Here is a 57671-nt window from a genome sequence, read left to right as displayed (position 1 = left end):
TCTAAAAAAAGAAAATGGCCATCGAACTGGATAAATATTATCCAGGGGATGAATAAATATTATCCACCCAGGCATGCCAAACATTGTTGGGAAAAAGTCTTTGGGATTATCCCAGATAAAGTTTTAAAAAGATATTGACCACGCCCAGGGCAAAAAGGGCGGGGAACAAAATGGCTTTCTTTCTTTTTAACGAGTCGAAAATTATTCCTGTTAAGGATAGATTCACCCTGTTGATGCCGAAATAAAGCCCGGTGAGAAGCAAAAGGCCCTGGATCAAAGGGATGATTTCAGGATAAAAGGGATTGTAATGAACATGGGCGGTCCCGAAAATATCCCATCCATACCCAAGGGGATCTGACAGCACATTGAGCACATAGGAGTAATTGACCATGATGGAGGGCAGGCTGAAGGCAATCCAGGCAAAAATACCCACCGGGATCAGCATATAGGAAAGTTGCAGAACAAGCTGTTTTACATTTCCTTTGTATCCGGCAAATCTGGCTGACATTCTGGAAAAAAAGATGAATATCCCGGGAAAAACACATAGGGACATGGTGTATAAAACACCAATATAAATCAGAAAAGAATAGATATCCCGGGACTCTGTAATATTAGCCGCCGCTTTGATAAATCCCCAGGGACCCAACATGGTGATACTGAATGCAATGGCCACCACCAGCATAATGAGTATATTATACATTTCTGAATAATCTTTAACGCTCCTGTCAGAACCAAAGGGTCTTAAAAAGAATCCAACATTGTCCTCCGGGCAGGTTTTAACGCATTCCGTGCAAAGTCCGCAGTAATTGTTCCGGTCCATGGTTCCGGGATACTGATTCCATGGGCATCCCCATCCGTCGGGACTTCCTTTGACGCAGCATTTGTTTTTATGTTTTTTGCAGACATCCTTGTCAATGACCCGCAAAGCAGTCATGGAGGCCATGGAATAATTTCCTAAAAATCCGCCCACAGGGCAAAGATAGAGGCAGAAAACCCGGTTCCGGAAGATAAAGGCCACGATAAGCGTTGCTCCAAGAATGAGCAGGAACATGATGGCTGTTGCCACAGGTCTTGTGATCAGGATAATGCCAAAGGAAATCATTAAAAGAAAGATGATGTTCTGGAGCCACATGTTTCTTAATTTTTTGGGCCAGTCAAGGCCAAGGCCCGTATATTTGTGATGCTTGCCTTTGATGGGCTTTTTGATGAATCGTACTGCGGTAAAAGCTTTTCTGCTGATCCACTCGGCAGGTGCCGGCAGCGGGCATATCATGCACCACAACCTTCCTCCCAGGGGGACAAAGACTGATTTTAAAAGGAACCACCATAAAATCCAGACAATGATAATGGCAATATTGTGGTTTCCCACGGGACTTCCTTTGAGACTTGCAATAATAAACAAATAAAAGATGACAAATCCCGGGAACAGCAGAAAAAACTGGAAACTTCTGCGTTTCACCAACCATTTCAATCCGGGTATGATATCAAACAGGTTCAGGGTTTTCTCTTTCTTTTGTAAAGGCCTGCGCCCTGATCCAAACCATAAAAACAGGCTTATGACCACCCAGATGGAAAGAGAGACCATGGTATGATACAGTGTGTTGGGCGCCACAATCAGTTCTCCGGTCATAAAGGGGTGAAGGTTTCCGCAAACCTGGGTACAGCGAAAAATAAATTTACCCGGCTTGTCTGCCGTAAATTCAATCTCGGTGACTTTGTCCCAGTCTGTTTGAAGCTTTCCCGCGTCATCTTCCCATTCGTATTTCTGGTATGCAACACCGCCCTGCTTGATGATGAACTCAACCGGATAACCGTCCAAAAGAAATCCGTGGGTCACATCTTTGGAAGTGGGTTTGATAATAATGGTGTCGCCTTTGTTGACAAAAATCCGTTCCGGAGTATACCCGTATTTTCCTGCCACAAGTTCTATGATATGGGTTTTGTTTTCGCCGGGTATCTTTGATAAAAACCGCGGCAGACCTATTGCTGCAAAAAACAGAAAAATAATCAGTATGATCCGTATGGCTTTTGATATCATTGAGGTCCTCTTAAGGCAGATCTTTGTTAATAGGTTTCCAACAAATATTCAAACAGATCAAGGGATTTTCTGCTGTCCCAGTTCCGGGCTCCCATGGCCTTGCCGATCAGCCCGCCCTGCCGGTTCAGGATAAAGGTCGTGGGGATGGAGCGTATCCCGAATACTCTTCCCATATCGCCTTTTTTATCCAGAAGAATTTTATAGGTCAGGGTATGTTTTTTAATAAATTTTTTTACTTTTTTTTTAGATTCTTTCAGGTCAACGGCTATAATTATAAACTCTTTGCTCTTTATTTTTTGATGCAGTTTTTCAATATCCGGCATTTCATCCACACAGTCCGGGCACCAGGTGGTCCAGAAATTTAAAAACACAATTTTCCCCTGAAAATCTGAAAGCTTTGCCGGATTTCCGTCTATGTCCATAAGATCATGGCTTGCCGGGGGAGCGATCCCGGCAAGCTTGATGATTCCCAGAGATTTGAACTTCTTATCCAGAACATTATCTTCCGCATAAGCCTTATCAATCGGATATGCATAATCAATGGAAAAAAACAGTACAGCAAAAAAGCAGAGGGCAAGGATGGCAAAACATTTATTCTCAGGGTTGCTGTTTTTCATAATCAGGACAAGGGGTTATAGGGTAAATGCGTTAAACATGCTGAACCAGCCGGTAATCGCAGTAAAAGAATCGTTAAAGATCAGAATTCCCATGAGAATCAATATCAACCCGGTGCCTTTGTCAATGATCCAGAGATGCTTTTTAATTCGGTTGAAAACCTTGAAAAAATATTGAATAAAGATAGCTGTCAAAAGAAAGGGGATGCCCAGTCCGGCCGAATAAATCAATAATAGCCGGATTCCCGAACCCGCCTGGTCAACGGTTCCGGCATAGGTGAGGATCGCACCCAGAATCGGGCCTGTACACGGGGTCCAGCCAAAGGCAAAGGCCATGCCCAGAATTAAAGAAAAAAAAGCGCCTTTTTTCCGGGTATTGAGATGAAATCTCATATCTTTAAAAAACCAGTTGATGCGGATGATATTCAGTTTGATCAACCCGAAAAATATAATGACCAGACCTGAGACTTTGGTCAGCACACCAAGATTGGAACTAAAAAAAGAACCGATCCATGTGGCCGACGCCCCAAGAGCGACAAATACCAGGGAAAAACCTGAAATAAACAAAAGCGCATTGAAAATGACAGAGATCTGGGTCTTGTCAAACAGCCTGGGCCTATCTTCCATCTCCATGATCTCGTTGATGGATACGCCGGAAATAAAAGAGACATATCCGGGCACCAGAGGGAGCACACAGGGAGACAAAAAGGATACGATCCCGGCAGTCAGAGCCATGATCATTGATATCTCCATGGTCATCATTTATTTGTAAAGCACACCTGGTGCCCCTCTTTTCAGGTTAATGGTGAGCTTTTTACCGGCAGCTACCGCCAGATCAATCGCCATCTTGCTGTTTTTAAGTTTTTCGTGCCAGGTTTTAAGGAAATACTTACCTGGAGCAAGCCCTGTCACATCAAGGGTAAAGTTGCCCTTTTTATCGGTTAAAGCAAAATAGGAATTTTTCATGACCAGGATATAGGAAATCATCTCGGAATGAAGATCACACCTGAGTTCCACAATACCTGGTTTGTCAAAGGTGACATTATGGCTAACCCCTGGTTTGTAACTGCCGAAATTAAATTTTTTTGTTCTGGAAAGGGAAAATACGTTGTGATCCACCTTGTCGTTATTGGGAAAGGACACGGTTGAACCCTTCGGGATCACCAGGATATGGGGCAGAAATGTGAGGTTGTTCTGGTCCAGAACAAACACTTCTTGAGGAGGCGTTGTCTGATCCGGTGTTTTGGTGAGATATACCAGGATATTATCCTGTTTTCTCAACCCCTGCGCCTTAACATTGCCGGACAACAGGTCAGATGCAAAGGCATGGGTGGTTGTCATCATCAGAAAAATCAAACCAAAGATTAAAATTCGTTTACTGTTCAATTAAATTCTCCTTTTCTTACCAGGCAGTTTGCGTAATTAAAATATCGTTACTTTCCCATTTTTTAACTTTAGCCAAAGATTTCATAAAAGGTCTGTAAATCAGTTTTGCTTCTGCCACGGGTTCGTCATCCGGATTTTCAATTTTAAATTGATACGTTAATTTAATAGTTGTTTTGGGTCTGATCCGGGTATCAGCTGCCACTTCTGTGGCTTGCCAGAAAGGCACATTGATATTGCCCTTCTTGTCTTTTAACACCTTTGAAAACATTTTTCCGGGAAGTCCCGCATAATTGCCGTCTTCTATTTTCCCAATCCCTGTCCAGGTCGGCAGCTCTTCCCCTTTTATTTTCTTTAATACCTTGCCGTCCGAGTCTGTGGCAGACAGGACCATCATCACGTTTCTCATGGGGTCTCCTGTCGGAATCCAGTGACCGCCGTTGGTATTGGTGATAAAGACATTTACATCAAGGATGTTACCATTAATCTCTCCTTCAATTTCCATTGAAAGAGCGGTTTTCAATTGTATCTGGGTCCCGCCGTCAAAATGATGGGGTCGAATATTCTGGGGATCCCGTTTTGTCCCCCACATGTTCCTGGCCTGGCCGTCAATGATATAATTGTCATAGGGCAGCATTTCCTTTCTCCAGCTCATGTGGCAGTCCTGGCATCTTTTGCCCTTGTTGCTGTCATCAGCAGGCAAGGAATTCTGCCAGGTTTTCCATTCCTGGTAGGTGGTCTGGACGGGGATGACGGAATCATCGCCGATATCAAAGCTTTTCCATTCTGCATCCGTGTAAACTTGTTTTCTGTTCCAGGTATCCTTGTTATCAGATTTTTTGATCTGGCTGTGGCAGGCCGCGCAAAAGTTACCTTTGTCAAAAGCAGGGCTGTAAGACGCAGACATGACAGTATTAACCACATCATCATAGGGGCCGAACACAAGTATGGAGTTGCCCTTTAAAGGGGTTTGACGCTTCAGGTGGGACTTAAACAGGCTCGGTGTGTTATTGGTTTTGGTGATCTTTCGAATTTTATGGCAATAATCGCAACTGATACCATCCCATTCAGCTCTGGGAGACCATAAAGCTTTTTCAATATCTTTGGCGCCACCATTTGATACCGCAGCCGAAGGGGCGTGGCAGGACACACAGTTTCCGTCCTTACCCGGATTATCAATTTTGTACCCGGGACCGGAAAGTTCCCGGCCTGTGGCATCGGTGCCGTTATACATGTTCAGCACCTTTACATTGGATGTGGTGTGGGCCATTTTGGATTTGTCCCAGTATTTTGCCAGGGTATTGTGGCACCTGGCACAAACAGCCGGCGATATGAACCTGTAATTTGGATTGTCTTTAGCCGGTATAGGAAAAAGCATGACATTGGCGTTCTGGTTTCCGGGCAGGGCATTAACTGAATTATTGAACCACCCGTCCTTGCCGGCTGTAATTTTTATGGTCCGGCTGCTGAATAAAGGGGCTTCAACTGTGAACCGGCCATTGACATCAGTTAATGTGAAATCTTTGCTTCCAGCGATCCTGACCCTGGCATCTGCGACCATCCCATACTGGGAGGCAACCACACCCCTGATGACGGAAGTGATCTTTTTCTGGGAAGACCGTGCCGTGATTGGCATAATCAGTTGAACGGCAGTAATTACAGCTATAATACTGATAAAACTGGTGAAAAAGATGGTCTTTTTCATAACAGCCTCCGGAAAATAGTATCTTGGTTTTGAGATGAGTTTTCGCAAATTATTTTTTTACATGTTCTCATAATCTATCATTAGGACGAAGCAATTTCAACATATTATGCATTGACGATGATGGTACCAAGCATATTTTCGTGATGGCTGCCGCAGATCGCATTGCAGGCAAAGGTAAAAGTGCCTTCCTTATCCGCAATAAAAGAAACCGTCTGGGGCTTGCCCGGGTGAATCCCGTCATTGATAAAAATGCCGAAATCCTTAAGGCTGAATCCATGAACCACATCACTGCTGGTCAGCTTTAATACCACCCGGTCCCCTTTGTTTACTCTAATCACAGGAGGTGTAAATTCCTTAAGAATAAGGCTGTCGGTTAAAACATCAGAGGCATCAATACTGCCAGAGACCCACCCTTTCTGAGTATGGCCGGTCAGGTTAAAGACTTTTGCATCCTGTGGAATTTTCTGACTCCAGATGTGTCTGTCATAAGCTGATATGCCAAAAGGCAGCACAATGACAACAAATATCACCATTGCAAAGTATATGAAATCCGCTTTCCTGTTATCCATGGGCCAGGTCTCTTTTTATTAGTTTAACAGCATCAAACGTCCGGAAAACTTGTCTACACCTACCAGCTGGAGCACTTCATCGAATTTGTTAATGACCTCGACCTCAAAAAAACCACCTGCGTCATTGATGTTGCCGACTGCAAGATCCGGGTTAAGCCTGCTGACATGGCTTTTGACGATATCTTTAGCCTGCTCCTGCCCTATGGCGGCTGGCGCCTGATTGCCTGGCGCCTGGTTGCCCCAGGAAGGAGACTGTCTCTGGGGGACAAAATCACTGCCTCCGGAGTTCCCATATCCGCAAGCCATGGCTGTTAAGGGGTTAAAAAAGAGCATTCCTGCCACAATAAAAAGGAATGCGAAAATAGTGGTGAATTTAAAAGCTGTTTTTTCCTTCATTGCTCGTTCTCCTGGACTGATAATGTTATTGATTTAAATAATTCATTTTATCGTTGAATTCAGCTTTGCCGATATCCCCGTTGACATATTTTTTCTTCAGGATTTCAACGGCAGAGTCCGTGATGCGTGCAGGTGTTGATTTCCTGCCACCCAGTGCTGAAATCAGAATAAAGAATAAGACCAGCCAGAAAACAAAATGCATAATTCCTCCCATCATGTGTCCATGATAAAACCCCGGGCCCATGGAGCGCCATTCATTATAAAAAAAAGATTCCAAAAAACTGGTATTTATGCTGATAAAGTATGCGCCTGCAAATCCGGCCAACGTCAATACAGAAATAAAAATGATTCTTTTTGTGCTCATATTACCTCCTGAAAATTAATTCATCTGATTACCTGTTACAGCAAGAACGATACCAGATTGGTCAAAATCAGACTGAAATTTGTTTAATCTACTGTAAACAAAAGAAATATTATATTTGAAACTTGTATTAATCTTATCTGTAAATTTATAAAAATTTATATTTTGTATAATATTCTACAATTGTTTTGGGCATATGTATCAAAATTATACAGTTGTTTTCCGGGGCTGTTATAAGCGCCCCGGAAACAATCGATCAATTAGCAGCCGCCGCCATATCCGCCGCCCATGCCAATGAAATTTCCGTTATTTTTATCGGAAAACAATTTCTGTAGGGTAGTCATGTGATTAAATCTTTCTTTTTCAAACTGGGAAGAAAGTTCAAACAATTCTTTTTGAAGGGTCGCAATCTTTTCCTGATCCTTCTCTGATTTCAAATATTCCTTGTTCAATTCAAGTTGTTTTTGATAACTTTGTTCCCTGACTTCCCTGGTGGAGGAAAAAAAGGTGTTCATCTGGTCCAGCATTTTTTGTTGGTCTTCGGCAGAAAGGCTCTCCATCATGTAACCGTTCCCCATCATGCCATAGCCCATCTGGTTGCCGTTCATCATACCGTACCCGCGGCTCATATGATACCCGCCTCCCATATGGTATCCGCCGCCCATGTAAGCAACCGCCTGTGAGGCGATAATCCCTGCGATAAGAACAATTGATGCAATAAGTATTGTTTTTTTAGTGGTAAGTTTTTTCATTTTAAACTCCTTTGTTATGGTTAACTTTTCTCTCAAACTCTGGAAATTATAATATCAACAAGCGTGCCAACGTTATCAACCAACTGAAATTATAGAATGTTTATGCTTTTTTGAGCTTGAGAGAAAATTAATATGTTTGCCAAAGTGGATATATTTTAGCCAAAAGGGTGGATAATAATAAACCAGGGTGGAAAAAAATGTAGCAAAAAAGAATCCTGAATTTCATATACGAATGACCTTTTTGCGTAGCAAAATCATCAGAATCACTGCTGTGAGTATACCCAAAACCCCGATAGACTGGGCTGCGGAAATATTGCCCAAATAGGTGAGTTTATCCGCTCTGAAATGTTCCACAAATATGCGGCCGGCAGAATACAAAATCGTATATAATAAGAACAAATGGCCACTTGTTTTAATCTTTTTTCTCATTGCCCATAACACACCGAAAATGATCAGGTTAAACACCATTTCATAGAGCTGAGTGGGATGGAGCGTTTGTCCCGGATACATTTGTCCTGCCGGACTCTCAGGGGAATAAATCAGTCCCCACGGCATGGTTGTGGGATAACCGTGGGCATCACCGTTGAGAAAGCATCCGATCCGGCCAATTGCCTGACCAATGGCAAGTGAAGGGGCTAGGGTGTCTGCAAATTTCCAGAAGGAAATTTTCTGCCGCCATGTATATACTATACCGGTCAAAACGCCTCCTATAATAGCACCATGTATGGCCAGTCCTCCCTCCCAAATGGCCAGAACCGCAAAAGGGTTTTTCCAAAACAAAGCGGGTTCCGTAAATGCAATGTAATAGAACCGGGCGCCCATAACGGCAAAAAGAACAGCAAAGAGAAAAAAGGTTTCAACTTTTTGGGTCTCAATCTGATTCCGTCTTGCCTCTTGTTTTGCGACCCACAACCCGGCCATGCATGCAATAGCTATCATGAGACCATACCACCTGAGGGTTAAGGGCCCGATTTGAAAAAAAACGGGATGCATCTTTCTTCTCCTTTAATCAGAAATAATTTGTATCATGTGAACCTCCTGAAACAAAAACCCCGGTGTATGATCACCAGGGCTTTTGCAGTCTTTAACCACAGCATTTGGGTTTGCCGTTGGTAACCTTGTTCAGGCGTTTAAGATAATTGTTCCACCATCTTGTCAGAAAAAAAGAATTCTTTTTCTTATAAGCTTCAGGTGATTTTTCAAATTCCTTGCGGCAGTGCTCAGCACAAAAATAATATATCTCATTGTTCCAGGTAGCAGTGATTGCATTATTTTCAGAGGAGACATCCATTCCACATACAGGATCTTTATGGTTTGATTTTTTATTTGCGTGTAAATGATTCATTTTTTATTCTCCTTTTTAAAAGTTGCTTTTATATATCAACAGAGCAAAACGTGTGCCACGAAATGAACAGACACTATAACTATTTGTTTTTACAGCATATTTTTTATAATTACGGTTTTCATACCCGGCTTGCCTGACCGCAGGTGGATAAATTTTATCCAGTGAATAAAAATGGCTCATTACCAAAGACTGAACGTTAAAACAGGACTATGCTGAGGATTGCTTGCATAAGGTGTTTGGCTAAAGGTGTTTGCCTTTGAAAAAATTGCACTGATATGCCATAATTAACAAAATTTTAATTAAAACCATTTGGGTGCGCAATTGATAGCATTTTTAAAAGACCTTATTAAACAGGCCGGCAATATTTGCAGAAAAGAGCAAAAGCTTTTAAGGCCTTCAGATGTAAATTTTAAAAATAAAAAAGACCTAGTCACCATTACCGATAAAAAGGTTGAAGACTTTATCATTAAAAATATCAGAGCAACATATCCCTCACATGATATTTTTGGAGAGGAAACCGGCAGAACCCATTTTTTTTCAGATTATCTATGGATCATTGATCCAATAGACGGAACCACCTCTTTTGTTCATCAGCAGCCATTTTATTCTATCAGTATTGCTGTGCAGTATCATGGTCAAACGATCTGCGGTGCTGTCTACGCACCGAATTTGGATGAATTGTTTTATGCGAGCAAAGATAGCGGCGTTTTTTTAAATGATCATCCTATTTGTGTCTCAAAAGCCGACAAACTTATTAACTGTGTCATGGCTACAGGATTCGCCTGTTTGAGAGCGGATCTTCCAACCAATAACCTTTTCTATTTTAATAAAATTGTTCCAAAGTTAAGAGATATTCGACGATATGGTTCTGCGGCGATTGATCTTTGTTATGTGGCATGTGGCAGACTTGACGGCTTCTGGGAAATGAATTTAAATATTTATGATATTGCAGCAGGTGCTTTTATTGTTGAACAAGCAGGAGGAATTGTCTGTGATTTCAGAGGAGGTTTTAATTTCCCTGAACAGGGAATCATCGCGACCAACAAATATCTTCAAAAGAAGTTGCTTGAAAACTTCAAATAAATCCATAGGTTATAAAAAATGAAATTGCGCAAATTAAAAAAGAAAAATAAAAAAAAATGACAATTCAATGGTTTCCAGGACATATGGTTGAGACGGAAAACCTGCTTAAAAAGGCTATATCTAAAGTGGACGTTGTTTGGGAAATTTTAGATGCAAGACTGCCTGAGGCAAGCGCTAATCCGTTCGTAAATAAAATCTGTAAAGACAAATTCAGATTAAAGATTTTAAATAAAAATGATCTTGCAGACCCGGAACAAACAAAACTATGGCTTGATTATTTTAAAAAAAAAGAGGGGACGTCTGCCATCTCAATTTGTGGCACCCAAAAATCCCAGGCGTACGAGGCATTAAATTATTGTGTGAATAAAATTGACAGGAATCGAGCCAGAAAAATAAAAGTAATGGTTGTAGGTATTCCAAACACAGGGAAATCCACTATTTTGAATTCACTTGCAGGAAAAAAAATTGCAAACATCGGAGATGTGCCTGCAATCACCCGGCACCAGCAACGAACCAGTTTAAAAAATAATATTGATATTTATGATACACCTGGAATATTATGGCCGGTGATAGAACCAGAGAAAAAGGCATATATCCTGGCAGCCAGCGGCGCGATATCTGATACAGCCATCGATTATAGTGATATTGCATTTTTTGCTGCCAATTTTTTAATGAAAAGGTATCCTGACTTATTGATGCAGCGATATTCTTTTTTAAAAACTTTACCAGACGATGAGCTGACGCTTATAGAAAAAATTGGTTCTGCAAGGGGATGCCTGAAAAAAGGAGGTGTCGTGAATTTTCAGAAAGCGTCTGAAGCATTGATTCGCGAACTTAGGGCCGGTAAAATAGGAAGAATAAGTTTTGAAACGCCAAAGGATCTGGAACATGACAATTAAATCAAAAAAAACGGGGCCTATTGATATGGCAAAGGGCTTGAAATATTTTTTTTCCATACTCATCCTTATATTATATTCATCATCCTCATGGGCAAATATTGGCAACGCAATCAAACCGAACTCTGAACAGTCTTCTCAATGTGTCAAGATTATACGCGCACTTGAACGATATCATTATCTTGAAAAAAATCTTGACGATACTATGTCCTCGATTATTCTTACTCGATATTTAAAACGACTTGATCCGAGAAAACAATTATTCACCCTGAAAGATATCCATTCCTTCAAGCAATATCAATTTCGTCTGGATGATGAACTTAAAAGGGGAAATCTGAATATTGCTTTCAAAATATTTAATTTATATATGGCACGATCAAAGGAAAGATTGGAATATATCTCTTTACTGATAAAAACATGGGAAAAAGAGTTGGATTTTAATAAAACCGAATCCATGATCATAGACGATGATTTGCGGCAATGGAAACAGAATAAACGCATGCTTTATTCTCTTTGGAAAAAAGAGTTGAAAAATCATATTATTTTATTGACTCTGGATGATCAGGGTAATGGCTCAATCAGTGATACGCTTGTCAAAATATATTCAAGCAGGCTTAAACGATTATTGCAAACCGATTCAAATGATATTTTTCAAATCTTTATGAATAATGTTACTGGAAGTTTTGACCCCCATACTCAATTTTTCCCCCCCCGGGCTTCCGAGGATTTCGATATCCATATGAGTTTATCACTTGAAGGTATTGGAGCCGTACTTCAAAATGAGTATGAATATACCAAGGTGGTACGGTTAATTTCCAAAGGCCCTGCTGATAAATCAAATTTACTCATGCCCGGTGATAAAATTATTGGTGTGGGACAGGGAGTAACCGGAGAAATAAAAGATACAATAGGTCAACGCATTGATCATGTTGTCAAACTTATCAGAGGCCCCAAAAATACATTTGTACGACTAAAAATCATCCCTGCTAAAAAAAATAGTTCCACCAAGACAATTCAAATAAAAAGAGACCGGGTTAAATTAGAAGAACAAGCTGCAAAAAAAAGTGTGATAACCATTGACCATAACAACCAAACCCTGAAAATCGGCATTATTGAAATTCCCCATTTTTATATTGATTTTAAGGCCTATCAAAGGGGGGATAAAGACTATAAAAGCACAACAAAAGACGTTAAAAAATTACTTGTTGAACTAAAAGAAGAGAACATTGATGGATTGATTGTTGATTTGCGGGACAATGGCGGCGGTTCCTTAAAAGAAGCAAACCAACTGACTGGACTTTTTATTAAATCAGGTCCAACAGTACAGGTTAAAACAAAGCACAGAATCACGCGGCTATATGATGATGACTCAAGCATCGAATATTCCGGTCCCCTTATCGTTTTAATCAATCGGATGAGTGCATCAGCTTCTGAGATTTTTGCCGGAGCCATTAAAGATTATCATCGAGGCGTGATTGTCGGTACAAGAAGTTTTGGTAAAGGAACCGTTCAGGAATTGAAGCCGCTTGGAAAAGGAAAACTTAAAATTACCAGTGCAAAATTTTATCGTGTATCAGGCGAAAGCACTCAAAACCTTGGTATTGTACCGGATTTGAAATATCCGCAACTATATAAAATTGAAGATACAGGAGAAAACTCTTTAGATGGCGCCCTTCCCTGGGATACGACGGTCAGAACATCCTACAAGCCTTATCGAAAACTTCAAGTCATTCATACAAAGCTTACCACGCGGTACCAGGAAAGATCTCTCAAAGATCCCGGATTAAACTATCTGAATCAAAGAATCAAAATGATATCTAAACTGAATTCCCAAACTTCAATTTCATTAAATCTGGATGCACGAAAATCAAGGAAAAAACGATATGAACAATTAGAACTTGATATTGAAAATAATTATTTGAGATCTATCGGCAAAGAACCAATAGAAAAATTTGATCAGGACGACACGGAAACAATTGACTTTAAAAAAATTTTGATGAATCAAACCCATCTTGTGATGGCTGATTTTATTAATCTTTCCAATAATTTTGATTTTTCCTGGTAATTGTTAATGAAACCTTTTTACAAAATTAAAAAATCTGTTATTTACAGCATAGTTTTAATTTTTACTCTAATATTATCATCTCCTTTTCTAATTACCTGGTTTATCAATACCTCTTATATAAAAAATAAAATATCTTCTTTTATATATCAAAAAACCGGTGCGGATATTGATTCTTCCAAACTTTCTCTTACCCTTTTTCCACAAGCAAGCTTCAATATAGAAAATTTTAATTTTAATCCTGACAATAGAATAAATATCAACATTAAATTTTTAAAATTTGATGTTGATATTCAAAAGCTTTTGCGCGGCAAAATAAATGTAGATCAGATAACAATTGAAAAACCTGAAATTAAAACCATCAGTATAAAAGAAAAACAATCCGCTTTACCCGTTGATTTTTCCGTTTCAAAACATATCAAAGACTTAAAAAAAATATTTGCTTTTTTACCAGAACACCAGAATTCTGTTGAGCTTAGGTTCAAAAATGCAATGTCTCAATATTTTAAGCAGATGGACGGCTCACTTTATCTGTCAAAAGAAAAAAAAGAGATCATTTTAAACACCACAATAAAAAACATAGAATTCAGGCCATCTACACTAACTAACGCCTCTTTAGAAAAATATCTTGATTTAGAATCCATTGAACTTGATCAACTAAAAAGTACTGTTAAGCTTAGTTCGGAAGGCGAAATTCAAGGACAATGCAGCTTCATTGCTCCAAAGCTTAAATCCAAAAACAACCACATATTGTTCGATGCAAACATCATTGAGTCGTCTTTTAAACTGTCTGATGATTTTTATCAAATTGATATAAAACCATTTAAACTGAATTATCCGAATGGATTGGTAGCCATTCATTTTGAAGACAATCAAATCCAAAAAAAATCAAAGATACAATTTACCGGAACCGATATTCATATTGATCAGGCAAGAGAAATGTCCTTATTGTTGTTCAAGGATAATGAAATCACAAAAAGTATTTTTAAAATTCTCCATAGCGGTATTGCACCCAAAATTAATGCATCTTTTCAAAGCAAAGAACTTAAAGATCTTTTTAATGGGAATCATTTAACACTTAAGGGGGATATTGAGGATGGTTTGGTACATATTCCCCAAACAAATTTGATTGCCTCACATGTATTTGGGGCTGCCCAAATACACAATGGCGTTCTTGATATAAAAACGACCAACGCGATAATTCAAAGTTCAAAAATTGGGAAGAGCAGTCTCACTATTGACCTTTTAAATTATAAAGATTTTCCGTTTCAAGGTGAGTTTTTACTTGACGTTGATCTTTCAATGATTCCACAAACTTTAATATCACTTCTGCCAGACACTCTTCTGGCAAAAGAATTATCACTTGTTCATGATGTTACAGGACGTTCAAAAGCCAAATTAAACCTTTCTTTGGAACAAGGCTTCGCTGATCTTAACGTTAAAATTAATACAAATGATTTTTCTGTTACGGGGTTATATGATCGTATCCCCGGTGATATTACCCTTGAAAATGTAAATTTTAACTATGAACCAGATATAGTATATCTCAAACGCCTTAATGGTGTTATTAACGGCAGTACAATTTATGATCTTAATACGGTACTCGCTTTTAAGGATGAAGCGCAGATTAGCATCCAGTCAGGTTCCGGGATGATTTACCTGGATTCAATGATCCCCTGGTTGATGTCCTATGAAAAAACCAAAGAAATTATTTCACCCGTCAGGGCTGGAAGCGGTAAAATTCATGTCACATCAATAAATCTATCCGGGCCCATATTAAACCCGGACCTATGGGAATATGATTTAAAAGGTACAGGAGTCGAAATTGATGTTACGACACAGTTGAATCATAAACAGATAGAGGACCTGTCCTGTCAATATCATATATCGGATGATCTTTTAAATTTGAAGACGATTCAGATGAAAATAAATGACCTTTCATGGATGGAACCACTTATTGAAAAAAAATATTCTGATAATATTTTAGTACCATTTGATATGGAAAACGGTAATTTCCATATCGGCACAAAAGATTCTTTTTTTAAAAGCAGCCTTAAATTCGCCGGCGGGCCGGAACTCTATATTGATCTAAAAGGTAAAACACCTGCATCATTAACCTTAAACTCAATAAAATTTATTGATCCGGGGCTTTCAAATGGATCAATATCCTTTAATCACAATAATGATAAACCTCTATTTGACTTTAATGGAATCTTAGATACAACAACATTAAATAAAGTTGTTGTACCGGACAGTTACTGGTCAAAAAAAATTGATGCCCTTACAAAAGGACAATCCATATTAATATATACGGATAAGGATTCTACTTTAAATATCATCACCAAGAGATTAGATCTAAATTCACTTATTTCTCATTCCAAACCATTCTCATTGAACAACCGTCTGTTATCCAATAAAATTATTAATTTAAAAACAGATGAACTTAAACTTAAAAATCTGACCATTACAGATATTGACAGTACATTATCTTTTAAAAAAGACCTTTTATCTGTCAGATTTAAAAAAGCTCTTTTATGTGATTTGGAAACAAGCGGTTACATCAATCTAAAAAAAGATGTGATTTATGCAAATATCCCTTTTGAGGCCAATAACAAAGCCAATATTAAGGATCTATTAACCTGTCTTTTCCAAAAAAATGAATTTATGGATGGTCAATATTCTTTAACCGGCAGTATCCTATCAAATGACACTAAAAAAGATTTTTTAAATAAATTAACAGGCGCATTTATATTTAACGCTGAAAAAGGGCGTATTTATAAATTAACCCTTCTTTCAAGAATTCTTTCCGTTTTAAATGTTTCAAAGATTTTTAAAGGGAAAATTCCAAATGTGACACAAGATGGATTTGCTTATAAAAACATTTCTATAGAAGCAGATATCAAGGATAGTACCATTTATCTTACCAAAGCAATAATTGATGGACAGGACATGACACTTATATTCAGTGGTTGGATTGACCCTGTAAATGATAAAATAGATCTGACTTGTCTTGTTGCTCCTTTTAAAACGGTTGATCTTATTATCGAACACATTCCCATTGTAAATACATTCCTTGAAGGACGGCTGCTATCGGTTCCGGTAAAAGCGACCGGAAAACTTTCCGATCCGATAGTTATCCCTTTGCACCCCTCTTCGGTTGGCAAAAGCCTTATAAATATGATGTCCAATATCTTAAAAACGCCTGTTAAGTTATGGGATAAAGTATATAGTGAATGATATTAAATCAATTAATCAGCCTTTGAATCTTGCAATAAACTATTTATCCTATCAGCCAAGAACGGTTTATGAAATGCAGGAATACATCAAAAAGAAAGGTTTTAGTGAAGATATTATTAAAAAAATTATTGGGATTTTACTGGAACAAAATCATCTAAATGATAAGGATTTTGCAACCCTGTTTGTCGAAAGTAAAGTAAGAAACAAACCCAAATCAAAATTTGCTTTTCAATATGAACTCAAGAAAAAAGGGGTTAACCCTTCAATCATTGATGCTATTTTAGAGCAATATGATGATCAGGATCTGGCTTTAAAAGCTGTAAGACCGAAAATCAGGATGTGGCAAAATCTTGATGATGAAAAATTCAAAAAAAAGATGATGAACTTTTTACGGTACAGAGGATTTAATTATGATATCTGCCTATCAACGCTGAACTTTTTTTTAGAATCAAAAAACTCAATAAAAGAGGGTTGAAATGAAAATTAAATTTTTTGCTGTGGGCGGAACCATTGATAAAGTATACTTTGATGCCTTAAGCAAATATGAAGTTGGAGAATCCAATATTGGTGATATTCTAAAAGATGCAAGGGTAAATTTTAAATATGATGTTTCTTCCATATTGAAAAAAGATTCTCTTGAAATGACTGACAAAGATCGGTTAACCATCCGGCAGGCTGTACAAGACGAACCTAATGATAAAATTATCATCACTCACGGCACTGACACCATGATTGAAACGGCAAAAGCACTTGGTACCGTTAAAAACAAGGTCATTGTTCTTACCGGTGCCATGGAGCCGGCTAAGTTTAAATCAAGCGATGCCATTTTTAATTTAGGGTCTGCGGTCGCCGCAGTTCAAATATTACCGAATGGTGTGTATCTTGCCATTAGTGGCAAGATTTTTACACCGGAGAATGTTAGGAAAAACAGAATCTTAAAACTATTTGAAGAAAAAATATAATCTTTTGATTCTCTGGTAATATTTAAGGGCTTTTAATCCGTACTATTTTCCGGTTTTATTACAATCAACGCACTTCTATCGATATTCAGGTATTTTTTTGCGAGGGTTGTTAAATCATCATTGGTGATGGTATTGTAGCCAGTCATCATATTATTGGACCAGTCAAATTTTTGTGGGTAAGTTAAAGAGTTGGCCATAACGGAATTTAACCAATAACCATTGGTCTTTCGAAGAACTTTTAGATGATTTAGAACTGGTTTTAAAGCTAAATCCGTCTCTTTTTTTGAAATACCCTTTGTGATTAAAGAATAAACGATTTCTTTAATTTTATGGTAAATAAATTTATGACTTTCAGGTTTTACATTGACAACCACATGCATTATTCCATAGCCATTAAAACTCATGGACGGATCATTATATACATACGGAGAATATGTTTCGCCAAGCTCTTCTCTAATGGAAATTCTCAATCTTTCTGAAAAAACCCTGGATAAAACAGAGAGCCTTCGGGTTTGCATAATATCCCAAAAATCATCGGTTGGAAATGCGACATGAACAACGCCCGTATTAATTTTTGTCTCTGTTTCCAATTCAAGTTGCTCTCCTTTTGGGAAATATATTTTCCCGGGCTTGTTCAATTCATTTGAAAGTTTTTTCCTTTTCTTAAATGTTCCCATATATTTTGAAGCAAGGCTGATCATATTTTCAAGATTAAAATCTCCCACAATAGACACCTCCACAGGTGAATTTTGAAAATACGGGGATAACCAGTTTTTAATATCATTTAAAGTATAACGGTTAATCGTCTCAGGCTGAGGCAGCCCAAATCTTGAATCGTTTTTGGCAAGAAACAGCTCTCCTTTTATCTGCATGATGCCTTCGGGTGTTCGGATAAGGTTGTCATACCGCTGTTTATATCGAATCTTTGCAAGATTCAAAGCTTCATCCCTGTATCCCGGATCATTGAAATAATGATATATGAGTTGAAAAATAAGCTCGGCTTCTTTTGGATCACCAGAACCGGATAAAGAAAAATAATTCTCATTAATTCCAAATCCGACACGGATCTTATTACCGGCCAAGGCTTCTTCCAACTGGTCCGCATCAAGATTTCCAAGCCCGCTTGTCCTAAAAACGCTCTCACTGACAAGCGCTAAACCAGGCTTTGATACAGGCTCAGATTTTTTCCCTTCTCCAAAACAAACCTTGAACTGGAATTCATTTTGTTTATAATCTGTTTTTTTTAAATTCAATCGAACATTATTATGAAAATCGATTATAGTAATGCCAAGATCCTTGACGTTTTCTTCTCTTGTCCGTATCCCGGCTTTTGTAGACGGCAATTCAAGATAAGGAAACTTTTTTGATTCAAACCCTTCATACTTGCTCACCTTATTAATAAGACTTTTCTGATATACATCGAGAATGGCTGTTTCAGGCTCTTTTGCATCTATATCAGCATTCCCTGTTACCAGTACCAGCCTGTGATCTTTTGACCATAATTCTTTTAGTGCCTCATGGGCATCCTGCAATGAAATCGATTCAATATAGGGTTCTAAAAAATCTTTTCTCTGTTCAGGAGATAAAAGCAGCCCCTTTCGATTGATGGTTCTCAAAATTTTTCTGGACAGATCCGGACTTCTCCGCGATTCAACCTGATTCAGCTCTTTTTCAAGAGAAGAAATAAAATCGGCCTTAACCCTATCGAGTTCTTTTTTTGTAAACCCGTATGTAAGTCCCTGTCTCAAAGCATTTTCGATTTGATGAAGAGCTTTTTCCCACTTATCCGGTTCACTAGTCGCACTAATGGCAGACAATGAAATATGATGCAAAAATGATCCTGAAAAAACAGAGCTTTCAGAAAAATCGGCAGTTTGCTTGTTTACCATTCTGGAAAGCCTGTTTTGCAATATTGAATTTGCAATATGATTTAAAGTTCTTTTTTTTATAGTCTCCAGGGTTTGTGTTTCAAACGGCATCCGGGAAATGGTCTCTATTGTGATATCAGTGCTACCTGCTTCGGGCTCATAATGATAAAACGTTTTTATTCCTTGATGTTCTTTCCATTTGGTTGATAAAGGAGTTTTAAAAAAAAAACTGCGGGGTTTCAGCTTGGAAAATCTTTTAATAATCATAGGCTGGACAGTCTTGATATCAAAGTCACCTACAACAATTAACGCCATATTATCAGGGCGATACCATTGATCATAATATGATTTTAAAAGTTTTCGATCCGTTTTTTTTATGACATCGTCAGTCCCAATGGGAAACCTTTGGTTAAAAAGTGAATCTGGAAGTTCAAATTCCATTGATTTTTTGAAGGTCCTGTAAGATACCGAGTCTCTCTCCCTTTTTTCAGCTAAAATAATTCCTCGTTCCCGATCAACTTCGGTTTCCAGAAGAAGGGCACCCTTTGCATAATCCTGGATGACAACAAAGGCTTCATCCATATGCTTTTGATCTGCGTTTGGGAGAGACAGATCATAAACAGTATTAAAAAAAGAGGTGTGGGCATTGGCGTCAGAACCAAAGTCCATACCAACGGATTGAAAATATTGGATTAATTCTCCGGGTTTAAAGTGCTCTGATCCGTTAAACAGCATGTGTTCCAGGTAATGGGCGACACCCTGTTGTTCATTTGTCTCATTCATTGAACCCGCAAAAATATCAAGATGAATATTAACCCTGTCCTCTGGTGTGGAATTCTCCATGAGGATATATTGAAACCCATTGGGCAGGACACCGTACACAATGGCAGGATCGGTTTGAATACCATTATTGGGATCAACAATCGGATGCTTCGGCGCACATGAAAATAGGAGTAAGAGTCCTAAAACTACAACTCTAAAGGCGATGGTACTATTTTTCATATGGAACCTTAATTCAAAATTTGAGGATCATAATTGATTTCACTGTGTTTTTTCAATCCATTGATCCATGCCTGATAAGATTGTGTCTGTTTTCTCCAGGCAATTTCATTCTTTACACTTTTAAGATTTTCTGAAATTTCAGATTCTTCAGGAGATTTTTTTTCTTTAAGCCCGATAATATAATACCCGGCCGGTGTTTCAATTATTTTAGAATAAATTTTATTATTTTGGTTTAATGAAAAACTTGCCTGGATAAATTCGGGAGAATTTCCCACATCTTCAATAGTGCTGTTTCTTGTGAATAGGTTTGTGGATTTGACTTTTAGATGATGTTCCTCAGCCAGTTGTTCCAGTGTTTTTTCATCATTTGCTTTTGTTATATACAATTGAGCCTCTTTTTTTGCCTGTTCTTTTTGAAGTTTTGCAGTAAATTCTTTTAAAATTCTGTCTTTAACAAGATCAAGCTCTTGAACAACAGGTTCAATTTTTAAAATTGACTTGATCAAATAATAAGAATCACCAAATTGTTTTACATCACTGATATCATCCAAAGAAAGCTCAAAAGCAGCTCTTGCAAATCCTGCATTGTCGATGATGTCAAGACCTTCACCATTCATACTGAACTCTTTGGTTTTAATAATTTTTTTGTCGGCAATGAGGGCTACCTGTTCAAAATCGTCCCCGTCAATCACAGCATCAAATGCCTCTCCCGCTTTATCATAGGCAAGATTTTGCAGTTCCTGTTGTTCAAGTGCTTTTTTTATTTTCCCTGAAGCCTGCGCCAAAGCCTGAGTGGAAGCGTCAAATTTAGCCATCACATTAATGATATGCCAGCCAAACATTGTTCTTACAGGTTTGCCGATTTCACCGGCTTTCATGGAGAATGCCTTGTCGCCAAAAGGTTTTACCATGCTTTGCTTTTCAAATATACCCAGATATCCACCGCCCTCTTTTGAAGGGCCTTCTGAATATTTTTTGGCAAGCTGCTCGAAATCCTGGCCTTTACCAATCATCTCGTAAATTTCTAAGGCTCTTTTTTCTGCCGCCTTAACTTCTGCTTCTTCGGCATCTTCGGCAAGTTTAATTAAAATATGCCTGGCTTCAACCTTTTGGGGTATTTTAAACTCTTCCTGATGTTCCTCGTAATAATCTTTGATATTGGCTTCACTGACGGTTACTTTATCTTTATGGTCTTCAGGAGAAAACTTTAAATACAATGCCTTGATTTTAGGATCAGATTTGTAATTGTCTTTATTTTCAGTATAAAAATTTTTGATCTGTTCTTCATCAGGATGAATATCGGAATAGCCGCTAGGGTTAAATAAGAGATAATCAACCGCAATTTTTGTATTTTGAAAAAGATACCAATTGCGTGCTTCAAGGTCTGATACATTGACCGCACTCAACACCATATCCCTTATTTTTTCCTGTCTTAGTGAATTGATTTGGTTTTGCTCAAAAACTTCAGAATTCAAAGAATTCAAACTTAAAACTTTTTTATACTGATCTAAATTAAATTTTCCATCTTTCTGAAAGGCTTTAATTGACAGTAAAGATTCTTGAAGTTCTTTATCAGAAATTACAATTTCCAGTTTATCTGCTTCGGCTAAAATTAGTTTTTGTTCAATTAATGAGTCAAGAGCCTGTTGCTTTACATTGAGTGCCTTCAGGATATCATCATTCAAATTTTTCCCGAATCTTGCTCTCATCTGATCAACAATAGCCTTATAAGCCTGCTGATATTCCTCCATGGTAATCGGTTCATCATTAATGGTCGCAATTGAATCGTTCCTTCTTGTTCCAAATGACCCCACACCGAGAAACACGAATACAATGACAATAATCCCAAGAAATATTTTAATGATCCAGTTTCCGGTATTTTCACGCAAGTAACCCAGCATCACTTTCTCCTTAACTCTGGTGTAAAATAAAAATATTTTAATTAAATAAACGCTTATAATATCTTTTCATAAAACCATGTGTCAATATTTTATTAATTTAAATTTAAATATTTATAAACAATTTTTTGTTGACACAATAGATTCAATCTATTATTTAAGTAATGCTTTTACCATGGGGCTGTAGCTCAGCTGGGAGAGCGTACGGCTGGCAGCCGTAAGGTCAGGGGTTCGATCCCCCTCAGCTCCACCACTTCTTTTTCTGTCATGATATTTAAATCTACAACCATCCTTGCTGATATCTGCTATGATTTTTCAAAACCCACAACAAACACGTGGCTGTTACCTCTTCTAAAGAGAAGCTGGGCAATACCGCCTTTATTTATTTTATTCATATATTGCCGATACTCTTCAATGCTGGCAATTTTATTGCGGTTCACTTCCATTAGAAGGTCGCCATGACGGACACTTGTTTTTGAAGCCTGGCTGCCTGATTCTATGTCAATGACGACAAGTCCTTTGATATCTTCAGGATAGCCAAGTTTCCGGGCAATATCTGAATCCATTTGTTTTAGCCTGAATCCAAAAGAATCATATCCATCAATTGTTTCTTTTGTTTCAGGATTTTGTTCCGGTCTCTTGCCAAGTTTAACCTTTACAATTTTTTCTTTACCATCACGGATCAGCTTGACAGTAACCGTTTCACCAACAGATGAACTTCCAATGGTCAAAGTAAGATCCCTGGATGAATCAATGGTTTTATCATTGATCAAAAAGATGACATCCCCAACTTTAATACCTGCCTTATCTGCCGGATCTCCCTCATACACTTTGGCAACATATACGCCTTTGGTTTCCTTGATTCCATAATATTTTGCCAGCTGTTCCGTGACATTTTGAATGGCCACGCCCAGCCAACCCCGGGAAACAGTTTTCTGTTCTGTTAATTGATCAATAATGCCGGTTGCAAGATCCGAAGGGATAGCAAACCCGATGCCCTGCCCTGCCCTGATAATGGCTGTATTGATACCAATGACTTCACCATCAAGGTTCAACAAGGGCCCGCCGGAATTACCCGGATTAATGGAGGCATCGGTCTGGATAAAATCATCATAGGGTCCCGATCCGATGATTCTCCCTTTTGCACTGACAATCCCGGCAGTTACTGTCTGCTCAAGTCCGAATGGACTGCCAATGGCGACCACCCATGATCCGACTTCAGCTTCAGAGGAACTTCCGAATTTTAAGGGCACCAAATCCGTTGCCTTAATTTTAATGAGTGCCAGATCTGTCATGGGATCAGTTCCTATGATACTTGCCTCATATTCAGTCTTATCATGTAATATTACCTTGATTTGATCCGCATCCTTAATCACATGGTTATTGGTTACAATATATCCGTCTTTACTGATAACAAAGCCGGAACCCAGACTGCTTTCTTTCCTGTTTTGCGGTCTTTGATTAGGAAAAGGTGAAAAGAATTCATCAAACGGATTTCGGTTTCCGCCAAAGGGCTGGCCAAAAAAATGTTTGTAAACCCTTCCACCACCTTCAATTGTTTTAACTGTCTGTATGTTTACAACACCGGGTTTTGCCTGTTTGGCAAGCTCAGCAAAACTTACCGGCACCATTCTGGTATTTTTAAAATTCTTTTTAGCAATTGCCGGTGCGGCCACCAGGGCTATCACAATAATGATAAAAAATATTTTATTTATCTGTTTCATTTTAACCTCCCATAAATTTTAAAATCGATATTTCCCTTACCGACTTTAATAATAAACCATAAATATGACGATTAAATGACCTCAAGATTACTATATGGTAATGTCATCACAAATACAGAGCCCTTGCCCTGCCGGCTTGACACTGAAATATCCCCTTTGTGCTGTCGAACAATGGTTCTGGCAAGGCTAAGACCCAAACCGGTTCCGGCACTTGTTCTGGATGACTCTGCCCTGTAAAATCTTTCAAATATTTTTTCAAAATATTCCGATTCTATACCAATTCCTGTATCTTGAATTTTAATGGTAATTAAATTGTTTTCTTTAAAGACAGTAACACTTACCCTCCCGTTTTCAAGCGTATATTTGATTGCATTGTCTAACAAATTGGAAAATGCCCTCTGAAGCATCTTTATATCTGCAGCAATAAATATCTGCTCTTCAATGGTCTGGTCAAAATCTATATTTTTATCTTCTGCCAGCGGCGCAAAAAGGTCACATGCCGCTTTGATCATTACGGAAAGATTAGTTTTTTTAAACTCAAATTCTCCCTCGCCGGCTTCAGCCTTTGAAATCACCAGCATGGTGTTGATCATGTCCAAGAGACGATCTGATTCTTCAATGGTATTTGAGGCCATGCCACGGTAATCTTCCAGGTTTTCCTCATGGGTAAGTGATAGTTCAGCAAAACCTCTGATTCTGGTAATCGGACTTTTTAAATCGTGAGCAATATTATCACTCATCTCCCTGATGCTTTTTACAAGTTCTTCGATTCTGTCAAGCATGGAGTTAAATGTATTAGCCAGATGTTCAAGCTCATCCTTATTGCCGGTTCCTGCAACTCTTGCTTCAAGGTTGCTGCCGGTAATATTTTGAGCTGTTTTAGTTATGGTCGCAACACCGGACAATGCTTTTCTAATCAAAAGCCAGCCGGACACTGCGGAAAAAACAATGATAAAGCCCATTGCACCGATAAAAACCTTTTTAAAGGCCGATAAAAATTTAGCGGAAAAATCCATGACTATTCCGGTTTGTAAGATGGCATTGTTTGCCACATAGCTGTAAAGAATTCTTGCTTTTTGTCTGGTTGATGGAATGAGAATGGTTTCAAATATGGGGTTTTTGTTAAGGACAAGGGTTTGCAGGGCATTCTTGCTCACATGAACCTGTTTCCAATAGAACATATGAGAAGATGCAAATACTTCTCCTGTTGGATACACAAGCCTGAAAAATATGACTTTTTCTCCTGCTGCCTGGGCTTCTACCACGGCAAGCTCTCTTGCACCCACCAATCCGTTCCTGTGAATAATAGCAGAAAATTTAGATGCATTATCCAAAAGCTCCTGATCAATTTGACTCTGAATGGTTTGAGTGGCAAGAAAATAAAACAAAACAAAGGCAACACCGGAACAGATGGTAAAAATTCCTGTAAACCAGAGTGCTAATCTAAACGCTATTGTATTAAAAATTTTATAAATCATTAAACTTTCAGCACATAACCTGCACCCCGAACCGTATGAATTAATTTGGGTTCAAAGTCTTTATCAATTTTATCTCTCAGTCTGCAAATTCTTGCTTCAACAACATTGGTCATCGGATCAAAATTATAATCCCAGACATGTTCCATAATCATGGTTCTTGAAACCACACGTTCCCTGTTACGCAACAAATACTCCAGAAGAGAAAATTCCAGGGGTTGCAATTCAACAATTTCATCATTCCTTTTTACCTGGCGCTTTAATATATCAATGCTTAAATCGGCATATGAAAGATTCACGGGATCTGTAATATTCCCCGCTCGTCTGATAAGCGCCTGTATCCTTGCAAGAAGCTCAGAAAATGCGAAAGGTTTTGTCAGATAATCATCAGCACCGGCCTGAAGACCATTTACCCTGTCATCCACTCGATCTCTTGCACTTAAAATGATAATCGGTGTATTATTTTTCTTTTCCCGAATTTTTTTGATTAATGATATACCATCCAGTTCCGGCAGCATAATATCCACAACCATTGTATCATAAGGCTCTTCAAAGGCCATTTCAAACCCCTGGTTTCCTGTTGCGGCATGATCAACTGCAAATCCTGATGATTTAAGGCCTTTTTGAATGAATTCTGCAATTTTTAAATCATCTTCTATAACCAGAATTCTCATAATAATGCTCCTGTTCAATTATTCTTTATTAAATGCATTATAATGTCTTGGTAAAACAAATCAATGGGTTTGATTTTTTAAAGTCAACACTATAGACTTGTCCTGATTTTTACAAGTTGTGAAATTTTTAATAAGGAAATTTTCTCTTTATGAAATATACGTGGTGGATTTTCCAGGTGAGCATGATGCTTGTATCTATTTTTTTTCTGGTTTTCGGATTCGATCTGATTATTGGCTCCTATTCTTTGAATGATCCTTTTAGTTTTATTATGACCTTTTTTGCTGCAAGCTTTGTCATACTGATCAGTTTAGCTTTGTCTATCAGTTTTTTGATTAAAATGATCAGTGTCTATCGACACATTAACAATCAAGCCAATAATAATCAGTCATGAGCCATACTTTCAGCCTTAAAAATGTTTCAAAAACCTATGGGGATGATACGCTTTTTCACGACCTTTCCATTGATTTTAAATTAAATGAACAGCTGGGGCTTATTGGAATGAATGGTTCCGGTAAATCCACACTGCTAAAACTCATTGCAAATAAAATTGAACCCGATACCGGAGAATTAATTACCAAAACCGGCTTAAGATTTATATATCTTTCCCAGGAAGACCGTCTCAATCCCGATCAAACAGTGGAACAGCTTTTATATGACAGTTCAAAGGACAGCCCTTTTGATGACAGGGAGCGCCATAAAATTGTTCAAAAAGCATTGGGGAAAGGTGGATTTGAAGATGCAAATATGCGGGTTGGAAATTTATCCGGCGGATGGAAAAAAAAATTAGCTGTCACAAGAGCGCTTTGCTGTAAACCTGATATTCTTCTATTGGACGAACCGACCAATCATCTTGATATTAATGGTATTTTGTGGCTGGAGGATATATTGAAATCTGCACAGTTTTCATTTATCGTTGTCAGCCACGATCGTACCTTCCTTGAAAATGTCTGTTTCAATGTGATGGAAATTGCAAAATATTATCCTGCAGGATATTTTAAAATTGCCGGTCAGTATAAGAAATTTGAAAAAGAGCGGCAAAAGTTTTTAATAGGGCAGCAAAAAAAACAGGCTTCATTATCCAGCAAAATGAGAAGGGAAGACGAATGGCTCAAGCAAGGAGCCAAAGCCAGAAGCACAAAAGCAAAATATCGAATTGAGCAGGCCCAAAAATTAAGGATGGAATTGTATGCCTTAAAGGACAGAAATAAAAATACCGCTACTATGGATATTGCCTTTCACGCTACCGGCAGACAGACCAAAAAACTGTTAAGAGCCTATCATCTTAAAAAAAGTATCAATGACAAAGAACTATTTTCTGATATCACCTTTGAACTTGGACCTAAGGTTTGCCTCGGTGTTGTTGGAGAAAATGGCAGTGGGAAGTCTACATTTTTATCAATCCTTGAAAAAAAAATCCTCCCGGATGAAGGTAAAGTCCAATGGGCTGAAAATTTAATAGTCATTGGCTTTCATCAAAGCCGTTCTAAGTTAAACCCGAAATTAAGTTTAAAAGAAGCCCTTAATCCAGGCGGTGGAGACAGTGTTAATTATAAAGGCAGGTCCATTCATATCGTAACCTGGGCAAAGCGATTTTTATTTATGCCGGATCAGCTTGATATGCCTGTCAAAAGACTATCCGGCGGCGAGAAGGCAAGAATTACCATTGCCAATATCATGCTTTCCCCTTGCGATATCCTTCTTTTGGACGAACCCACCAATGATCTTGATATCTTATCTTTAGAAGTTCTTGAGGACAGTATAAGACAATTCCCGGGTGCGGTTGTTATCGTTTCCCATGACCGTTTTCTTATGGACAGGGTCTGTCATCGAATTTTATATCTTGATCCCGGCTCGGAAGCCAAGTTTTTTAAAGATTTTAATCAGATTATGAACCACCGTTTAACACTCCTTGAAAAACCCCGGAAAATAAAAAAGACAGACAGAAAAAAAACCAACCCTCCCTTAAGTTTTTCATATAAAGACAAATATGAACTGGACCATATCGAAGAAGAAATTTTAAAGGCTGAAGACAAGGTTCAATTGCTTTCCGATAAAATACAAGAGCCTGAAATCATGAACACACCTGAAAAAATGAAACACTATTGTTCCATGCTCAAACAGGCACAGGAAAAGTCACATCACCTTTATGAAAGATGGGAATGCCTAGATACAAAAAAAACAAAAGTTAATCTTTAATAATGAATTCTTCCAGTTTTTCAAACAGAGAATCCGGCCATTGCTCTGCATAAAGAAAAAGCTCTTTTTCTTCCTCTGTTAAGCTCTCTTTAACACTTGAGGGTAAACTGTCATAAGATATTTGCCGTTCTTTATCAATTTTCTTTTTGTCTTTCATATGTCGTTCCTCTTTTATGAATACAATCGTGAAATTAAGCAGGTCACAGCGGTTTCAACCCTTAAAATTCTTTGTCCGATATGGCATGAAAAAAACCCTTGTTTTTTTAATGTTGCAACTTCAATATCAATAAACCCGCCCTCGGGACCTATCGCAAGTGTTATCTTTTTATTTACACCAGACGGACAGATTTTTGAAGATTTAGGATGGGCTGTAATACACAAACTGTTTTTTGAAATTTGAGGGAGTTCTTCATTTGCAAATTGAGTAAAAAACCTTTTTTGATAAATCTTGGGTAATACCGTATCTCGGCTTTGTTCCAGTCCCAGAATCATCTGTTTTCTAAGATACTCTTTTTTAAGCAATGGGCTTTGCCAGAAGCTTTTTTCCACTCTCCAGGAATTTATCAGATAAATTTTTTTAACACCGAGGCTTGTAACGTTCTCAATAATCCGTTTGAGCATTTTCGGTCTTGGAAGAGCTAAAACAAGGGTCAGGGGTAATGGTCCGGGTGGATCCTTAGTCAGATGAACTTCCATTTCAAGAGAATCCTTCCATACATTTGTGATCAAACCCGTACCGATCTTATCATTTAAAAGGCCGCAGACCAGTCGATCGTTTTTCTTCACCTTGTTTACCGAGATCAAATGCTGGAACTGTCTTCCTTGAATAACAACCCGTTCATTACCAATAAAATCTTTATTTTCCAAAAGGACAAGGTTCATATTAAAATGTGACAACCTCGTTTTGACGTACAAAAGTTTTCAGTTTTCTTTCCCAGTTTTTTCCGCCTTTAACTAAAGCAAGTTCCTGTGCAAGATGGATGGGCTGCAATTTTAGATTTTGATGCCGGGAAAGCCCCTGTATGCATGACGGGCAATTGGTTAATATTTTTTTTAATCCGCCTTTTGTGTCTTCCTTTTTTAATGCATGCTTTTTTCGTTCCAGCATTGCATTGGTAATATCCGGCCTTGAAAGTGCCATTGTTCCGGCTTCTGAGCAACAATAAGGAATTTTTCGAATGTCGTTGTCCTTTAAATGTCTTTTCAACAATGCCATTGCATTGTCCTCTAAAGAATCGTGACAGGGGGTGTGGTAGAAATAATTTTGGTTCATTTGTATGGATTGATCCTGATTCAGTACATATTCTGAAATATCTTGAACCGGGCAGTCAAATATTTGGGAAATGTTGATTTCATTGAGAGATTCCATACAGGTCCCGCAACTGACAATGTATGCATCAAATGTCAGATCCCTGAACATATCTTTTATCTGGGTCAGAATAATAATATTTTCAAGCACCATCTGGTCATACTCTTTTTTCTTTGCATTGACGAGGAAAGGATAGCCGCAACACATATAGGGAGGTGGTAAAATCACTCTGTTCTGATTTTCCAATAAAAGATAAATTGCAGCCATTGATATTTTAGAGAAAATCCTTTCGCTTCCACACCCGGGAAAATAAAAAACAGTCGCCCTGATTTTGGTTTCAGGTTCTAAAATAACCGCTTGATTTTTATTTGTATTTGATAAAAAAGTCCTTAAAGTTCCAGAATCAAATTTTGCTGCCGGCGATTTGAACAATTGGAAAAACCCGTTGGGTTTCAACCCGTTTATTTTTATCAGCGGCGACAAAACACTTGTTGCCGTCCTCTGAAGGGTTCCTCCAATACCAAGAAGAGAGGCTCTCCATACAGGATTTAAAACCTTACTTTTACTGGAAAGATATTTAAGGGTTAGATTTGTTAACAAAGATGCGTGCTTAAACCCCATATTCTGTAAGATATCCCTCTCTTCAATGGATATGTTTCCAGAATCAATATTCACCGGGCATTTATTAAAGCACTTGTGGCAAATGGTACAATGATCTGCCATTTGCTCTATATTTTTAAGAATTTTAAATCCCGTAGATTGTGTCCGCTGGGTAATGTAGAGCAATGCCTCGATCAATGCCCCTATGGATAAATTCTTATTTCTCGGGTGGAAAAACATGTTTTGCCCAGGATAAAATGCCGGACATTGAGACTTGCATCTTCCACACCGTACACAATTGGCAATATTCATGGCAAGTTTTGATAAAGAACCATGTTTTAAAATCCTGGCTTCAAGCTCAAGAAGATTAAAAGAAGGCGTAAATACTTTTTCAATAATGTCCGGCACAAAGAGTTTGTCAGGATTCATTAATCCGTTAGGATCAACCTTTTTACGGTAGTTAGTAAACTCCTTTACCCTTTCCGGATCAAGGTGTTTAAATTTTGTGATTCCAATTCCATGCTCCCCGGAAACAACTCCATTTAACCGGACTGCCTTTTCCATTATTTTATCAGCCGTAAAATTCGCTCTTTCCATCATTTGACGGTCATTTGATAAAACCGGAATATTGATATGTACATTTCCATCACCGGCGTGCATATGAGTGGCAATGACAATAAGCCTTGCCTTTGTTTTTTCATAAACCCGGGTCACATTTTCAATAACAAGCGTATACCCGTGTAAATTGTTAATGACCTCCCTGTAAAAATTTTTAGAATGAATAGAGGCTTCAAGAGCATCTCTGGAGGCAATATCCAGTTTTTTTCTTGTTCTATATGCCAGATCCTTTGCCTGCCCCACCCTTTTTCGTAAAAGCTCGGGATCTGACAATGGAATTGCCGTATCAAGATACTGAATAATATTTAGTATGGTCTGAGTCTGATTGAATTTTTTCTCTTCAATATTATAGTGGTCGACAAACCTGGCAAACTTGGCCAATGAATCTACCGGCAATACAACGTCCTCATTTAATTTAAAGGCATTGGTATGAGCGGCAATAGCCCCTAAACGTTTTCTGTCCTGCCAGAATCTTTGAACTTGCCTGTCATCTTTAGCAACACTCAAACCTGTCTTGTCATAAGGTTCGAGTATGGTTTCAAGGGTCTTAACACCTGTTTGCAATTGTTTTTCATCATTTGAAACCATATCAACGAGAAGTACGGCAATAAGTCTTGTTCCGACAGATGTTTTGGTTTTATATTTTATGGCCTTAATATACTGTTCATCAAAATGTTCTAACGCCATCAAAGCCGGCCGCTGATTAGAGAATGCCCTGGAAATATCTGCGATCACCAATCCTGCCTGGCTCATATCATTACCAAAAAACTCTATGCAAACGGTTTTTTTAAATTTAAATTCAGGATATAAAACAAACGTGGCAGAGGTAATAATACCGTCGCACCCTTCTTTTTGAATACCAAAAAGCCCGTTTAACGTTTTATTGGTAACATCTTTACCCAGCCCCTTTTTTCGAATCTGGCTGCCTTTAAGTATAATAGTTTTGAATAATTGATCTTTCTGATCATATATATCAAAAATGACATTGTCTTGAGGAAGTATTTTCCTTAAGGGATGATCTTTTCTTTTAACCGTATAGGACACCGCATCCGGCATGGTAATATGATAGGACAGCACATTGTCAATGGCAGTTCCATATAAAACAGCCGTTTTTCCGCCTGCATTTTCAGATAGATTCCCGCCTATGGTGCATGCCCAGGAACTGGTAGGATCGGTTGCGAAAATAAACCCATGTTTTTTTGCAGCGGCCATCGCATCCTGTGTAATGACTCCTGCCTCAAGTGTAATGGCGGCATACTCTTTGCCATTTTTATCCTTTTCAACCGCAATATCTGAAATTTGATTCAATTTTTCAGTATTGAGCATGACACAAGTTGATGTCAAAGGTGTTGCCCCTCCTGTCAATCCGGTGCCCGCACCCCTTGGAATGATTTGAAATCCCAGGCTTTCAATCTTTTTTACAAGTTTTGGCACCTGGGATTCTTTGTCGGGGCGCAGAACTGCAACGGGTGTGTAAAGTCGCCAGTCTGTGGCATCGGTTGCATGGGCTGTAATATTAAACGGATCAAAATAGATATTAGCCTTGCCAATGATCGGTGACAGATGCTTTAAAATGCGATTCTGATCGGATTGGACGGTTCTGATTCTTTCTGAAAGCCTGTTCAGCCTTTTTTTACACTTTTCAAGAATGACAAAAACATCCTCTTGTCCGGCATTCTTTTCAATGATGGTAAGATCATTTTTAAATTCAAAAAACAATCGCTTTCTTTGGTGTGGATGCTCAACAAGTTCCTGGAAAAGAAACGGATTCCTCTGGATAATAAACAGATCCCCCATAAACCTGTGCAGGAGTATAGAAGATCTGTCGAACTCTTTTTCGGGTTCAAGCTTCTTAATGACATTGAGCAGTTTAGATCCAAAAAGATGTTTGATGATCTGGTCATCGTCGGCTGAGGTGTAGTTGTAAGGTATCTTTCTTTTTGGATCTATCATTTCAACAGTATCATGGCTACAATTCAAAGGTTGTCATACTGATGACAAGCTCCAGGTCTTCGATTTCTTTTACAACTTCAGGAGAAATAGGGGTATCTGTTTTCAAAAATATAATATTTCTCTGACCGTCTTCTTCTCTACCCACCATCATACGGGAAATATTAATATTATGCTTTCCAAGCGTCACGCCCATGGAACCAATGGAACCGGGCTTGTCAAGATTGTGAATCAAACTGAGATGCCCTTCGGGAATGACCTCTAATCGGAACTTATTAATTTTGACAATTCTGGCATCATCTTTGCCAAAAATGGTACCTTCAAGGATATTGGTTTCTTCTTCCGATACAATTGTTATCCTTATAAGGTTTAAAAAATTTCCTGCTTCCTGTGAAGTTGATTCTGAAATTTTGATTCCCATTTCATTGGCAAGAGAAATCGCATTAACAGAATTGACTTCATGTTGAACAAATTGTGATAGAAATCCTTTAATCGTCGATATGGTAATGGGCTTCAAATCAAAATCAGGAAATTTGCCAATATATTCGATGTTGATTTCCCTGACCCCGCCCTTTGTAATCTGTGCCTGCATTATACCCATTTTTTCAGCAAGATATAAAAAGGGGGCAAGCTGCTTTAACACTTCCCCGGTAACGGATGGAACATTGACTGCATTAATGACGGTATCCTGTAACAAGTAGGCAATAATCTGGTTTGCTGCTGCAACCGCAACATTTGTCTGGGCTTCTTTGGTGGATGCTCCCAGATGGGGGGTAGCGATGACCTGGTCAAGCGTTAACAAAGGATGATCTCCCGGAGGTTCGGTGGAAAATACATCAAGGGCAGCTCCTGCGACCTTACCGGACTGGATGGCATCATAAAGGGCAGACTCATTAATAATGCCTCCCCTTGCACAATTGATAACCATGACGCCATCTTTCATTCTGGCAAACGCTTCAGCATCGAGCAAATCAATAGTGGCATCCATTTTAGGAACATGGATGGTGATGTAATCAGATCGCTCATACAATTCATCTAAAGAGACGTATTCAAATCCGGCCTTTTCAATATGCTCGGAAGAAATATTGGGATCAAATACAACAACTTTCATTCTCAAACCTTTTGCAAGGTTTGCCGCAATGGAGCCGATATTTCCAAACCCGATAACGCCGTATGTTTTATTACTGATTTCTCTTCCCTGGAGCAGTTTTTTATCCCATTTGCCTTCCTTCATGGACTGGGTGCCCCGTGGAATATTCCTTGTCAACGCCATCATCATTGCAATGGCATGCTCTGCCGTTGTAACAGTATTTCCACCCGGGGTATTCATAACCGCCACACCCTTTTTTGTGGCTTCATCAATATCGACATTGTCAAGCCCTATTCCGGCTCTTGCAATAACTTTGAGATTAGTTGCAGCATCAAGAATCTCTTTTGTGACCTTAGTAGCACTCCTGATGGACAGAGCATCATATTTACCTATAATTTGTTTTAATTCCTCCGGGGTAAGCCCTGTGTTTACATCGAGTTCGATTCCTTCCTGGTTTTCAAATATCTCTAACCCGGCTTCGCCCATTTTATCGCTGACAAGAACTTTCATTATTTATTCTCCTTTTCAAAGGATTCCATAAATTGAATTAAAGCATTGATGCCCTCCATGGTTGTTGCATTATAAATGGAAGCCCTGCACCCACCAACCGATCTATGCCCTTTAAGTCCGCCGAGTCCTTTTTCAGTGGCTTTAACAACAAACAGCTTTTCCAGTTCTTCGCCGGGAAGCCTGAAGGTCACATTCATTAAGGATTTTGAGTCTTTTTCTGCTGTGGTTCTGTAAAAGGAACTCGAATCGATAAAATCATATAAAAGATCTGCTTTCTTAATATTGTATTCTTCCATCTTTTCAATCCCACCCATCTCTTCTTCAATCCATTTCAATACAAGATCAATCGTATATACCCCGAAACAGGGCGGCGTATTATACATGGAATTTTTTGATGCATAGGTCGAATATTTTAACATGGACGGCAGATCAACATTTGCCATATCCAGCATATCCTGCCTGATAATCACCATACAGGTACCTGATGGCCCAAGATTCTTTTGAGCTCCGGCATATATTAAACCAAATTTTTCCATATCAAGAGGTCGTGAAAAAATATCTGAAGACATATCACAAACAATGGGAATACCGTTTGTATCCGGAAATTCATGAAACTGGGTTCCCTTAATGGTATTGTTGGATGTCAGATGAACATATTTGGCATCATTTGAAAACTCGATATTTTTTGGAATATATGAAAAATTCTTGTCTTCCGAGGAAGCAACAACCGTGTAATTCTTTTTTAGAATCTCGGCTTCTTTTATCGCTTTTGTTGACCATGTGCCGGTATTGACATAATCTGCAGTATCACTTTCAGAAAGAAAATTCATGGGAATCATGGCAAATTGAAGGGAGGCCCCGCCCTGTATGAAAAGAACATGAAACCGGTCATCCAGTTTTAAGAGTCTTTTTGCCCGATCAACTGCGTCGTTGATAACATCATCAAAATAAGAAGACCTGTGGCTGACTTCTGTAATCGACATACCAGACTGATTAAAATTTAAAAAAGAGGCTTGTATTTTTTCCAGAACCTGTAAAGGTAACGCAGCAGGACCGGCATTGAAATTAAAAATTCGTTGATCTGTCATTTTTATTTTCCTTTATCTTAAGTAGGTTAATCAATTGTGCTCTCTTGTCTTATGAAATTCTATCTGCGGCCACTCTTCCATGGTGAATCCCAGCTGATACTCACTGGTTGTCAAAAAGGTCAGCCATCCCTCGGAATCCATGGTCAGGCTGGATTCATTCTTCTTTTTAAAGTCTTTCAGTATTTTATCATCTTTACATGTTACCCACCTTGCAACGGATAAATCAATAGTTTCATAATCAGCAGTCACATTATATTCTGCTTTAAGCCGTGCCATGGTCACATCAAACTGAAGCACCCCAACCGCACCAATAATGTGCATGTTCCCAATTAAAGGCCTGAACACCTGTATGGTTCCTTCTTCTGAAAGCTGAGTCAATCCCTTTGCAAGCGCCTTTGCCTTCATCGGATCTTTTAAGATCACCCGTTTGAAGTGCTCGGGAGCAAAACTGGGAATGCCTAAGAATTTTAAAGGTTCTTTTAATGTAAAGGTGTCACCGATTTTGATGGTTCCATGATTGTGTATCCCTATAATATCACCTGGATAGGCTTCTTCGATATTATTTCTTTCCTGGGCCATGAAAATAATTGCATTGGAAATTTTGATCTCTTTTCCAATTCGATGATGTTTTACTTTCATCCCTTTGGTAAATTTTCCTGAACAGATTCTGAAAAACGCAATACGATCTCTGTGTTCCGGATTCATATTGGCCTGAATTTTAAACGTAAATCCGGAAAATGCATTTTCATGGGGTTCTACATCTCTTGTGGCCGTGGGCCGATTTCCCGGCTTAGGTGCGATTTTGACAAAAGCATCCAGCATTTCCCGGACACCAAAGTTATTAATGGCTGATCCAAAAAAAACAGGCGTCTGAGTACCATTCAAATATAAATCAAGATCAAACGGATCTGATGCGCCAATAATCAAATCCACATCTTCCCTGAGCTGTTCTGCCTGGCTTTCGGAAATCAGTTCATCAAGCCTTGAATCTGTTAGATCATCAATAAAAACACCATCATCATCCCTGGGCGTAAACCCGGGAGAAAAAACACCCAGCTCTTTTTTTTCAAGATTATAAACACCTTTAAACCTCTTGCCCATACCAATGGGCCAGGTTAAAGGAATACATTCTATCTGGAGTTTATCCTCAATATCTTCAAAAATATCCAGCGGCTCAAGGCCTTCACGATCCAGTTTATTAATAAAAGTAATAATCGGCGTGTTCCGCATCCTACAGACTTCCATCAATTTTTGAGTCTGGGGTTCAACCCCTTTTGCATTGTCGATGATCATGACGGCACAGTCCACAGCAGTCAAAACCCTGTAGGTGTCTTCTGAAAAATCCTTGTGCCCGGGGGTATCCAGAAGATTAATCTCATACCCTTTATAAGTGAACTTCATAACAGAAGAAGACACGCTGATCCCTCTTTCCTGTTCAATAGAGAGAAAATCACTTGTTGCAGCCCTTGCAGCTTTCCTTGATTTAACGGCACCGGCCTGTTGTATGGCACCGCCAAACAGCAATAGTTTTTCTGTCAGGGTTGTCTTGCCGGCATCAGGATGACTGATAATCGCAAATGTCCTGCGTTTATTAATTTGTTTTAAAAGTGTCTTATCTATATTCTTCGAGTTCATTAAGTTTAAATTCCCTGTATTCCAAATTTCAAGGGTGGAAATTTAACAGTATTTTTTCTATTAATCAATAAGAAAATATTTTGCTGCAACAAATTCTAAATAATTTCAATTCATTAGGCGAGAATATTATAAGTCCTCAAATGCTGTCATGACTTTTTTTTATTTTTGACAGTGGTAGTGGTAAGGACCTGAAACAAAGTCTTAAAAATTTGGCAGAGAATAATTTTAGTCAATAAACTTGACAATATCGCAAAAAAAGAAGAAGTAATTATCGAAATGAGAACCGAGCCGAAATTTGATTAAAAAAAGAGCGAACAAGACTGGGGGAAAACATGAAAAGAATAAAGACTGCTGTATTGATTTCAGGTGTTTTTACCATATTTACTCTATTGTTAACCGCATGTGCTACCACTCCTGCTCCCTATGTAGCACCCCGACAGTATTATACGGTAGAAGTTGACTCTATAGCTGATGTCGGCGCTGATTTAAGAGGCAGGACTTATACCATGTCATCCGCCATGAAAAACACCAGCGATAACGATTTACAATTCAAAGAGTTTGCAAGGTATGTAGGAAACGCTCTGTCACAGAAAGGGTATAAATATATCAGCAGTAAAGAGGGCGCAGACCTGCTTATCCGCCTGGCATATGGGATAGGGAGCCCTAAAACAGAGACCTCCACAAGAACTTATAATACTTCCGGCGGATACAGCTACCCGGTCGGGTGGACGTGGATACATGTGCCACCTACGACAAAAACTGTAACAACTAGCTCAACGACTTATGCAAGATTTTTAATCTTAGAGGCGTATGACTCAAAAGACCATTCTCAACTGTGGAAAACCACTTTGAAAAGCGAAGGAACTACTTCTGATTTACGGATTGCGCTTCCACATATAATTGCTGCCGGAAGACCTTATTTCGGGACAAATACAGGGCAAAAACTGAAGGTCAACGTCGAGTCGAACGGTCCGGAGGTTATCCAGATAAAAAGAGGTTCCACCGATGCTCATAGTATAAGCCACTTCACGGGAAAAGAGCGTCTTGGGGTAACAATCACACCATTGACCCAGGAATATATGAATGCATTCGACCTTGAGAAAAAGGAAGGTGTTGTTGTCCTGGAAATAGCTGAAAACAGTTTGGCACAAGAGATGGGAGTACAAAAACAGGACATTATTCTCACAGTCAACGAGAAGGTTACAAACGAACCTCAGGTTCTTTTAGAAGAAATCAAGAATACAGAATCCGGAGGAAAAATATTGCTTTTAATTTATAGAGATGGAGAGCGGATACATATATCCGGCCAACTGAAATAGAAATAAAAAAACCTTGATTAAACAACTCCGGTGAATTCGATACCCAGTTTTTGTTGAAGTTTTTCAGTCATTTTAAAAATTTCTTTTAACAGGGTTTGATCGAGGGCTGAAAGATTATGGGGATTAATATAATTGTCAGGGCTTTTTTCTTCGTCCATAATGGTGGTGATCTGTCTTACAAATCTTAATTGCATCATATAATTATAGGCCCTGACAATATCAGTGTATTCTTTACTGGTTAATGCATGCCGGGTGTAGAGTCTGAACAGCCTTGTCAAGGTATTGGTTTGTGAAATGCCGTTTTTAAGGGCATAGACCCTCGTAAAATCAATAAGCGGCAGCATAGCCAGTTTTATATCCAAAGATCCTTTTTGCTCACCCTGGGTTTCCACGATAAGTTTGCCGAACCGACCAATGGGCGGTTTGAAATAAAGAGTGTTTTCCGTGAGGTTTCTTAAAAACCCGGCCCAGCCTCCTATGGCACCCAGAAGATATTCTTTTAATTCATCTGCCAGGGCTATGTCTCCCCAGGTTCCCCGGAAATCGAAAAAAATACTGGAATGAAGAAGATTTTCAGGATTTGAGGTCCGAATCCAGGTGTTGAAATACTCTTTCCATTTGGATAAGGGCTGGCACCATTTCGGGTTTTTTGCCATGTTATTACCGTCACAGAACCTGTATCCCGCTAAATCCAGCTGGTCACAGATGAGTTGAGAAAGCTCGTCAAAATAGTGTTTTGCCTCTTTGGGGTGTTCAGCGTCTTCATAGACAATGGCGTTGTCTTGGTCAGATATCAGGGTCTGTTCTTCACGGCCCTCCGACCCCATGGTTAAAAATGCAAATTTGCAAGGCGGGGGATCCATTTTATCAAGGGAAAATTTTATTACCTTATCAATTATTGCATCTGAAAATGTAGCGATCAGGCGCGTGATGTATTCAGGGCTGGCTCCATTTTTTATGGGGTCGAGAAGCATTTTTTCAAGCTTTGAATGAATATTTTCAATTTGCTGAATGGTCTTGGCGGATTTAACGGTTTTTATCAGAAGATATGTTGATTTTGTCTGGGCGGATATGAGATCTTTTTCACTGACGATACCGGTAATATCACCTGATTGGCTATAAACAGCCAAATGCCTTTTGTCATTTTCGATCATGGATAAAAATGCTTCAAACACCTGGCAGTCAGCTGAAATGGAAATAATGGGGGAGGACATAATATCTGAGACGGGTTGGGACATATCCATATTTTGTGCCACTGCTTTTTTCCTTAGATCTGCATCAGTGACAATGCCTTGAATGGTTCGCTTGTCTTTTTTTATCAAAATAGCACTGGCATTGTTCCGGCTCATTTTAATGGCTGCATTTTCAATGCTGGTCTCCATCGGACAGGTGATAATATTGGGCTTGAAAATGCTCCGGATGGGTCGATTGAAAAAGGGCAGGTTAAATTCCTTGTCTTTTATCTGTCTTGAAATAATTCCGGAAAAGGATTTGTTCAGCATGCATTTGCCGAATTCATTGGTAAAATAATCTTGAAATTCTGAATTTTCATTACATAAGGTTAAAAAAAAATCTGCCTTAAGGGTCATAAAGACTGAGTCTTCAAGAAGCTTTAAGGATCTGATGGAAACCGCATCATTCAATAGAATTGAAATACCGCCAAAATTGTCTCCAATCTTCAATTCTCCGGACAGTATTTTTGTATTGTTCATCTCATAATAATATTGAGCATGGCCCCTGGAGAGAATATAAAGTTTTTCAACCCTTGTGATTTCCTGTTCAAGGAGAATAGTGTCTTTCTTGACTTTTTCATAGGAGAACGCATGGGTCAATTTCTCCTGCTCCTGCTTTGAAAGCACTGAGAATGGATACGTCTGTAATTCTTTTTTCAAATAAAATTCACCCTTTTTCAGAATTCATGAGGTTGATGGTGCAAACGTTTTTTCTGCCGGCAAAAACAGATCTTTTGAAATTTCTATATATTCCATTTTATCGAACCCAAACAGTTTTGCAAATAAAAACGCAGGAAATGCAACTGCTCTTGTATTAAAATAGTTCACTTCATCGTTATAACGCCGCTTTATCAAAAGTATGTTGTTATGGGCTTCATAAACACTGTTTCTCAAGGCTTTAAATTGTTGAGAACTTTGTTCAGGAGACCCTTCCAATTGAATGAACAGGTCTTTTAATTGGAACGTCAGTTTTGACTGAGAAATTTCAAATTCTTTGATCAGTTCCTTTTCAAGGGGGGTTTTTTGAGAAATGACCAGTTGCAAAATCTTGTTTGCTTTTTGGGCTGTTTGGTTTATCCCTGGCCTATCTATTGGTGTCTTACTTTTTTCTGCCATTTCAATAAGTCCGGGTAATAACTCCGACCTCTTTTGGCAGGCATCCGTCAAAATTGACTTTGAAGCTTCAATTCTATTTTGGGATCTCCAAAAACTGGTGTATCCCCCTAAAACAACACAAAACAATACAATTCCAAAAAAAACAAAACAGAATCCGGCAACTTGAAACCATCGATGCGGCATATGTCACTCCTTTTTAGTGTTAACGGTTAATGTGCACTCAAGTATCATTTAAATACCGAATAGTTCAACTAATATTTTAATCGCGCATAATAAGTTTTTTTAGATGCTTTAATGGCATCTTTGAGAGTCAGGACTCCATTGCTGTTTAAAATGGGGAGCAATTTTAAAAAAATTTCTGCTGTTGCTATGGCATCCCCAAGGGCTGTGTGCCTTCCGATAATATTAACCCCCAGGCGGTTTGCAATATTTTCCATATCATGCTGTTCATGGACGGGATGCAAGACTGCAGATAAAAGAAGCGTATCAAGTACGGGGTTTAGAAATTTAATATGGGTGGTCTTTTCCTTGTTTTTTAACATCTTCATGTCAAAAGCAATATTATGCCCCACAAACACCGTGTCTGAAGTGAATTTTTTAAATACAGGTAAAATCGTATTGATATCCTTTTTTCCGGCCACCATTTCATAATTAATACCATGAATTTTATAAGATTCCATAGGGATATCTCTTTTCGGGTCCACCAGTTCCTCAAAAATATCCTGGTATACGATTCTATTGTTGACAATTCTCACGGCAGCAATGGCTATAATCTCATCACCGCCATCCGTGTTCAGGCCGGTTGTTTCAGTATCAAAAACCGTGTAGGTGATGTTTTTTAAACTGGTGTCCAAAAGATCAAGATTCGCATCTTTAATATCAAAAAGATCAAAATCATAAAATTCAGGTCTGCTTACTGCCATTACAGCAGGTCTGTTTTCCCTGGTAGAGGAATATTTTAATTGGGATTTTGCTTTAATCCTGACCTGTGAACAGGGTTGATTGTTGTGTGCAATAATTTCAAATTCAGACCTGTTCTGCTTTAGAACATATCCAAATGAAGGCAAACCTCTTATTTTTTTTGAGAGCATATTTTTAATCTGGGTTTGACTTGCGGGACTTGCGGTATTTCCCTGCCATTTTATATCAAACCAGATTTCTTTTTTTCGTGTTGAAATTTCCAGATCAAATTCATTTTGTGTAGTGAATTCTGATAAATTTACCAGGAGAAAAACAAGTGCCACAGTGAATGAATAGGTGTCTGCCAAGATCCGTGTGTCATTGTCATCATTTGATAAATTGATATTTATCCCATTCTCATCCCATAGTTTTTTTTGTAGTGAAGAAAGAAAGAGGCTCAGAGAGAGGGTTGTTAAAGGCCTCTTATTCAAAGTTGAATCAAGAATAAAACTTGACATTTGAAGGTATTTCTCGTCAATGAGTTGAAAATCTCTGAAAAGCTCTTTATCCGTCTGTTTGATTAGATCGCTGATAAACGATCCTTCCTGTAAGATATTGTTGTCCAGCATTTGTTTAAAAGACAAAAGAGTTTGATTGATATTTTCATACCGCTCAATATCATCCGACACATCCTGGAAAGTAAGGATAAAACCGGTCATCAGGTTATTCTGATCAAGGATAGGTGTGATTTCAATGCTGATCAAGCGTCCGGTATAAATAGGGGTAAAAAAATAAGAGGCCACACTCTGTCTGCCATTATTAAGGTGTTCTTCAATTTCTTCAATGGCATGGGCAATCAATGTCTTATCAATCAGGTGGAAAATGGATCTGCCAAGCCCGATAAAATATTCAGCTGTGCTTGAATGGGTTTCTTGTGTAAACATTTTTTTTGCAAGAGAATTAAACAGTAAAATTCTGCCGCTATTATTGCAGATAATAACCCCCTGGGGGAGTTCAGCCATGATAGCCGCCAGTAAATTTCTTTCTTTTTCAGTCTCTTTTCTGGCAACAAGTATCTGTTGGGTAATGTTTTTGTTCAGGTTCTCAAACATATCTGCAAAGTTATTAATTACAGATGTTAAATTATTAATATCTTTATTCCCTGTGATGGTTAATCTGTGGGAAGGGTTGGATGAATAAATCATGGCGGCTTCGGCAGAGATTTTTTTCAAAGGCTCGATGTAGGAAATAAATATAAATTCAAGCCCGGCAAATGCTACAGAAGCACAAATAAAAATAGCGCTGATAATGTATAAGGAATGATCGCTGGTGATGGTAGTGACAGCATGAATTTGTTCTTCACTCAATGTCTGCCATAAAAAAAATAAAATACCGCTGATAACAACCATTGTTGCAAGCAGGGTAAAAAAAATAATTTTCCAGAATCGGTTGGTCTGCTTCATTCAATCCAAAGACAAGAAGAATTCTATGATAAAAAGATTCATCATAGAATTCTTCTTTTTAAGATTTAATGTTTATTTAAGTAGGGTGGTTATCCCCACCATCCCCAACCGAAACTGGCAGTGAACAAAATACAGAATATGATTGTTGCGATTAGATATTTATCTTCTAACGCCATAATATGTCCTCCTTGAAAAAGTTTTATGCAAAATAACTTATGCCATGTCATCTGCTTCTTTGGTTACATCCAGAGTTTCAACATCCGCACGCCGGATCTGTTCTTCGGACGTGGTAGACATTTCAGCTTTAAAGCAAAGAGCCCACATCATGATAATACCAACGATCCACCAGGCAATCTGCCATGACCATAGTGCAGGGAATCCGCAGAAGGAAAATGCATTGTTGCCCAGCATAATAGCGGGTCCAAGAGCAAAGAAATACCATATCGGAATAATAATCTTCATCCTGGAACGCCATATTTTACCATTCTCAGAAGGTCCGTCAATGCTGTCAAGCCATTCTCTGACTTCTTTTTGCCGCGCATCGGTTTCTTCAGTGTTTTTGAATCCAAGCCCGCGGCAAGCGTATGCCACGGCAAAACCGGCAAAAAGGCCCCAGAATGCCGTATGCATTGACAAGGGATATTTCCAGACAAAATAGGTTAACATATTTACGATAATACCGGCAAGAAGACCTAAAGCTGCGCCGGTGGTGGGAAATTTAAAACCCCAGTGAACACCGCAGAGCATAAGGTACATAATGGTGCCAAAGGTCGTTGCAAACCCGCCAATCATAACAATGGCATCAGATGATGTCAGGCTGACCACCACAGCTGCAAATGTTAAGAGTGTAGCCATGACACGGTTGGTCCAGATCTGTTCGGAATGGCTGCCTTTCTGGCCTCTGACATATCTCCACCAGACATCTCTCTGGATGATGGTACCACCGGTACCAATATAGGGAGCGGAGGTGGAGTGGATGGCTGCAATGGCGCCAAGGAAAACAAGACCCAGGACAGGTCCTGGTAAGAATTTTGTCATGAGTTTGGGGACAACATCTCCGTTATTGGCGATGATCATTTCACCGGACAGCTCGAGAATTTTAGCACCCATTCCCTGGAAAGCTGAAAAGAAAAACAAGCAGACCCCGACAATAAATGTTGACATGAAAACCTGTTGCCAAGCCAAAGGTTTAGGAGATGCAATACCAAAGTTCCACAGAATAAAAGCCGGTGATGACTGAATACCCATAAGAGCAAACATATAGGTCAAGACCATCACCGCAGTCCAGCCGCCTCCGATACCAAAGTGGATAATCCCCGGCACTTGCGTAAAGTTAGGAGGAAGGGCCGCTAAAGACTTTGACATGCCGGACCATCCGCCAAAAGCATCGGATGTGACAACATAAAACCCTAACAGAATAATACCGCCGACCAAAAGCACAAACTGGAGAACGCCTACCCAGGTGCTGGCTTTAAGACCACCGGTGACCACATAGAACCATACAATAAAGGCCATGAATATAAGACCAATGGTCGGTGGAACGCCGGCTACCCAGTAAAATAGTTTTGATGCTGCGATCAGCTGAATGCCTGAATAAAAGATTGAATATAAAAGTGCTGCTATAACAACCAACCAGCGAATGAATTCATTATTATAGTAATATGCAAACATATCACCCGGGGTAATAAAGCCATAGCGTTTACCCATGAGCCAGTTTCTTTTGGCAAAAAACGCTCCGGTAATGGGAATGGTCAAGACATAGAACGAAGCAAATGCATATACCAGCCCCACCTTCCAGATCAAACCTGGATGCCCTACAAATGTCCACCCAGAAAAGGAAGCCGCGGTTGCTGCCATTAAGAATGCTATAAAAGGGATGGAACGCCCTGCAATTCCATAGCCTGATGCGGTTTTTTCAGTAAAAAAACCTTTTAAACCCCACCAGAAACAATAAATGATGTATATTCCTAACAATAGAAATACCCAAGTTTTCGGTTCCATAAAAATTTTTCCTCCTGTATCATAATTTCTTTCGAATTTGGATGGATCACTTCATGATTATCATTTTTGATTAAGGATAATCAGGGCATATCACACCACCTCCTTCATCTTGTGACTGGGGACAGATTTAAATCTGCCCCCGTTCTTTTATGTTAAAAAATTTTATGCCTTGCTGCCATATCCGATTTTCCCTAAGGATTCTTCTATTTCATCCAGGGATGTGTAATCATCAATGGTAGCAGGGATTTTATAATCTTTTTTATCTGCAATGGCCCGCATGGTACCCCTTAAGATTTTGCCGGATCTTGTTTTGGGAAGTCGTTTGACCACCATGGCAGTCTTAAAGGATGCAACAGGGCCGATCTTGTTTCTGACCAGGCCAATAACTTCTTTGACCACCTCCTCATGATCTCTTTCAACACCGGCATTCAATACCATCATCCCAAGGGGTATCTGCCCCTTAAGCTGGTCTGCAACGCCCATGACCGCACACTCGGCTACATCCGGATGTTCTGCAATCACCTCTTCCATGCCGCCGGTGGACAGTCTGTGGCCAGCAACATTGATAATGTCGTCTGTTCTGGCCATGACAAAGACATAGCCGTCTTCATCAATAAACCCTGCATCAGAAGTTTCATAGTATCCCGGAAATACGCTCAGATAAGAATCGACATATCTTTGATCCTTCTGCCAGAGCGTGGGCAATGACCCCGGAGGCAGGGGCAGTTTGACTACAATTGCACCAATGTCTCCTGCGCCAATCGGGTTTCCGTCATCTCCCAGAACAGCCAGATTCCATCCCGGAGCCGCTTTTGTGGGAGATCCCGGTTTGACGTCAAACTGGTGAAGCCCGACACAATTGGCTGCAATGGCCCATCCGGTCTCTGTCTGCCACCAGTGATCAATCACCGGAACCTTGAGAGCGTTTTCCGCCCAGGTCAATGTATCCGGGTCCAGTCTTTCTCCTGCCAGAAACAAATAATTAAAGCAGGATAGATCAAAGTCTGACATCATTTGAGCACTTGGATCTTCCCTTTTAATAGCCCTGAATGCAGTGGGGGCCGTAAAAAGGGTGTTTACCTTATGCTGGGATATAACTCTCCAGAACACAGATGCATCGGGAGTCCCGACAGGCTTTCCCTCAAAAAGAATGGTGGTACATCCCTTAAGAAGGGGGCCGTAAACAATATATGAATGGCCTACGACCCAGCCAATATCTGAGGCTGCCCAGTATACATCACCCTTATCAACCCCGTAAATGGCTCCCATGCTCCATTTTAAAGCCACCATATGGCCGCCGTTATCCCTTACAACCCCTTTGGGTTCTCCTGTTGTTCCGGAAGTGTAAAGGATATAAAGCGGATCAGTGGCTTTTACAGGAACACAATCTTTGGGACTTGCTGCTTCCATTTCATCATTCCAGTCAAAATCCCGGCCGTCTATCAAATCTGCCCGGGCCTGAGGCCTTTGTAAAATAATACAAGCATCAGGTTTGGAATCGGACAATTCAATAGCCTCATCTAAAAGCGGCTTGTATTCAATGACCTTTTTCACCTCAATACCACAGGACGCGGTTACAATTACTTTGGGTTTGGCATCATTAATACGGGTGGCCAGCTCATTGGCTGCAAATCCGCCGAATACCACAGAATGGACAGCCCCAATCCTGGCACAGGCCAGCATTGCAAAAACTGCTTCCGGGATCATGGGCATATAAACAACAACCCTGTCACCCTTGCCGACTCCCTTAGATGCCAGAACCCCGGCAAATTCTGCAACAATCTCTTTAAGCTTAGAATAGGTATATTTTCTGATGGTACCTGTTACCGGGCTGTCATAGATAATGGCATCCTGATCACCCAGGCCATTCTCCACATGAAGATCAACCGCATTGTAACAGGTGTTTGTTTCTCCTCCTACGAACCACCTGTAGAAAGGCTTGTTTGAATCATCCAGTACTTTATCCCATTTTTTATACCAGTGGCAGTCTTCAGCAATGGCCCCCCAAAATCCGTCAGGATCATTTATGGATTGATCATAGGCTTTGTCATACAAATTGGACATATAATAACCTCCCAAAACTTCAGCGGATAAATTATTTTTCAACCATGGTCTTGATTTCTTCAACAACTTCCGGATTTGCAAGGGTCATGACATTCCCCACATCAGTCTTATTGGAGATAGCACCCAAAACCCTTCTCATGATCTTTCCTGACCTGGTTTTCGGCATATCCGGAACCAGCCATACTTTTCTGGGTTTGGCAATTCTTCCGATCTGCTCACATATGGCATCTGAGATTTTCTGCGCAAGTTCATCCGTTGCAGGGATGCCAGGCTTAAGAGCAATATACAGATCAGGTTCCTTGCCTTTAATCTCATGGGCAACCGGCACAACTGCAGCCTCAGCGACTTCATCAACAACAAGAGACGCAGACTCGATTTCTTTGGTACCCAGTCTGTGACCGGACACATTGATGACATCATCGATTCTTCCAAGGATCCTGTAGTAGCCGTCTTCGGACATGGTGGCTGCATCACCGGTCAGGTATGGCCAGTCTTTCCAGTCCTTGCTGTCGGGTTTTGTATTATACATTGCAAAATAAGTATCAACAAACCTGTCCCTGTCACCCCAGATGGTCTGGAACATTCCGGGCCAGGGATTCTGGATGCAGATATTACCGGCTATTCCGGGTTCCGCAACTTCATTGCCATCATCATCAAAGATAATCGGATGAATTCCGGGAACACCCGGACCCGCACTGCCCGGTTTCATGGGTTTGAGAGCCGGGACTGTACTACAGAGGAATCCTCCGTTTTCAGTCTGCCAATAGGTATCAACAAGAACGGCTTCTCCCTTACCAACAGCAGATTCATACCATTTCCATACAGCAGGTTCGATGGGTTCACCAACGGTTGTCATATGTTTGAAATGATAGTTATATTTTGCGGGTTCATCAGGCCCGAGTTTCCTTAAAGCCCTGATGGCTGTCGGTGCGGTATGGAAAATGTTGACATCAAGCTCCTGGGCAATTCTCCAGGATCTTCCTGCATCCGGGTAGGTTGGGACCCCTTCAAAAATCACAGAAGAGGCACACAGGGCAAGCGGGCCGTAAACAATGAATGAGTGGCCTGTGATCCATCCGATATCTGCCATGCACCAGTAAACGTCTTCAGGATGAATGTCCTGGATATATTTTGACATGGCGGTGACATAGGCAAGGTATCCGCCGGTACCATGCTGGCAGCCTTTAGGTTTGCCCGTGGTACCACTGGTATACATTAAAAAGAGAGGATCTTCACTCAACATTTGTTCGGGTTCAACCCTGGCACCATAATAGTCTTTTAACTTTTCATTGACAAAAATGTCTCGTCCTTCGACCATTGGGGTATCGGAAGAATATTTCCCCGGATATCTCTGCCATACAAGGACGGTATCCACTTCTTGCCCCTGATCCGCTGCAATTTTAACAGCTTTATCAGCATTGCTTTTATGTTCAAGTAGTTTTCCTGCGCGGTAGTAGGCATCTGTGACAATCAATACCCTGGATTGGGAATCAACAATCCTGTCTGCACTTGCACTGGGTGCGAACCCGCCGAAAACAACCGAGTGAATAACACCCAGTCTTGCGCAGGCCAGCATGGTAATGGGAAGTTCTGCTGACATGGGCATGTGGATGGTGACCCGGTCTCCTCTTTTAAGTTTTGCCGTATCACGCAACAATGCTGCAAATTCATTCACCCTGACATAAAGTTCCTGATAAGTGATATGCTGAACGCTTTCTTCTTCCAGCTCAGGAACAAAATGTATGGCAGTTTTATTTTTATTGTCTTTTAAATGGCGATCAATACAATTGTAGCTGGCATTGAGTTTTCCGCCTTTAAACCATTTGTAGCAGGGGGCGTCACTGCTATCCAGGACTTCATCCCAGTACTTGTACCATGTCAGCAGATCAGCAAATTCCGTATAATAATCTGGAAAATTATCCAGACTGAACCTGTCAAAAATTCCTTCATCGGTAAGGTTGGCCTGAGCAATAAATTTTGTGGATGGATAATAATAGTCTTCCTCTTTCCAGTGAACAGCTATCTGGGCCTCAGTGGTTTCGACAACTTCTTTTTTGCTCATGAATCATCTCCTTTGGTTTGATATTGGTTTAACTGCTAAGTTGTTAAAATTAAAAGAAAACAATAAAGATAGCACCACCTCCCTTTTTTACAAATAAATACTGGTATTAATAAAAATATATATCTTACAACTTAAACTTATTTTTACTTAAAGCAGCCTGCTTTTCCCAGTTCAGGCCAAGTACAGGCAACGTACCAAAGGAGAAGAAAAATCGTAGTCATTTAGTGAATCCGATTTATGTCGTAGTGTATGAATTATTAAGAACGAAAGCGGAAGTCAACAAAAAAAAGCGTTTTTTTAAATAAAATTCCTGTAAAAATCTGCAATACCTGTATTGCTTGGTAAGAAAAAGATGCTAACTTGCCAAAATCCTTGGGAATAAAGCGTCTTAAACATTGTTTGATCTCCTCAAACAAGAAATTTTTAAGTAAAAAATTGTGCTTTTATTAAAAAAAAATAAAATAAATTGATGTTTTCCCAAGCATGGAATCAGAAATTTCGGTGGATTGTGTAATTGTTCCATTATTTCGCACATTGTTACTAATAAATTTTTATTGCATGAAAACAAAAGTTTCGTTTATAGTGTCTTGAATTGTTGATTTATTAAAATAAAAAAAGAAAGGGTATAAAAATGAAAAATCCTGTTGATAACTACTGGAACCTCAAATTGGAATCTGTAAAAGAGAACCTTGAGAATAATAATTTTGAAGTCTTTATAGCCCAGAATGCAAAGGCTGCAAAAGAGATTGCCACCAATGATATCATCCCTAAACTTAACATTAAAAGTGTTTCATGGGGCGGTTCAATGTCCTTTGTTGCCACCGGCCTTTTCCATGAATTAAAGGACAGCCCGGATATTGAAGTCCTCAATACATTTGATCAAACCCTTTCAAAAGAAGAAATGATGGACTTAAGAAGACAGTCCTTAATGGTAGATTTGTTTATTACCAGTACAAATGCAGTCACTGAAGCAGGCCAGCTGGTTAATCTTGATATGATAGGAAACAGGGTTGCAGCTATAATGTGGGGTCCCAAAGCCGTATTACTAATAATTGGCAGGAATAAAATTACAGGTGACCTGGAAGATGCCATGGTCAGGATAAAAAATTATGCCGCCCCTGTAAATACCATGAACCTCGACAAGAAAACACCCTGCCGCAAAACCGGTGTTTGTCATGATTGCAGCAGCCCTGACAGAATTTGCAATTACTGGACAATTACAGAAAAAAGTTTTATAAAAAACAGGATTAAAATTATTCTTGTAAACGAAGATTTGGGATTTTAAAATATGCAGAAAATTATGGTTTTCCAACAGAATGGGTCCGGGAAAAGTAAAATAGAGGGTATTAATAAATTCGGTGAGAAACAATTTATTATTAAAACATTTGATATTGATGAACCGTTGCCGCCTGTGATTGACAATACATCACAATATTTGCCGGATAAGATTGAAGTAGATATTGTGCTTGATTATTTAAAACACAGGGACCTTTCAGATGATTTAAGCGTTTTATGCAAAAAATTCAATGTCCCGGTTATTGCTTCAGGAAAAAAAATAACAACCGGGGATGCCATTTGTCCTCCAATATGCTGTGCACTTTCCAGGCAGGATTGTCTTGGAGATTATGGCAAGGCTTTTGGTAAACCTGAAATTGAAGTAATGACAAAAAAAGACGTTATTACAAATATCAAGGTCTCAAAGGGTGCGCCCTGCGGGGCTACATGGAATGCGGCCAAAAAAATAAAAAATATGCCTATTGAAAAGGCGTTGACACGATTCGGTCTTGAGGTTCAATTTTTTTGTTCGGCAGATCCGGCATCCTGGGATCCGCTTTGGGGGAAAAGCCCGGTTCATCTTGCGGCAGACGTTCATACCGCTGTTTTGAAAGCCCGGTTAAAGAAAAAAAAATAAAATTCAGATATTGGGGTTGATTAACTAATATCTGATTTCAAATGTTTCAAAATTCGATGGGGCTTCTGCTTTTTCAGCCAGGACATCTTCAACTTTTGATGCTGCAGGCCCTTTATGACACCAGTCCATCATCTGGGTGACACTTGGTTGTTCTCCTTCGAAGACAGCCTCTACAGAGCCATTGGACAGATTTTTGACATATCCTTTAACGCCAAGCCTGTCGGCCGTATTTTTGGTGTGGAACCGGTAAAAAACGCCTTGGACTCTGCCGCTGACAATAACTTTAATTTGAATTTTCTTCGGCATCGGGGTTTCTCCTATAATTTATTTCGCTTAGTGATGCTTTTTTAATAATATTGGTGCCAAATTTTTCCGATATCGAATCTACAGCCGAATCCACCGATTCCCATTGCTTTTTCTGCCTGTTTGGATCTTGAATCAACTGCATCTGGACCGGGGTGTTTTTATCTTTGAGTGCTGTGACACCAACACCCACCAATCTTATTCTCTTTTTTAACTGAATTTTTTTATACAGGGCAAGTGCTTCGTTAAAGATAGCAGATGAAGAACAAATGGATGTATCAAGTTTTTTGCTCCTGGTAATTTGTGAAAAATCAGAGAACTTAAGCTTTATAAATACATTTTCACACACAAGATTTTTTTTTCTTAAATCCCTGCCAACACTTTGAGATCTGCCCAGTATCACCTGTTTAATGGTTTCAAAATCAAAGATGTCTTTTGGCAGGGTTGTCTCACTGGAAATGGATTTTCTCGTATAATTGGTTTCGACCCTTGACGGATCAATACCATTTGAAAGCGCTATCAGCTTTTGACCCATTTTACCAAATTTTTGGGTTAATATGGGGAGGGTAAATTTATTTATGTCTCCCAGGGTTCTGATCTGCAATATCTCCATTACCTTCATTGTACTTTTCCCGATTCCCGGTACTTTCTGGATGGGCAGGGTAAAAATGAAATTTTTCACCTGGTGTTCTTTAATATGGGTTAATCCATCCGGTTTGTTCATGTCAGATGCGATTTTTGCCAGAAATTTAATGGGTGCAATCCCAACAGAGCAGGTTAAAAACAGGTCATTGTTGATCTTGTTTTTTATGGCAAGGCCAATTTCTTTTGGTGAGCCGAACAGCCTTTCACACCCCTTAATATCAACATATGCCTCATCAATGGAAACCTGTTCCATCAGCGGGGAAAAATGTGAAATAATCTCCATTATTTTTTTTGATTCAGCCTGATATTTTTTCATATTCCCGGGAACAATCACAAGATGGTCACACTTTTGTTTTGCCTGGAATACCGGCATGGCTGACCGGATACCGAATTTTCTTGCTTCATAACTTGCCGTTGCCACCACGCTTCTTTCTGACTTACCTGATACTATAACAGGTTTGTTTCTTAAAGCTGGATTGTCTCTTTGTTCAATCGCCGCAAAAAACGCATCCATGTCAATATGCAAGATCATTTTTTTTATCTCAAGAATATATTTGTAATCTTGCCCATGGTATAGGATAATATTTTTCGGGTCAAGATTTACATGTTCCCTTCACAGGGCCAATCGCATGTACATTGAAAAAATTTTTAGATATCTTGGCATTGAATGAAACTAAGTTTTTTAAAATAATCAAGTTCAACTCCAATATGGTTTAGTGGAAGATTTGTCCATTTGATTGAGTTTGGTAAATATTGAATAGCACTTTACACAAATTTGAAACACTGATACTGTTTTATAGATCAAATTTTTTAATCGTTGCATGTCGGATAACATTCCAAATTACATGAAATCCAGATCTGCATAATAACTGGTTAGGCAAAGGATTGTGAAATGAATTGTGAAGATATAATATATCTGGACGCTGAATATTTGAGTAAAAAATATGAAGATGAGAATAACGAGCCAGTTATGACTTCGCTTGTTCGTGACGAAGGTTTTCAAGCAGGAATAAAAATCCCATTTGCTAGTGGTGGGGCACATTCAAAAGAGGTGAAATTATATAAAGTTTCAGTATATGGCATGTACAAAGGCTTAAAAAGTAGTCTCGAACAATACCCTAAAATTCAAGAAGTCAATAAGGATGTTCATGGCAATGTTTGCTGGGTGAGAGGCAGACTTTTTGTCGCCCAACATAAAAGGATTAGGCAATCGGGGAGCACTGAGGAAGTTTTAGAAGACGGGTTGGCTTTCGAAATCGAACTTAAAGATACCAACAATATAATACTTGTTACCAAAGATGAATATTTTTCATCTGGATATGAAAACATATTGAATCTGCTGTCGCCAATATATCTGTCTGTAGATTCAAATGTTAAGTGTATTCTTAAAGTGATTGGTTGGAATGAGGTTATAAAAAGGGCAGTTGGTGTTCCGTATATAATTCATGATGTGGCTAACAAAACGCATTCACAAGGATGCTCGTAACCTCACGCCAGTGATGTGCAGCGTTCATTTCCAAAAAAGAAGGGATACATGAAATCAAAAAGAATGTCACCGGCTGCAATTAACGCCTTGAAAGAAGCACTATGTAGCATTTATTGGTATAAAAATGAATTGAGAAGCTTTTTAACAAATTGCCTGAATGATAGGCATCTTGTTGCAAGTTTAGATTGGAATAACTACAAACGACAAATTGTCTCTGATTTAGTTGATATTCTTTGTAGTGATCAAGATAAATACCTGTCAGCCCTTACAAGGCTTTGCTTCGAGACAATTAGTATCAACAACTTTTCACATTTAGAGCTTATTGATGGAGGGAAACAGAAGGCAGAACGAGCGAGGAATGCTGTGAAGCAACTTAAGGAGTTGGTCGAACCCCACCAGGAATTGAAAAAAGAAAAAGAACAATTAGAAGCCAGAAAAAGAGATTATTCTGATAAATTAAAGAGCAATAAAGCAGTAAGAAAAAAACTTGCAGAGTTGAATGCATCTTTTTTGGGAATTGCCACAGGTGGAAATGCCCAGAAAAAGGGATATGAGCTTGAAAAGTTAATGTATGATATCTTTGAGCTTTTTGATTTAGACCCAAAGGCTTCATTTAGAATTATTGGTGAGCAGCTGGATGGATCTTTCTATTTAGAAGGCACAGAATACCTTTTCGAAGCAAAATGGCACGCTCTACTTATATCAGCCAATGATTTAGATTCATTCTCAATGAAAGTATCACGAAAATTGGACAATACCCTGGGTGTATTTTTATCAATGAATGGCTTTTCTGAAGATGGTATAAGAGCTCATTCAATTGGCAGACCAAACATTATCCTAATGGATGGGTCGGATTTAATGGCGGTACTTGAAGAGAGAATAGATTTGGTCTCGTTATTAATAAGAAAAAAAAGACATGCAGCACAAACAGGGGAAATATATCTTCCTGTGTATAAGTTGGGTCTATAAAGAGCGAGCAAGGCTAATATAAGGAAACATAATTGTTGAATAATGGTACGCCGCAAATCTTCTACGATATTGATAATTGTTGTGTCGATTTATATGATACTTTCACAGGTTTAATCTTTGATGATATTCAACAGTATTATGATGAAATGTCTATGATCCCTCAATGGGTCTACCATACTGGCATAGATTCCGATTCTGCTGTAAGCAAAGATATATTTAATAACTGGGTCAAAGAAATTACTAATGAAAGGTATTACAAACATTTGTTTCTTGCAGATTGCCATAATTTAATAGGAAGTGTCCAGAATAGATTGATGTCGACGAGAACACAATATCAAAATTTTTTCAGATATTTAGAAAATGTAAACGCAATCGTATTAGAAAAAGATGGATATTATTGGACCTCTGGAGAAAATATTGTGGCAGTTTTTTCCGCGTTACATGACCTTATAATAACGATGTACGCGTCATTAGATTTATTGGCCAAATTATCATTTCAATTTGAGAATATGCCTAATGATTTTTCCAAATATCGGAAAATGAAATGCAAAAAAACACTTTTCGGTGACAAACGTAAAATTCAAAGAATTGATTTTACGGACACGGTATTTGAAGATTCGAAGACTATAAAAATAATCGAAAATTTAAGGCATGAACTTATTCATAACGGAACATGGGAGTCAGTTCCAAAGGTCCATTACAAGATTGAAGATAAAAATGTAGTCGAAAAATTTATTTTCCTGCCAGATTTGTTAGAATCAGGAACTCTTGAAGTTGCAATCAATAGGAAAAGATTCTTCTCTAATGATCAAAAAATCAATGAGAAACTGCCTGATTTATGTGGTGAATTCTGGGCGCGAGTACTGGCGACATTAAATAAGTTGAGGAAGGTTAACTATTGATCGGGGGACACCTTACTTACTTCCAACAATAAAAATGAACCGGGTGTGACCGGTTATTTTCAAAGTTCTCTTAAAAAAAATATGATGATTAATAAAATCCAAAACCATTATAGAATACAGCATGATTTTGTGCCTATTGTTTAAAATATGGACTACTCTTTTTTTCAAACTTTAGCATTACAATTAGTATTTGATATTGGAAGATATTTTAGATAATATTTTTGACAAATTTTCAACATGAAATTATGACGGTACATTTTTTGGTAAACTTGTTAAGTACCATAAGGAGCAAGGCCCATGAAAAAAATAATAGTTACTGATCTAACAAGATTTTCTAAAGGCGATAAGGTTTGTACTGCTGGCATTGATGTTGATACAGGGGAGTGTTTAAGACCAATGCCATATTTAAACAGCGCTCGTTGTGCAGAACTAAATATTCAACCTGGTGCTATTCTTAAAGGCGATCTTAACATCCATGTTAATACCACAAGTCCACACATTGAAGATGCAAACTACACAAAACTCGAATTTCATGGTCCATCTAAAGCAAAAGAATTTAAAGACATATTGGATAACTCATTGTCTGGAACGGTATCATTAGGTTTTGGTATTGCATTTGGGGTTGGACAAAAATATATTCCAATTGAAATGAATGCGAACTGTTCCATAATTACTATAAAAGTTAACCCCTATGAAATTCAGATTCACGAAGATCAATATAAGCCGGGTAAAGTAAAATGCAGCTTTACTGACCAAAGTGGAAATCAATTTAGATATTTGTCAATAACAGACCGTGGTTTCTATGATTATGCTCAGCGTCATCAGAACGATGGTAGCCTTAATATACTTCAAAATTTTCTTCAGTCTCAAGATGATATATATTTAAGAATAGGTTTAAGTAGAGCTTTTCAAATTAGTGACCGAAATGGTTATTGGTTGCAGGTAAATGGAATATATACATTTCCTAAATTCCACCAGGAAATTAGGAGCTACCAGTAAGGACACCATAAATGAATATGATTTATACTATAGGTTTCACAAAGAAGAATGCGGAAACATTTTTTGGGCTTATCAAGTCTGCTAATGTTTCAACATTAATTGATGTTCGTCTAAATAATGTTTCTCAGTTAGCTGGCTTCGCTAAAAGAGATGACCTAAAGTATTTCTTAAAAATACTTTGTGATGCGGAGTATGTACATGTGCCTAAACTGGCGCCGACGAAAGAGATTCTTAACGCATACAAGAAAAAAGAAATATCTTGGGAAAAATATGAAGATAAGTTTTCAAATTTAATGGCTCAGCGTCATATCGAACGATTAGTTGAGCCTGAAATTTTAAACAATAGCTGTTTATTGTGTAGCGAGCATGAACCTATCCATTGTCATCGACGTTTGGTAGCCGAGTATTTAAGCAAGAATTCAGACGTTGAACTCAAAATTAAGCACCTTTATTAAAATGAATAGAATTATTATTTTATATCCGAAACTTTTTAAATCTTATGATAAGTTTTCAAGAAAAATATTGAAAATAACACAAAATATTGAATCATTTTCAATCATATGTCCAGATGACCCCAATAATTTCATAAAAAGATTAAGATCAAAAAATGATATAAACACTGAAATTCATATAGATGAAAACTGGAAAGAAAGTGAAGTGACTCATGGTATCGTATTCGATGATGGCGAGGAATTTCCTATAGAAACAAAATTTCTTAAATCAAAAAGTATTCCTTTGAGAATAATAACAATTGCTATAACTCGTGTAATTAATATCAAAAAAGAGACTAAATATCGTAATGTAAAAAGCACTCCAACTTATCAATACATCGGGCGAGGTTCATATTGGGGTAATCCATATTCAATGAATGAAGGTGGGGATGGCAGGGAAGAAGTCATTAGAAAATACAAGTATGACTTTGATTTTGAAACATTTCCAAACAAAGACAAGTCAGAAGTGTATAAGCTATCGGGTAAAAGGCTTGGATGTTTTTGCAAACCTGAAGCATGCCATGGAGATATACTAGCAGATTTTTTAAATTCTTTGGACGATGGTAAATAGTTGATCTTCCCCCAAAAAACTGGAGACGAAGTTAATCCACATCATAAATATTATCCAATCGGGTAGCCGGGGGTTTTAATCCCCCAGCCCCCACAACACCCTGCATGCGGGTCCGCACAGGGCGTTTCACCAAGATTACCGGGCCGAGGCCGGGTAATGAATTTTCACCCACTGATCTTTGACAGATATTAACCC

Annotated in this window: 47 protein-coding genes and 1 tRNA gene; 18 read left to right on the top strand and 30 right to left on the bottom strand. The window is 38.8% G+C overall.

Going from position 1 to position 57671, the window contains the following annotated elements; translation table 11 throughout:
* Positions 1-106: 106 nt before the first annotated feature.
* From QAI40_RS01825 to QAI40_RS01775, 11 genes are all read right to left on the bottom strand, one after another.
* Positions 107-2038: a 4Fe-4S binding protein gene (locus QAI40_RS01825; RefSeq protein ID WP_299976725.1), complete on the bottom strand. Its 1932-nt coding sequence runs from the start codon at positions 2036-2038 to the stop codon at positions 107-109.
* 26 nt (positions 2039-2064) lie between these two features.
* Positions 2065-2655, bottom strand: a complete 591-nt coding sequence (locus QAI40_RS01820; protein WP_299976728.1) for a TlpA family protein disulfide reductase — start codon at positions 2653-2655, stop codon at positions 2065-2067.
* A 15-nt stretch (positions 2656-2670) separates the two neighbouring features.
* On the bottom strand, positions 2671-3393 hold the full coding sequence (locus QAI40_RS01815; protein ID WP_299976731.1) for a cytochrome c biogenesis CcdA family protein: 723 nt from the start codon (positions 3391-3393) through the stop codon (positions 2671-2673).
* Positions 3394-3414: 21 nt separating this feature from the next.
* The gene (locus QAI40_RS01810; RefSeq protein WP_299976735.1) at positions 3415-4038 is read right to left on the bottom strand and encodes a hypothetical protein; all 624 of its coding nucleotides are present in this window, start codon (positions 4036-4038) and stop codon (positions 3415-3417) included.
* 16 nt (positions 4039-4054) lie between these two features.
* Positions 4055-5740, bottom strand: coding sequence for a multiheme c-type cytochrome (locus QAI40_RS01805; protein ID WP_299976738.1), 1686 nt, complete (start codon positions 5738-5740; stop codon positions 4055-4057).
* Positions 5741-5844: 104 nt separating this feature from the next.
* Positions 5845-6309, bottom strand: a complete 465-nt coding sequence (locus QAI40_RS01800; RefSeq protein WP_299976741.1) for a cupredoxin domain-containing protein — start codon at positions 6307-6309, stop codon at positions 5845-5847.
* 18 nt (positions 6310-6327) lie between these two features.
* Positions 6328-6705 carry a hypothetical protein gene (locus QAI40_RS01795; RefSeq protein ID WP_299976744.1) on the bottom strand — a complete coding sequence of 126 codons (378 nt, stop codon included), beginning with the start codon at positions 6703-6705 and terminating at the stop codon, positions 6328-6330.
* Between the two features lie 25 nt (positions 6706-6730).
* Complete coding sequence (locus QAI40_RS01790) at positions 6731-7069, bottom strand: SHOCT domain-containing protein (protein WP_299976747.1); 339 nt, start codon at positions 7067-7069, stop codon at positions 6731-6733.
* A 257-nt stretch (positions 7070-7326) separates the two neighbouring features.
* Positions 7327-7818 carry a periplasmic heavy metal sensor gene (locus tag QAI40_RS01785; protein ID WP_299976749.1) on the bottom strand — a complete coding sequence of 164 codons (492 nt, stop codon included), beginning with the start codon at positions 7816-7818 and terminating at the stop codon, positions 7327-7329.
* Between the two features lie 222 nt (positions 7819-8040).
* The gene (lgt, locus tag QAI40_RS01780; protein WP_299976752.1) at positions 8041-8811 is read right to left on the bottom strand and encodes a prolipoprotein diacylglyceryl transferase; all 771 of its coding nucleotides are present in this window, start codon (positions 8809-8811) and stop codon (positions 8041-8043) included.
* A 91-nt stretch (positions 8812-8902) separates the two neighbouring features.
* On the bottom strand, positions 8903-9163 hold the full coding sequence (locus tag QAI40_RS01775; protein WP_299976755.1) for a YHS domain-containing protein: 261 nt from the start codon (positions 9161-9163) through the stop codon (positions 8903-8905).
* A 321-nt stretch (positions 9164-9484) separates the two neighbouring features.
* Between QAI40_RS01775 and QAI40_RS01770 the strand changes: the two genes are divergently transcribed.
* Genes QAI40_RS01770 through QAI40_RS01745 form a run of 6 tightly spaced genes read left to right on the top strand, consistent with a single transcriptional unit; the run spans position 9485 to position 17403 of the window.
* Positions 9485-10246, top strand: coding sequence for an inositol monophosphatase family protein (locus tag QAI40_RS01770; protein ID WP_299976758.1), 762 nt, complete (start codon positions 9485-9487; stop codon positions 10244-10246).
* 56 nt (positions 10247-10302) lie between these two features.
* Positions 10303-11145: a ribosome biogenesis GTPase YlqF gene (gene ylqF / locus QAI40_RS01765; RefSeq protein ID WP_299976761.1), complete on the top strand. Its 843-nt coding sequence runs from the start codon at positions 10303-10305 to the stop codon at positions 11143-11145.
* On the top strand, positions 11135-13207 hold the full coding sequence (locus QAI40_RS01760) for a carboxy terminal-processing peptidase (protein ID WP_299976764.1): 2073 nt from the start codon (positions 11135-11137) through the stop codon (positions 13205-13207). The genes ylqF and QAI40_RS01760 overlap by 11 nt, the downstream gene beginning before the upstream one ends.
* A 6-nt stretch (positions 13208-13213) precedes the next feature.
* On the top strand, positions 13214-16441 hold the full coding sequence (locus QAI40_RS01755) for a YhdP family protein (RefSeq protein ID WP_304511432.1): 3228 nt from the start codon (positions 13214-13216) through the stop codon (positions 16439-16441).
* Entirely contained in the window at positions 16434-16916 is a 483-nt protein-coding gene (locus tag QAI40_RS01750) for a regulatory protein RecX (RefSeq protein WP_299976769.1), read from the top strand. Before QAI40_RS01755 ends, QAI40_RS01750 begins: the two co-directional genes overlap by 8 nt.
* 1 nt (position 16917) lies before the next feature.
* Positions 16918-17403: an asparaginase domain-containing protein gene (locus QAI40_RS01745; protein ID WP_299976772.1), complete on the top strand. Its 486-nt coding sequence runs from the start codon at positions 16918-16920 to the stop codon at positions 17401-17403.
* Positions 17404-17435: 32 nt separating this feature from the next.
* Here the strand turns inward: QAI40_RS01745 and QAI40_RS01740 are convergent, their stop codons facing one another.
* A complete protein-coding gene (locus tag QAI40_RS01740) occupies positions 17436-20273 on the bottom strand; it encodes a M16 family metallopeptidase (RefSeq protein WP_299976775.1) in 2838 nt (945 codons plus the stop codon).
* 8 nt (positions 20274-20281) lie between these two features.
* The gene (locus QAI40_RS01735; RefSeq protein ID WP_299976778.1) at positions 20282-22174 is read right to left on the bottom strand and encodes a peptidylprolyl isomerase; all 1893 of its coding nucleotides are present in this window, start codon (positions 22172-22174) and stop codon (positions 20282-20284) included.
* A gap of 174 nt (positions 22175-22348) precedes the next feature.
* Here QAI40_RS01735 and QAI40_RS01730 point away from each other — a divergent pair.
* Positions 22349-22424 (top strand) — tRNA-Ala (locus QAI40_RS01730).
* Between the two features lie 52 nt (positions 22425-22476).
* On the opposite strand, the gene QAI40_RS01725 is transcribed toward QAI40_RS01730, so the two are convergent.
* From QAI40_RS01725 to QAI40_RS01715, 3 genes are all read right to left on the bottom strand, one after another.
* Positions 22477-23895, bottom strand: coding sequence for a Do family serine endopeptidase (locus QAI40_RS01725; RefSeq protein ID WP_299976781.1), 1419 nt, complete (start codon positions 23893-23895; stop codon positions 22477-22479).
* A gap of 71 nt (positions 23896-23966) precedes the next feature.
* The gene (locus QAI40_RS01720) at positions 23967-25373 is read right to left on the bottom strand and encodes a sensor histidine kinase (RefSeq protein ID WP_299976784.1); all 1407 of its coding nucleotides are present in this window, start codon (positions 25371-25373) and stop codon (positions 23967-23969) included.
* Positions 25373-26044 carry a response regulator gene (locus QAI40_RS01715; RefSeq protein ID WP_299976787.1) on the bottom strand — a complete coding sequence of 224 codons (672 nt, stop codon included), beginning with the start codon at positions 26042-26044 and terminating at the stop codon, positions 25373-25375. Before QAI40_RS01715 ends, QAI40_RS01720 begins: the two co-directional genes overlap by 1 nt.
* Before the next feature lie 149 nt (positions 26045-26193).
* Between QAI40_RS01715 and QAI40_RS01710 the strand changes: the two genes are divergently transcribed.
* Both QAI40_RS01710 and QAI40_RS01705 read left to right on the top strand, forming a co-directional pair.
* The gene (locus QAI40_RS01710; RefSeq protein WP_299976789.1) at positions 26194-26436 is read left to right on the top strand and encodes a hypothetical protein; all 243 of its coding nucleotides are present in this window, start codon (positions 26194-26196) and stop codon (positions 26434-26436) included.
* A complete protein-coding gene (locus QAI40_RS01705) occupies positions 26433-28241 on the top strand; it encodes an ABC-F family ATP-binding cassette domain-containing protein (RefSeq protein ID WP_299976792.1) in 1809 nt (602 codons plus the stop codon). The genes QAI40_RS01710 and QAI40_RS01705 overlap by 4 nt, the downstream gene beginning before the upstream one ends.
* Here the strand turns inward: QAI40_RS01705 and QAI40_RS01700 are convergent.
* From QAI40_RS01700 to QAI40_RS01675, 6 genes are read right to left on the bottom strand one after another with little or no spacing between them, the layout of a single operon-like run.
* Complete coding sequence (locus QAI40_RS01700; RefSeq protein ID WP_299976795.1) at positions 28231-28398, bottom strand: hypothetical protein; 168 nt, start codon at positions 28396-28398, stop codon at positions 28231-28233. The two genes, QAI40_RS01705 and QAI40_RS01700, sit on opposite strands and share 11 nt — an antisense overlap.
* A 14-nt stretch (positions 28399-28412) precedes the next feature.
* A complete protein-coding gene (locus tag QAI40_RS01695) occupies positions 28413-29123 on the bottom strand; it encodes a 16S rRNA (uracil(1498)-N(3))-methyltransferase (RefSeq protein ID WP_299976798.1) in 711 nt (236 codons plus the stop codon).
* A 1-nt stretch (position 29124) separates the two neighbouring features.
* A complete protein-coding gene (locus QAI40_RS01690) occupies positions 29125-32721 on the bottom strand; it encodes a DUF3683 domain-containing protein (RefSeq protein ID WP_299976801.1) in 3597 nt (1198 codons plus the stop codon).
* Between the two features lie 16 nt (positions 32722-32737).
* On the bottom strand, positions 32738-34318 hold the full coding sequence (serA, locus tag QAI40_RS01685; RefSeq protein WP_299976804.1) for a phosphoglycerate dehydrogenase: 1581 nt from the start codon (positions 34316-34318) through the stop codon (positions 32738-32740).
* Positions 34318-35406, bottom strand: a complete 1089-nt coding sequence (gene serC, locus QAI40_RS01680) for a 3-phosphoserine/phosphohydroxythreonine transaminase (protein ID WP_299976807.1) — start codon at positions 35404-35406, stop codon at positions 34318-34320. Before serC ends, serA begins: the two co-directional genes overlap by 1 nt.
* A 30-nt stretch (positions 35407-35436) precedes the next feature.
* The gene (locus tag QAI40_RS01675) at positions 35437-37041 is read right to left on the bottom strand and encodes a peptide chain release factor 3 (protein ID WP_299976810.1); all 1605 of its coding nucleotides are present in this window, start codon (positions 37039-37041) and stop codon (positions 35437-35439) included.
* 332 nt (positions 37042-37373) lie between these two features.
* Between QAI40_RS01675 and QAI40_RS01670 the strand changes: the two genes are divergently transcribed.
* Positions 37374-38360 (top strand): DUF4136 domain-containing protein, encoded by a 987-nt coding sequence (locus QAI40_RS01670; RefSeq protein WP_299976813.1) that lies wholly within the window; start codon positions 37374-37376, stop codon positions 38358-38360.
* 17 nt (positions 38361-38377) lie between these two features.
* Here the strand turns inward: QAI40_RS01670 and QAI40_RS01665 are convergent, their stop codons facing one another.
* The 6 genes from QAI40_RS01665 to acs form a co-directional block, all read right to left on the bottom strand.
* Entirely contained in the window at positions 38378-40252 is a 1875-nt protein-coding gene (locus QAI40_RS01665; protein ID WP_299976816.1) for a DUF294 nucleotidyltransferase-like domain-containing protein, read from the bottom strand.
* A 24-nt stretch (positions 40253-40276) separates the two neighbouring features.
* Positions 40277-40891, bottom strand: a complete 615-nt coding sequence (locus QAI40_RS01660) for a LemA family protein (RefSeq protein ID WP_299976819.1) — start codon at positions 40889-40891, stop codon at positions 40277-40279.
* A 68-nt stretch (positions 40892-40959) separates the two neighbouring features.
* The gene (locus tag QAI40_RS01655; RefSeq protein WP_299976822.1) at positions 40960-43071 is read right to left on the bottom strand and encodes a 3'-5' exonuclease; all 2112 of its coding nucleotides are present in this window, start codon (positions 43069-43071) and stop codon (positions 40960-40962) included.
* Between the two features lie 213 nt (positions 43072-43284).
* Positions 43285-45072, bottom strand: coding sequence for a sodium:solute symporter family protein (locus tag QAI40_RS01650; protein ID WP_299976825.1), 1788 nt, complete (start codon positions 45070-45072; stop codon positions 43285-43287).
* Between the two features lie 162 nt (positions 45073-45234).
* On the bottom strand, positions 45235-47136 hold the full coding sequence (locus QAI40_RS01645; RefSeq protein WP_299976828.1) for a propionyl-CoA synthetase: 1902 nt from the start codon (positions 47134-47136) through the stop codon (positions 45235-45237).
* 31 nt (positions 47137-47167) lie between these two features.
* On the bottom strand, positions 47168-49198 hold the full coding sequence (gene acs / locus QAI40_RS01640; protein ID WP_299976830.1) for an acetate--CoA ligase: 2031 nt from the start codon (positions 49196-49198) through the stop codon (positions 47168-47170).
* A 631-nt stretch (positions 49199-49829) separates the two neighbouring features.
* Here acs and QAI40_RS01635 point away from each other — a divergent pair.
* Together QAI40_RS01635 and dfsP are read left to right on the top strand one after the other, a co-directional pair.
* Positions 49830-50483, top strand: coding sequence for a lactate utilization protein (locus QAI40_RS01635; RefSeq protein WP_299976833.1), 654 nt, complete (start codon positions 49830-49832; stop codon positions 50481-50483).
* 3 nt (positions 50484-50486) lie between these two features.
* The gene (gene dfsP, locus QAI40_RS01630) at positions 50487-51110 is read left to right on the top strand and encodes a DUF166 family (seleno)protein DfsP (protein ID WP_299976836.1); all 624 of its coding nucleotides are present in this window, start codon (positions 50487-50489) and stop codon (positions 51108-51110) included.
* A gap of 24 nt (positions 51111-51134) precedes the next feature.
* Here dfsP and yccX read toward each other — a convergent pair whose 3' ends face one another.
* On the bottom strand, positions 51135-51416 hold the full coding sequence (gene yccX / locus QAI40_RS01625) for an acylphosphatase (RefSeq protein ID WP_299976839.1): 282 nt from the start codon (positions 51414-51416) through the stop codon (positions 51135-51137).
* Positions 51394-52590 (bottom strand): DNA polymerase IV, encoded by a 1197-nt coding sequence (gene dinB, locus QAI40_RS01620; protein WP_299976842.1) that lies wholly within the window; start codon positions 52588-52590, stop codon positions 51394-51396. The genes yccX and dinB overlap by 23 nt, the downstream gene beginning before the upstream one ends.
* 360 nt (positions 52591-52950) lie before the next feature.
* Between dinB and QAI40_RS01615 the strand changes: the two genes are divergently transcribed.
* The 6 genes from QAI40_RS01615 to QAI40_RS01590 all read left to right on the top strand — a co-directional run bounded on the left by QAI40_RS01615 (position 52951) and on the right by QAI40_RS01590 (position 57476).
* Positions 52951-53544 (top strand): hypothetical protein, encoded by a 594-nt coding sequence (locus QAI40_RS01615; protein WP_299976845.1) that lies wholly within the window; start codon positions 52951-52953, stop codon positions 53542-53544.
* A gap of 48 nt (positions 53545-53592) precedes the next feature.
* Positions 53593-54513, top strand: a complete 921-nt coding sequence (locus tag QAI40_RS01610) for a hypothetical protein (protein ID WP_299976848.1) — start codon at positions 53593-53595, stop codon at positions 54511-54513.
* A gap of 35 nt (positions 54514-54548) precedes the next feature.
* Positions 54549-55415: a hypothetical protein gene (locus QAI40_RS01605; RefSeq protein WP_299976851.1), complete on the top strand. Its 867-nt coding sequence runs from the start codon at positions 54549-54551 to the stop codon at positions 55413-55415.
* 297 nt (positions 55416-55712) lie between these two features.
* Entirely contained in the window at positions 55713-56414 is a 702-nt protein-coding gene (locus QAI40_RS01600) for a dual OB domain-containing protein (protein ID WP_299976854.1), read from the top strand.
* A gap of 11 nt (positions 56415-56425) precedes the next feature.
* Positions 56426-56869 (top strand): DUF488 domain-containing protein, encoded by a 444-nt coding sequence (locus QAI40_RS01595; RefSeq protein ID WP_299976857.1) that lies wholly within the window; start codon positions 56426-56428, stop codon positions 56867-56869.
* A 1-nt stretch (position 56870) separates the two neighbouring features.
* Positions 56871-57476, top strand: coding sequence for a DUF4326 domain-containing protein (locus tag QAI40_RS01590; protein WP_299976860.1), 606 nt, complete (start codon positions 56871-56873; stop codon positions 57474-57476).
* Positions 57477-57671 lie beyond the last annotated feature (195 nt).

The organism is Desulfobacula sp., from assembly GCF_030611305.1.
Classification (GTDB): domain Bacteria; phylum Desulfobacterota; class Desulfobacteria; order Desulfobacterales; family Desulfobacteraceae; genus Desulfobacula.
The sequence above is the reverse complement of the archived record's forward strand: the minus strand, read 5'-3'. Positions and strand labels throughout refer to the sequence as shown.

Excerpts from the sequence above, each read along its gene's own strand:
- QAI40_RS01825 (WP_299976725.1), bottom strand. The coding sequence starts at position 2,038 with ATGATATCAAAAGCCATACGGATCATACTGATTATTTTTCTGTTTTTT.
- QAI40_RS01820 (WP_299976728.1), bottom strand. The coding sequence starts at position 2,655 with ATGAAAAACAGCAACCCTGAGAATAAATGTTTTGCCATCCTTGCCCTC.
- QAI40_RS01815 (WP_299976731.1), bottom strand. The coding sequence starts at position 3,393 with ATGATCATGGCTCTGACTGCCGGGATCGTATCCTTTTTGTCTCCCTGT.
- QAI40_RS01805 (WP_299976738.1), bottom strand. The coding sequence starts at position 5,740 with ATGAAAAAGACCATCTTTTTCACCAGTTTTATCAGTATTATAGCTGTA.
- QAI40_RS01800 (WP_299976741.1), bottom strand. The coding sequence starts at position 6,309 with ATGGATAACAGGAAAGCGGATTTCATATACTTTGCAATGGTGATATTT.
- QAI40_RS01795 (WP_299976744.1), bottom strand. The coding sequence starts at position 6,705 with ATGAAGGAAAAAACAGCTTTTAAATTCACCACTATTTTCGCATTCCTT.
- QAI40_RS01790 (WP_299976747.1), bottom strand. The coding sequence starts at position 7,069 with ATGAGCACAAAAAGAATCATTTTTATTTCTGTATTGACGTTGGCCGGA.
- QAI40_RS01785 (WP_299976749.1), bottom strand. The coding sequence starts at position 7,818 with ATGAAAAAACTTACCACTAAAAAAACAATACTTATTGCATCAATTGTT.
- lgt (WP_299976752.1), bottom strand. The coding sequence starts at position 8,811 with ATGCATCCCGTTTTTTTTCAAATCGGGCCCTTAACCCTCAGGTGGTAT.
- QAI40_RS01775 (WP_299976755.1), bottom strand. The coding sequence starts at position 9,163 with ATGAATCATTTACACGCAAATAAAAAATCAAACCATAAAGATCCTGTA.
- ylqF (WP_299976761.1), top strand. The coding sequence starts at position 10,303 with ATGACAATTCAATGGTTTCCAGGACATATGGTTGAGACGGAAAACCTG.
- QAI40_RS01760 (WP_299976764.1), top strand. The coding sequence starts at position 11,135 with ATGACAATTAAATCAAAAAAAACGGGGCCTATTGATATGGCAAAGGGC.
- QAI40_RS01755 (WP_304511432.1), top strand. The coding sequence starts at position 13,214 with ATGAAACCTTTTTACAAAATTAAAAAATCTGTTATTTACAGCATAGTT.
- QAI40_RS01745 (WP_299976772.1), top strand. The coding sequence starts at position 16,918 with ATGAAAATTAAATTTTTTGCTGTGGGCGGAACCATTGATAAAGTATAC.
- QAI40_RS01740 (WP_299976775.1), bottom strand. The coding sequence starts at position 20,273 with ATGAAAAATAGTACCATCGCCTTTAGAGTTGTAGTTTTAGGACTCTTA.
- QAI40_RS01735 (WP_299976778.1), bottom strand. The coding sequence starts at position 22,174 with ATGCTGGGTTACTTGCGTGAAAATACCGGAAACTGGATCATTAAAATA.
- QAI40_RS01725 (WP_299976781.1), bottom strand. The coding sequence starts at position 23,895 with ATGAAACAGATAAATAAAATATTTTTTATCATTATTGTGATAGCCCTG.
- QAI40_RS01720 (WP_299976784.1), bottom strand. The coding sequence starts at position 25,373 with ATGATTTATAAAATTTTTAATACAATAGCGTTTAGATTAGCACTCTGG.
- QAI40_RS01715 (WP_299976787.1), bottom strand. The coding sequence starts at position 26,044 with ATGAGAATTCTGGTTATAGAAGATGATTTAAAAATTGCAGAATTCATT.
- QAI40_RS01710 (WP_299976789.1), top strand. The coding sequence starts at position 26,194 with ATGAAATATACGTGGTGGATTTTCCAGGTGAGCATGATGCTTGTATCT.
- QAI40_RS01705 (WP_299976792.1), top strand. The coding sequence starts at position 26,433 with ATGAGCCATACTTTCAGCCTTAAAAATGTTTCAAAAACCTATGGGGAT.
- QAI40_RS01700 (WP_299976795.1), bottom strand. The coding sequence starts at position 28,398 with ATGAAAGACAAAAAGAAAATTGATAAAGAACGGCAAATATCTTATGAC.
- QAI40_RS01695 (WP_299976798.1), bottom strand. The coding sequence starts at position 29,123 with ATGAACCTTGTCCTTTTGGAAAATAAAGATTTTATTGGTAATGAACGG.
- QAI40_RS01690 (WP_299976801.1), bottom strand. The coding sequence starts at position 32,721 with ATGATAGATCCAAAAAGAAAGATACCTTACAACTACACCTCAGCCGAC.
- serA (WP_299976804.1), bottom strand. The coding sequence starts at position 34,318 with ATGAAAGTTCTTGTCAGCGATAAAATGGGCGAAGCCGGGTTAGAGATA.
- serC (WP_299976807.1), bottom strand. The coding sequence starts at position 35,406 with ATGACAGATCAACGAATTTTTAATTTCAATGCCGGTCCTGCTGCGTTA.
- QAI40_RS01675 (WP_299976810.1), bottom strand. The coding sequence starts at position 37,041 with ATGAACTCGAAGAATATAGATAAGACACTTTTAAAACAAATTAATAAA.
- QAI40_RS01670 (WP_299976813.1), top strand. The coding sequence starts at position 37,374 with ATGAAAAGAATAAAGACTGCTGTATTGATTTCAGGTGTTTTTACCATA.
- QAI40_RS01660 (WP_299976819.1), bottom strand. The coding sequence starts at position 40,891 with ATGCCGCATCGATGGTTTCAAGTTGCCGGATTCTGTTTTGTTTTTTTT.
- QAI40_RS01655 (WP_299976822.1), bottom strand. The coding sequence starts at position 43,071 with ATGAAGCAGACCAACCGATTCTGGAAAATTATTTTTTTTACCCTGCTT.
- QAI40_RS01650 (WP_299976825.1), bottom strand. The coding sequence starts at position 45,072 with ATGGAACCGAAAACTTGGGTATTTCTATTGTTAGGAATATACATCATT.
- QAI40_RS01645 (WP_299976828.1), bottom strand. The coding sequence starts at position 47,136 with ATGTCCAATTTGTATGACAAAGCCTATGATCAATCCATAAATGATCCT.
- acs (WP_299976830.1), bottom strand. The coding sequence starts at position 49,198 with ATGAGCAAAAAAGAAGTTGTCGAAACCACTGAGGCCCAGATAGCTGTT.
- QAI40_RS01635 (WP_299976833.1), top strand. The coding sequence starts at position 49,830 with ATGAAAAATCCTGTTGATAACTACTGGAACCTCAAATTGGAATCTGTA.
- dfsP (WP_299976836.1), top strand. The coding sequence starts at position 50,487 with ATGCAGAAAATTATGGTTTTCCAACAGAATGGGTCCGGGAAAAGTAAA.
- yccX (WP_299976839.1), bottom strand. The coding sequence starts at position 51,416 with ATGCCGAAGAAAATTCAAATTAAAGTTATTGTCAGCGGCAGAGTCCAA.
- dinB (WP_299976842.1), bottom strand. The coding sequence starts at position 52,590 with ATGATCTTGCATATTGACATGGATGCGTTTTTTGCGGCGATTGAACAA.
- QAI40_RS01615 (WP_299976845.1), top strand. The coding sequence starts at position 52,951 with ATGAATTGTGAAGATATAATATATCTGGACGCTGAATATTTGAGTAAA.
- QAI40_RS01610 (WP_299976848.1), top strand. The coding sequence starts at position 53,593 with ATGAAATCAAAAAGAATGTCACCGGCTGCAATTAACGCCTTGAAAGAA.
- QAI40_RS01600 (WP_299976854.1), top strand. The coding sequence starts at position 55,713 with ATGAAAAAAATAATAGTTACTGATCTAACAAGATTTTCTAAAGGCGAT.
- QAI40_RS01595 (WP_299976857.1), top strand. The coding sequence starts at position 56,426 with ATGAATATGATTTATACTATAGGTTTCACAAAGAAGAATGCGGAAACA.
- QAI40_RS01590 (WP_299976860.1), top strand. The coding sequence starts at position 56,871 with ATGAATAGAATTATTATTTTATATCCGAAACTTTTTAAATCTTATGAT.